Here is a 56,072-nt window from a genome sequence, read left to right as displayed (position 1 = left end):
ATCACGCTCCGTGTGGGCAAGCTCACCAATGGGGACGGGTCGAAAGGCCGTGTCGGTAGTCCCTAAACTCAGCTTGTTTCAAGGAGGGAGCCATCGTGCGCAAGGTGCTCATCGCCAACCGTGGCGAAATCGCTGTCCGCGTTGCCCGTGCCTGCCGGGATGCCGGAATCGCGAGCGTAGCCGTCTACGCCGATCCGGACCGGGACGCGCTGCACGTCCGCGCGGCGGACGAGGCGTTCGCCCTGGGCGGTGACACACCGGCCGCCAGCTATCTCGACATGGGCAAGGTCCTCCAGGCAGCCAAGGACTCCGGGGCGGACGCGATCCACCCCGGTTACGGCTTCCTCTCCGAGAACGCCGAGTTCGCCCAGGCCGTCATCGACGCCGGGCTGACCTGGATCGGACCGCCGCCGTCCGCGATCCGCGACCTGGGCGACAAGGTCGCCGCCCGCCATATCGCCCAGCGCGCCGGCGCCCCGCTGGTGGCCGGCACCCCCGACCCGGTCTCCGGCGCCGACGAGGTCGTCGCCTTCGCCGAGGAGCACGGTCTGCCGATCGCGATCAAGGCCGCCTTCGGCGGCGGCGGGCGCGGTCTGAAGGTCGCGCGCACCCTGGAGGAGGTCCCGGAGCTGTACGACTCCGCCGTCCGCGAGGCCGTCGCGGCCTTCGGCCGGGGCGAGTGCTTCGTCGAGCGCTATCTCGACCGGCCCCGCCACGTCGAGACCCAGTGCCTGGCCGACCAGCACGGCAATGTCGTCGTCGTCTCCACCCGCGACTGCTCCCTCCAGCGCCGCCACCAGAAGCTGGTCGAGGAGGCGCCCGCGCCCTTCCTCTCCGACGAGCAGAACGCGGAGCTGTACGCCGCCTCCAAGGCCATCCTCAAGGAGGCGGGCTACGCCGGCGCCGGCACTGTCGAGTTCCTCGTCGGCACCGACGGCACCATCTCCTTCCTGGAGGTCAACACCCGCCTCCAGGTGGAGCACCCGGTGACCGAGGAGGTCACCGGCATCGACCTGGTCCGCGAGATGTTCCGGATCGCCGACGGCGAGGAGCTGGGGTACGGCGACCCGGCCGTGCGCGGTCACTCCTTCGAGTTCCGGATCAACGGCGAGGACCCCGGCCGGGGCTTCCTGCCCGCCCCCGGCACCGTCACCCTCTTCGCCCCGCCGACCGGCCCCGGTGTCCGCCTGGACGCGGGGGTGGAGTCCGGCAGCGTCATCGGCCCCGCGTGGGACTCGCTGCTCGCCAAGCTCGTCGTCACCGGCGCCACCCGCGAGCAGGCGCTCCAGCGCGCCTCCCGCGCGCTGGCCGAGTTCCAGGTCGAGGGCATGGCCACCGCCATCCCCTTCCACCGCGCCGTGGTGGTCGACCCGGCCTTCACCGCCGACCCGTTCCGTGTCCACACCCGGTGGATCGAGACCGAGTTCGTCAACGAGATCCCGGCCTTCACCGCCCCGGCGGAGGCCGACGCCGAGGACGAGCCCGGCCGCGAGACCGTGGTGGTGGAGGTGGGCGGCAAGCGCCTGGAGGTCTCCCTGCCGTCCTCCCTCGGCATGACCCTGGCCCGCACCGGTCTGGCCGCGGGCGCCAAGCCCAAGCGCCGCGCCGCGAAGAAGTCCGCGTCCGCCGCGTCCGGCGACACCCTCGCCTCCCCCATGCAGGGGACGATCGTCAAGATCGCCGTCGAGGAGGGCCAGCAGGTCCAGGAGGGCGATCTGATCGTCGTCCTGGAGGCCATGAAGATGGAGCAGCCCCTCAACGCCCACCGCGCGGGCACCGTCAAGGGCCTCAGCGCCCAGGTCGGCGCCTCCGTCTCCTCCGGCGCGGCCATCTGCGAGATCAAGGACTGAGCCCCGGCCCCTTCTCTGTCGGCCCTCGTCGGAAGGGGCCCGCGCGACCGGTGTTCGACTCCGGGCGGCGGGCCCCTTCCGCCGTGGCGGCGGGGCGGCGGCCGGGGCGGTGGCATCCTGTCACTCCGGCCGGGTGACGGCCGGCGCGCGCCCGGGAGAACCGGACGGACCGGACGGACCCAGGGAGGACCGCACGATGGCGACCAGTACGGTGGGCTCGGCCCGCCCCATGCGGGCCGATGCCCGCCGCAACTACGAACGGCTGCTCACCGAGGCCCGTGCGGTCTTCGCCGAGCACGGCACGGACGCCTCCCTGGAGGAGATCGCCCGCCGCTCGGGCGTCGGCATCGGCACGCTGTACCGGCACTTCCCGAACCGCCAGGCCATGATGAACGCCGTGTTCGGGGAGGCCGTGGACGCGCTCCTCGAACGGTCGCACCAGCTGGAGCACGCGGCGCGGCCCTGTACGGCGCTGATCGAGTGGCTGCGCGCGCTCATCGCCCACACCAGTGAGTACCGGGGGCTCTCCGGGGCGCTGATGTCGGCGGCGCAGGACGAGAGTTCGGCGCTGGCACAGTGCTGTGTGCCGCTGCGCGAGGCCGGGGACCGGCTGCTGCGGCGGGCCCGGGAGGCGGGGTCGGTGCGGGGCGATGTCTCGGTGGACGATCTGATGCAGCTCACCAAGGCCATCGCCCTGGCCGGCGAGCAGTCCCCGGACGACCCCGCGCTGCCGGACCGACTGCTGAATCTGACACTGCGGGGGCTGCGCCCGGACGGTACGGGGATCTGACGGGGCGCGCGGGCTGCTCATCTGGGCAGCCTGAACCGGGTTCTCGGGACAGCGAGTCCCAGGGCGCCTTCCGGCAGCGGATACGGATCGACCGACGCGGGCGGGTCGACGCGGCGACGCGGGGTGCAAGGCCGGGCGCGCGGGCCGCTCGTCCAGGCACCCTGAACCGGACTCTCGGCAGTACGGATCGACCGACGCGGCGGGTCGACGCGGGCGCGGGCGCGCGGGCCGCTCGTCCGGACAACCTGAACCCGGCTCTCGGGACAGCGAGTCCCACAGCGCCTTCCGGCAGCGGATACGGATCAGCCGGCGCGGCGGCACGGGCGCGGCGCGGCAGGACACGAGCACCGGTCGGTAACGGCTCATCCGCGCTGAACGGTCGGTGGGAAGCACCAGCGGGCGATCGGCTCTGCGTGGTGCCGCGAGGAGCCGCGAGCCGCGAGCGGGACGATCACCACAGAGGCCGGCTGCTCCGCGCGCGGCCCTCCACCGGCCTCGGACGCGGCGCGACCGTCCGGAGGAGTTCAGCGGCGGCGGAGGTCCGCCATCCTGGCGCCGCGCTCCACCGCTCCCGTGCCGCCGCCCCCCACCCCCGGCTCAAGTCCGCCCGCGGGGTTGAGCCGCTGCGGACCCGGACCGGCGCCTCCCCGGGTGCGGCGCTGCCCCGGGAGCGGCACATCGCGGCGCGGTGGCCGCCCCGGAGCCGTATCGCCCTCGCCGGACGGCGGGGACTGCGGCGGCGACGCGGCACCCGTGCCCGCCACCGCGATCTGTACGCCCTGGTCGGCCAGGGCCTGGAGTTCGGTGGCCGCCCGGTCGTCGTGGGCCGGGGGCTCGTCGGTGACCAGCCGGGTGATCACATCGGTGGGCACGGTCTGGAACATCGTGTCGGCGCCGAGCTTGGTGTGATCGGCGAGGACCACCACCTCGGCCGCCGCCTGCACCAGCGCCCGGTCGACGCTCGCCGAGAGCATGTTGGAGGTGGAGAGGCCCCGCTCGGCGGTCAGCCCGCTGCCGGAGAGAAAGGCGCGGGAGACCCGCAGCCCCTGGAGCGACTGCTCCGCCCCGCTGCCGACCAGGGCGTAGTTGGAGCCGCGCAGCGTGCCGCCGGTCATGACGACCTCGACCCGGTTGGCGTGGGCGAGCGCCTGGGCGACGAGCAGGGAGTTGGTGACGACGGTCAGTCCGGGGACCCGGGCGAGCCTGCGGGCCAGCTCCTGGGTGGTGGTGCCCGCGCCGACGACGATGGCCTCGCCCTCGTCGACGAGGCCGGCGGCGAGATCGGCGATCGCCGTCTTCTCCGCGGTGGCGGACAGGGACTTCTGCGGAAAGCCGGACTCCCGGGTGAAGCCGCCCGGCAGTACCGCACCGCCGTGCCGGCGGTCGAGGAGTCCTTCGGCCTCCAGCGCCCGCACATCCCGCCGTACGGTCACTTCGGAGGTCTGGACGACGCGGGCGAGCTCACGGAGCGACACGGCCCCGTTGGCACGCACCATTTCAAGGATCAATTGGCGACGTTCTGCAGCGAACACGAAACTGACAGTAACCTGAGCGGCCGATAGTTTTCAGCACTATGCGCCGAATAACAAGTAATGCGCTCACCATGGCCCGTCAAGTGGTATGAGCGCGCACCGGAGATGGCCACCAAACGATCACACCCGGACGGCGGGCCCGGGGCGCGCGGAGCCGGTCCGCGGCCCCGCGCCGGACCCCGGCGGTCAGCCCTCGCCGGTGGCCTTGCGGGTGTGCAACTGCCGTGCCACCTCGGCAATCGAGCCGGACAGGGAGGGGTAGACGGTGAAGGCGTTGGCGATCTGCTCCACCGTCAGATTGTTGTCGACCGCGATCGAGATCGGGTGGATCAGCTCGCTCGCGCGCGGCGCCACGACGCATCCGCCGACCACGATCCCCGTACCCGGCCGACAGAAGATCTTCACAAAACCGTCCCGAATACCCTGCATCTTCGCGCGGGGGTTGCGCAGCAGCGGCAGCTTGACGGCCCGTGCATCGATCTTGCCCGCGTCGACATCCGCCTGGCTGTAACCGACGGTGGCGATCTCCGGGTCGGTGAAGACATTGGAGGAGACGGTCTTCAGGTTCAGCGGGGTGACCGCGTCGCCGAGGAAGTGGTACATCGCGATGCGGCCCTGCATGGCCGCGACCGAGGCGAGCGCGAAGACCCCGGTGACGTCACCGGCCGCGTACACGCCCGGAGCGCTGGTGCGGGAGACCCGGTCGGTCCGGATGTGCCCGGAGTCCTTGAGCCGTACGCCCGCCTCCTCCAGACCCATGCCCGCGGTGTTGGGGATCGCGCCGACCGCCATCAGGCAGTGGCTGCCGGAGATGACCCGGCCGTCGGAGAGGGTGACCTCGACCCGGTCGCCGACCCGCTTGGCGGACTCGGCGCGGGAGCGGGCCATGACGTTCATCCCGCGGCGGCGGAAGACGTCCTCCAGGACGGCGGCGGCGTCCGGGTCCTCACCGGGGAGCACCCGGTCCCGGGAGGAGACCAGGGTGACCCGGGAGCCGAGCGCCTGGTAGGCGCCGGCGAACTCGGCGCCGGTGACGCCGGAGCCGACCACGATCAGCTCTTCGGGCAGCTCGTCCAGGTCGTAGACCTGGGTCCAGTTGAGGATGCGCTCGCCGTCGGGCAGCGCGTCGGGGATCTCGCGGGGATGGCCGCCGGTGGCGATCAGCACGGCGTCGGCGACCAGGGTCTCCTCGGTGCCGTCGGCGGCCCGGACGACGACCTTGCGGGAGCCGTCGGTGGCCTGCCGGCCGTCCAGCCGGCCCCGGCCGCGCACCACGCGCGCGCCGGCCCGGGTCACGGAGGCGGTGATGTCGTGCGACTGCGCCAGCGCGAGCCGCTTCACCCGCCGGTTCACCTTGCCGAGGTCCACGCCCACGACCCGGGCCGACTGCTCCATCGGCGGGGTGTCGTCGGCGACGATGATGCCCAGTTCCTCGTAGGACGAGTCGAAGGTGGTCATCACCTCCGCCGTGGCGATGAGGGTCTTGGAGGGCACACAGTCAGTCAGTACGGACGCGCCGCCGAGGCCGTCGCAGTCGACGACGGTCACCTCCGCGCCGAGTTGGGCGCCCACCAGGGCCGCCTCGTATCCGCCGGGTCCGCCGCCGATGATCACGATCCGGGTCACTGGGGTCACGCCTCGCGCTCTCGTTGCTGCCGGGTGGGCCGGGGCGGTGTCGTCCCGCTGGGCGGTCCCACTGAGGGGCTGGAGTACGTACCCCATTGTCCCGCACGCTTCAAGCTGCTCGCCCCCGGGGCCTCCTTCGGTGTCCGGGGCTCCCCACAGGGGACCACGCGGGTGCCCGGAGCCGCCGCTCAGGGGGTCCGCCGGGGTGCCGGCCCCCCGCCCGGGGGACCACGCCGCGCAGGGCGACCACCCGGGCCCCTCCCGTACCCTCAATCCCATGTCGCTCTACGCCGCGTACGCCGGCAACCTCGACGCGCGGCTGATGACCCGCCGCGCACCGCACTCCCCGCTGCGCGGCACGGGCTGGCTCAACGGCTGGCGGCTGACCTTCGGCGGCGAGCAGATGGGCTGGGAGGGGGCGCTGGCCACCATCGTGGAGGCGCCGCGCTCGCAGGTCTTCGTCGCGCTCTACGACATCGCGCCGATGGACGAGGACTCGATGGACCGCTGGGAGGGTGTCGGCCTGGACATCTACCGGCGGATGCGGGTCCGGGTGCACACCCTGGACGGCGAGGAACCCGCCTGGGTGTATGTGCTGAACGGATACGAGGGCGGGCTGCCGTCGGCCCGCTATCTGGGCGAGATCGCGGACGCGGCGGACTCGGCGGGCGCGCCGCACGACTATGTGATGGAGCTGCGCAAACGGCCCTGCTAGGGCCCTCTCCGCTTCCCCGGCCGCGGCTTCCCGGCCGGCTTTCGTGGGAAACGACAAGACAACGATCCGAGGACCGTACGCTGCTGCATCTACGCGCGTAGGGATTCAGCGGTTACCCTCATTCGCGTGAACGCACATGTGAATCCGGACCTCGACGGCGCTACCGCCGACCCCCACCAGACGGCCGGTGCCGCCGCCGCGCGCCTGCGCGAGCTGACCGGCGCCGAGACGCACGACGTGGCTTTGGTGATGGGCTCCGGCTGGGCACCGGCCGTGGACGCGCTCGGCGCGCCCGAGGCGGAGTTCCCGGTCACCGAACTGCCCGGCTTCCCGCCGCCCGCGGTCGAGGGCCACGGCGGCAAGATCCGCTCGTACCGCATCGGCGACAAGCGCGCGCTGGTCTTCCTCGGCCGTACCCACTACTACGAGGGCCGCGGCGTGGCCCCCGTCGCCCACGGTGTGCGCACCGCGGTCGCGGCCGGCTGCAAGACCATCGTCCTGACCAACGGCTGCGGCGGTCTGCGCGAGGGCATGCGCCCGGGTCAGCCGGTGCTGATCAGCGACCACATCAACCTCACCGCGACCTCGCCGATCATCGGCGCGAACTTCGTGGACCTCACCGACCTCTACTCGCCGCGGCTGCGCGCGCTGTGCAAGGAGGTGGACTCCTCCCTCGAAGAGGGGGTGTACGTCCAGTTCCCCGGCCCGCACTACGAGACGCCCGCCGAGATCAACATGGTCCGTGTGCTCGGCGGCGACCTGGTCGGCATGTCCACCGTCCTGGAGGCCATCGCGGCCCGTGAGGCGGGCGCCGAGGTGCTGGGCATCTCCCTGGTCACCAATCTGGCCGCGGGCATGTCGGGCGAGCCGCTCAACCACGAGGAGGTCCTCCAGGCCGGCCGTGACTCGGCGGCCCGGATGGGCGAGCTGCTGACAAGGGTCCTCGCGCGGCTCTGAGCCGGAGCGGGCCGGGCGCGGCGGGGGCGGGAGCCCGGGGCGGCAGGGGTCGCCCCGGTCCTCCCCGCATCCGCCGCGCCCGGCCGGGAACCGGCTTTCCCGGCCCCGGGACGGCTCCCGGCCACCCGGGGTCACCGGAACGACCTTCCCCTGCCCGGTTCCGTCATCACGGCCACCACCCACCCCGGCCGATGATGGACCCCCGGCACCAGAAGACACACGGAACACGAGAGGCGGAGCGACCGTGCAGCAGGACCTCATCGCGCGGGCCCGGGCATGGCTGGCGGAGGACCCGGATCGGGAGACCCGGGACGAGCTGGCCGAGCTGATCCGGACGGAGGCCGCGGACGAGCTGGCCGCACGGTTCAGCGGCACCCTCCAGTTCGGTACGGCGGGACTCCGCGGCGAGCTGGGCGCGGGCCCCATGCGGATGAACCGCGCCGTGGTGATCCGCGCCGCCGCCGGCCTCGCCGCGTACCTCAGGGCCCGGGGCCAGGGCGACGGCCTGGTCGTCGTCGGCTACGACGCCCGCTACAAGTCGGCCGACTTCGCCCGGGACACCGCCGCGGTGATGACCGGGGCCGGGCTGCGCGCCGCCGTGCTGCCGAGGCCGCTCCCCACCCCCGTACTGGCGTTCGCCATAAGGCAGCTGGGCGCGGTGGCCGGGGTCGAGGTCACCGCGAGCCACAATCCGCCCCGGGACAACGGCTACAAGGTCTACCTCGGCGACGGCTCCCAGATCGTGCCGCCCGCCGACGCGGAGATCGCCGCCGAGATCGACGCGATCCGCAGCCTGGCCGACGTCCCCCGCGCCGACTCCGGCTGGGAGACCCTGGGCGAAGAGGTCCTGGACGCCTATCTGGCCCGTACCGACGCCGTGCTGACCCCCGGCTCCCCCCGCACCGCCCGCGTCGTCTACACGGCCCTGCACGGCGTCGGCAAGGACGTCCTGACGGCGGCCTTCGCGCGGGCCGGGTTCCCGGCGCCCGTCCTCGTACCGGAACAGGCGGAGCCCGATCCGGCGTTCCCGACGGTGGCCTTCCCCAACCCGGAGGAGCCGGGCGCGATGGATCTCGCGTTCGCGACCGCCCGCCGGGCCGCCCCCGACATCGTGATCGCCAACGACCCGGACGCGGACCGCTGCGCCGTCGCCGTCCCGGCCGGCGGTGACTGGCGGATGCTCCGCGGCGACGAGGTCGGCGCCCTCCTCGCGGCCCACCTGGTCCGCGCCGGCGCGCGCGGCACCTTCGCCGAGTCGATCGTCTCCTCCTCCCTGCTGGGCCGGATCGCCGAGGCCGCGGGCGTCGGGTACGAGGAGACGCTGACGGGCTTCAAGTGGATCGCCCGCGTCGAGGGACTGCGGTACGGATACGAGGAGGCGCTCGGCTACTGCGTCGACCCCGAGGGCGTGCGCGACAAGGACGGCATCACGGCGGCGCTGCTCATCGCCGAACTGGCCTCCGTCCTGAAGGAGGAGGGCCGCACCCTCACCGACCTGCTCGACGACCTGGCGGTGGAGCACGGTCTGCACGCCACGGACCAGCTCTCGGTCCGCGTCCAGGACCTGGGGGTCATCGCCGACGCGATGTCCGCCCTCCGCGCCGCCCCGCCCGCCGCGCTGGCGGGCCTGACGGTGACCGCCGCCGAGGATCTGACCCGGGGCACCGGCTCCCTCCCGCCGACGGACGGTCTGCGCTACCACCTCGACGGCGAGTACCGCGCCCGGGTGATCGTCCGTCCGAGCGGGACCGAGCCCAAGCTGAAGTGCTATCTGGAGGTCGTGGTCCCGGTGACCGCCCACGCGGGCCTGCCGGCGGCGCGCGAACGGGCCGCGGAGGTGCTGGCGCTGCTGAAGCGGGATGTGGCGTCGGCGGCGGGGATCTAGTCCCGGGCTCGGCCAGGGACCCGGGCCTCGGGGAGCCCGGGGCCTGCGGGAGCCGGGGGCCTGCGGGGTCCGCGCGCCCGCCCGGGCCGCCGGGCTTCCGGTTCGGGGCCCAGGGCTGCCGGCTTCCGCTCCCGGGGGCTCATGGTCTGCCGGGCTCCCGGCCCCAGGACCCAAGGTCTGCCGGGCCTCCATTCCCGGACCCGAGGTCTGCCGGCCTCCCGGCCTGGACTCCCCCGGTAATCGGGGTCTTCACCGCGCCAGGCGGGCCCCGGAGCCCCGGGCCCTCCGGGCTTCGCCCCGGGAGCCGGCCGCCCGGCCGCCGAGAAACCGGGAGCCGGGAGCCGGGAGCCGAACGCCCGGCCGCCGAGTTCCCGGGAGCCGGCCGCCCGGGGACCCCGCCCGTCCTCCGGGACTCGTACCGGAGGAGACGCGCACCGTACGGGTGAATCTCCCCCGGCTCCCGTGCAGCGCACCCCTCTCCTCCGCGCGGTCGGGCAAGGGTGGGCCCGGTAGTGATGGCCGACCCCAGGAGCGCAGCCGTTGTCCCCCGCGTCCCCCGCCGCGACCGCTCACGCCTTCGTCCCCGCCTCCCGCAGCCCCCAGGCCCCGGGGGGCGGCGGCGCACCGGAGCCCGGCGGCCGGCTGCTGCGCTCGCTCCGGTACGCCGGGCCCGCGCTGGCGGCGTATCTGGCGGTACGGCTCTGCGGGCTGCTGGTCCTGGCCCGGCTGGCGCACACCAAGGGCCACGGGGTGTGGCCGACCCTCGCCACCTCATGGGACTCGCACTGGTACCTGGGCATCGCGGCCGACGGGTACGCGGAGGCGCTCGGCACCCGCGTCAACGACAACAACCTCGCCTTCTTCCCGCTCTACCCCCTGCTGGTGAAGGCCCTCGCCACGGTGATTCCCGGTTCGCGGGCGTCGGTGGGCCTGCTGGTCGCGGTCGTCGCGTCGTTCGTGGCGGCGTGGGGGGTCTTCGCGGTCGGTGACCTGCTGTACGGGCGCCGCACGGGCACGCTGCTCACGGTGGTGTGGGGCGCGCTGCCGGTGGCGGCCGTGCAGTGGATGGGCTATACGGAGTCGCTGTTCACGGCCCTGTCCGCGTGGGCGCTGTACGCCGCGCTGGGGGGCCGCTGGCTCTGGGCGGGCGCGCTGGCGTCGCTGGCGGGGCTGACCCGTCCGACGGGGGTCGCGGTGGCGGCGGCGGTCTCCCTCGCGGCGCTGCTGTCGTGCCGCCGCTCACCCCCGGGCCGGCGGGCGGCGGCGGTGACGGGCGCGGCGGTGGCCCCGCTGGGCTGGCTGGCGTATGTGGCGTGGGTGGGGGCGCGGGTGGGCCGCTGGGACGGGTACTTCGCGGTCCAGCGGCTGTGGAAGAACGAGTGGGACGGGGGCCGGGCGACCCTGCTGGAGCTGCGCCAGCAGCTGGTGTACGCGAGCCGCCCCCCGCTGTTCCTGCTGATCGTCTCGGCCGTGCTGATCGTCTCGGCCGTGCTCTATCTGCTCTGTCTGACCGACCGCCAGCCCCTGCCGCTGCTGGTCTTCACCGGGGTGCTGCTGCTGGTGGTGCTGGGCAGCGCGGGTGTGTACTTCCCCCGGGCCCGCTTCCTGCTCCCGGGCTTCCCCCTGCTGCTCCCCCTGGCCCGGGCGCTTGCCGGGGCGAGGAGCACGGCGACGGTGGGGGTGGTGCTGGTGGCGGCGGCCCTGCTGTCGGCGTGGGCGGGGGCCCATATGCTCCTGGTCTGGCCGGGCCCGCCGTAACCCTCAGCCGATGGCGAAGAGGACGGCCAGGAGCACGAGCCCCGCGACGGCCGGCGCGATCAGCTCGTACGCCCAGCGGGTCCGCACCTCGCCCTGCGCACCCGGCCGGGTGGCATGGTGCTCGGCGAGGAGCCGCAGCTCACGAATGGTCTGGTCCGCCTGCGCCATCCTCGGCTCGGGCTCGGCGGTGCCGACCCCGGAGGCGTGCGAACGGTCCCGCTTCGTCTGCTGCCGGTTGGCGCGCTTGCGCTGCCGCAGCGACACGGGAACGGCCCACATCTGGTACTTGTCGCCGTCCTTGGTGAAGACCTCGCTCGAATACCCGGCCCGGAAGTCCTCGACGGCCCCCCAGGGCAGCACGACGGAGCGGAACGGGTTCCGCACCCGCACCCGGTCGTCATTGACGAAGACGGCCGGCCGGAGCGTGAAGGCGACGACCAGCGGCACGGCGACCAGCGCAACGGCCACGGCGAACCAGGGCGTCCGCCCGGCCCCCCGGACGACGGCGTCCCCGGCGAGCCAGAGGATGAGCCCGAGCAGCAGCACACCACCGGCCATCCCGGCGGGCGACCGGAAGACCCGATCGGCGTAGGAGGGCTCTGCGGGCGACTGCGAGCTGGTCATACCCCCGATTCTGCCCCACGGCCCACAGGGGGCGCGCCCCGGGCGCCCACGCTCCCTCCGGGGGTGGTGTGTCCGGGCACCCGGTGATGGGCAGAAGGTCTGCGTGATCTGTCAGCTCTCGCTCCTAGACTGGCCGGGCCGCCACGAGAGGAAATGATCACCCATGCGCCCGCAGAGATTCCAGGGATTCGTCATCGACCTGGCCAGGAACAACCCCACCGCGATCCAGGTGCAGACACTCGCCGACGCGGGTGACGACAAGACTCCCTGCGGGGTCGCCGTCACCACCGCTGCGGGTGTCTCCCGGTGGGGCATCGTGGGCCAGCTCCCGGACGGTGCCAAGCACGAGGGATTCGACGACTCCCCGGTCAACGGGGACCCGATCGCCCCCGGGGACGCGCCCCAGGCGACCGACGCCCCCGAGGCCTGGTTGGCGGCGCTGCTCGCTCACTCCGAATCGCCCGAGATCGCCGGGATCGAACGCTGGTCGACTCGCGAGGAGGTCCGCCCCAACTACTACGGACTGACCGTCCGATTCCACAACTCCGCCAGAGTCTTCGTCCGCCTCCTCTGAATCCCCGCCGCGGCCCGGCCGGGGAGTGCACCACCAGTCGGCATTCACCTCACTGAAGGAGTGTCCTGGCATGGAACGCACCTGCGCCCGCCCCGGCAACCGTTTCGACCCGGCCCGCTGTGACGGCTCCTGCCCGGTCTGCGGTGCCATCGTCGGCTCACCCACCGGCTCGCCCACCACCATCCACCAGGGTTCCGACGGGTCCACCTGCTCGGGCACCAACCAGCCGGCGACCTGATACGGCCGAGAGCGGGCATCGCCGCAGTCCCCACCCGCGCGGGGATGGAATCGGGCGAGCTGCCGGACACACTCACACCATCCGCGAAGCCGGGCTCCCGAACTGATGGCGAAGCGCGCCGACAGAATCGAGGCTGCCGCGGCAGGGCGGAACGACATCCCCGGCGCGCTCACCCGGTGGACGCCGCGCGCCGGACCCGACGAAGGCGATCCGTTGCCGCGAACTCGCGATAGCATCCGCGGCCTGTCAACGGCCCCAGGAGCGGCTACCGCATGACCACTCGTGCCGTGACCGGACACATGGACCTGACGGTCGCCGGCGTTCCCCTCATCCGGACAAGCCCTGCACGGCCTGCTCCGCCCCCACGGCCCCGACTTCTCCGGTTTCTCCCTGCGTCGCCGCCGGCTCGGACAGCCTCTTCGCGCAGAAACCCGCCATCTCGGCGAGAGCGAACCCCTCGGCCCCCGCCGGCCACTCCCGGAACATTCCGAAACCGCTGTACGACCACGAGACGTCCGGGAGGTTCAGGCCCCCGGCATCGGGATGGAGCGAGAGCCCCACCGTGTCCTCCCCTCCCGCACCCGGAGCCCCGTCACTGACCGACCCTTCCGTCCACGCACTCGCGCAGCAGATCGGCGTGCCCGCAGTGACGGGCGTACTCGTCGATCCGGTGCACCATCAGCTCCCGGATCACGATCCCCTCCCTCCCCACGCGCTCGCCCAGATCCGTGTGCTTGGCCAGCTCGGCGTCGGTCGCCGCCTGCTCGCGCTCCAGATCGGCGTACGCGGCGTCGACCTCCGCGCGGTCGGCGACGGCTCCGTCGAAGTCCGCGTCCCGCTCGCCGTACAGCTTCGGCACCGGGTCGCCGTCGGTGATCCAGTTGCGCCAGTCCCGCTCCACCTCGGCGAGGTGCCGCACCAGCCCGAGCAGCGACATCGTCGACGGCGGAACCGACCGCCGGGCCATCTGCTCCGCGTCCAGCCCCTCGCACTTCATCCGCAGGGTCAGGCGGAAGCTCGCCAGGAAGTCCCGCAGCGTCGCCGGCTCACCCTCCGCGCCGGACCCTTCACTGTCGCGGGGGTCGTTGTCCGGGTCGACCCACATGTCCGGGTAGACGGTGGCCTGGGTCCAGCGTGCGGGTTGGTCGGTCATGCGCGCCATGTTCGCCGGGCGGGGCTCGGGCCCGCCACTCCTTTACGGCCGGGCGCTCACGGAAGCGGCCCGGCGTGCCGCGCCCTCCGGCCACACCCCGTCCACCGGCAGCCCGGCGGAATGCTCCCGTCGGTCAGATCCCTGTGTCCGGTCACAGCCGGGATGGGGGGCGGTCCTGGTCGCCGCACACCCGCCGAGTGGGCCTCGGACGCGTGGGCCCGTGCCGTGGTGTCCCTCTGCCTCGCCGCCTGACGCGGTGAGCCCCCGTGCTCGCTGCCCAACAGGGGCGGCGGGTGTGGGGACGTTTCCAATTCACCGCAGCGCCGGCATATTCCCGTCACGCCAATCGTCAATCCGCTTACGAATACTAGGAACCATAGGCAGGTTTTCTGTTTCCGCAATTGTGAACCAGTCCACTTCAGTCGACTCACCCGAGGCCGACAAAGCCCCCCCGGCCGGATGAGCAAGAAAACAGATGGAGAATTCCTGTCGCACCTCTCCATCACTGTAGGAAAACACGTGCCCGGGATTTGTGTACGTACCAACAATGCCAACGAGTCTGACATTGAGCCCAGTTTCCTCCAGCGTCTCACGTACCGCGCAGTCGGGAAGCGACTCTCCAATATTCATGGCGCCGCCAGGAAGCGCCCACATCCCATTATCGATTCTCCGCTGGAGCAGTATGCGTCCAATTTCATCGACCACGATTGTCGATGCAGCAGGAATCAGACTATTCGCCGTCGGAGCGCACGGATCATTCTCGTAGTCACGCCTCGCCATGGCCGCCCTCTCCCCAAACATCTGTGCCACGACTCCAAATTTCCTCTACATGCGAAGCGAAGCGATCGAATATTCCATCATTCTGATGTCGGCGCAGATGCAATGTCGGAGCATCATGTCCGACTCGATGCGTGAGAAGCGGGGTCACGATCATATCGTGATCAAAACGGAATACCGACAGATGAGAATGACCTTCGCTATACCGTGCACCAATACCCAATTCGCCTCTTACTTTCTCCAGCTCGGATAGCGTCACGCGAATGCGCGTTGCGAGAGTGAGCGGTACATTCTCCTGCGCCTCACGTTCGCGAGTCAGGGCACTGTCGGGATCGCCAATAATAAAGCGCACCCTGCATCCATTCCTTGCCTTTTTTCGCAACAGTTCTCCGAATTGCGACTGTTCGAGCCACAGAAAATAATTAGTGTAGCCGGCGAACGTCAACTCCTTCTCCGCCTTGGATATCAAAGAACTCCAGAGAGACGTGGGGCAATTGGAGCGGTACGGGTAGACGGAAACCACTTCCCTGTCAGGTCCAACCTTGATTGCCCTGCTCGCTGCCGCAGGCCACAACGTCGTTTCTTCCTCTCTGAGTTCTTCACAAATCAACCAGCGGTGCCGGGCTCGCGGTACCCGTCCCGGCTCGGTGATCCACCTGCCGACTGTCTTGATGTCGACACCGCAGCGCTCAGCCAACTGCCTGTCACTCACACGTGTTTTGGCCATGGCGTGACGCAGAGCTTCGTTCAAGATCAACCTCTGGGACGTTAGGGACGAATTTTTACCGTAGGCCATTTCCGTGCCGAACGTCCGGCGATCAGAGTAGAAACGTCCCCCGGGACGCGAAACGGTTGCGGTATGACGGATCTGACCAGCGCTGATGCTGATCTCACCGATAGCGACCGCCGCCCTCGTTCCCTTGAGCCGTCCCTCTCCGGGCTGTCGCCCCGTGTTCGACAGACAGGCCGACTGGCGTGAAGCTCTTACGTATTCGACGACCCTGGTGTCTGTGGTGGCTGACCCCACGGGGTCGTGAGCACCGTCGGCTCCGCGCCGAGCTGCGCCGGCTGGAGACTGATCCCGACTACGCGGACCAGTGGCGTGCCGAACTGGCCGAGGGTTGGCGACAGGTCCGGTTCGAACGGGCGCTTGAGGCTCTGCTCCTCGACCTGGCGGACGGCGGTGACCGGCCGTGAACCGCATCCCGGAGCGGGAGTTCCACTACTTCGCCGCGGTGTCCGCGGAAGGGCCCGTGGTCGGCACCGGTGAGATCGCCGGGACGATACTCGCCACGTTCTCCACCCCGTACCTCGGGCGGGCACTGCGCTGGGCGCGCAAGCAGGCCGTACGGATCGCCGACCGGCTCGACCCACCGCCCGAGGCCCCCTGGCACCACGCCACCGGCCGGGTGCCGCCCGCTGTCACCGCCGGACACGGCGACGCGCCGACGGCCCTGCGGGCCTGGGCCGGCGACGACACGGCCTGTCAGGACGCACACCAGCGGCTCCGCGCCGGGCACCCGGTGATCGCCGTGTTCGTGGAGCACGCCGAGCGGTACACGATCATCGTGTGGCCCGTGCCCGTACGACCGGGGACACCCATGCCCGCACCACTCAGTGCGGTGAGGCCCTGGTGAACCTCGCCGGAACGGGACCGGTCGCCCGCCTCACGTGCACCGTCTGGTCGGTCCTCCCCACTGCCCTCGCACGGCTCATCAGCCGTAGTTCCCCGAACCTGCTCCCCGGGCACCCCGATGGGCCGTACCTCATCCGCTGCCACCTGGAACGCCACGGCGAGGGTGAGCACTGGGCGATGGTGTGGCCCGTCGCCGGCCAGGGCGAGGGCATGCTCTGGGCGCACTGGAGCACCGCCGGACCGCCCGCCCGTGTCCTCACGCGGCCCATATGCCCCGAAACGGACGGCCCCCACAAGGAGTGCGCCCTCTACCAGGGCCACCCGGACGCACACAGTTACGAACTGACCACGGTTGAGCCGGACGAGCTGCCCGGGCCGATCGCCGTGAACCGGCTGCGGGCCTGCTTCCAAGCCGTCAACGAGCACACCGGCAGGAACAACTGACCATGCGGCGTCTGGGACTGCGAAGGGGGCGCCCCTGCCTGCGCCCGCGCCGTCGCCGCCCACCGGGGCCGCATCAGAGCCCGCGCCCAATACGGAACAGACCGTCACTGCCCAGCCTCCGGGATACCCGTGGACGACCGGGCGCGCCACGTCCTCGTAGTCAGCCGGCCATGGAAAACCACACAAGCCATCAGGCCCCAGTAGATCCGCAGACAGGAGACACCCCTCGTGCCCTACAACCTGACACCGCAGCGCCACGCCGCACGGGAACGCGTCATCGCACAGCGGGACGACGTGACCCGCCGCTACACGAACGGCGAATCCCTTCTGTCCCTCGCACACGTCTACAACGTCAGCGACTCGTGGCTACGGGACCGGTTCGCCGAGTGGGACATCCCGCTGCGCACCCGGTCGGAGTCGGTGAAAGCCGCGTGGCGGCACGTCCGGAAGACCGAACAAGTCTCGACCTTCCGGCGCCCCGCCGACTAGCCCCCCAACTCCCGTCCGGCTGTACGTGCTGAGGGTCACCACAGCCGGACGGGACCCGCTTCCGTCCTCGACGAGAACCGGTGAACCGGACTTCCCGGAACGCTCGCCCGAGGACGGACCGCACGCCCCGCCGTGACGCCAGGGAGCGGACGCGTGCACCGTCGGACCCAACCGGGCCGGGAAGGAAGGTTCAGGCAATGAAGCCGTGGATTCTGAGCGAGTGTGACCACGAATACCGGAAGTGGAGCGGTGCGGACCGCTGCGTGAAGTGCGGCCACACCCGACGCTGACAACGGACAGAGGGAGGGGTGCCGGTCATCTGGTGCCCCTCTCGTCACCGAGCGAGGAACACATGACTGAACGAGTCGAGTGGGAAAAACTTCCGGCGGCGTTCCGCGACGCCGTGGAACGGCACACCGGGCCGGTGATCCGGTCGGAGAGCGTCGGGAGCGGCTTCAACTGCACTGTGGCACTGGCTGTACACACCCGGAGCGGCGGGCGCCTGTTCCTCAAAGGAGTACGGACATCCGACACGGCCGGGGCGGCGGGGCTGCTCTGTGAAGAGCGGCTGAACGACGCGGTGGGGGGTGTCAGTCCCACCATCCGTCACCGCATCGAGGAGGCCGGCTGGCTCGCGCTGGCGTTCGTCCACGTCGACGGTCGGCACGTCGACTACGGCCCCGGAACGAGTGACCGGGCGGCGCTCATGCGCGTCACGCGCCGTATGCACCGCCTGCGGGCCCCGGCGCACCCCGTTCCGCAGCTCTCGGACCGGTTCGCGGGACATCTGCGCCCCGGGGAAGCAGAAGCGCTCAAGGGCTCACATCTGCTCCACACGGATCTGAACCCGCACAACATCGTGATCAGCCACGCGGGCGGTGACGCGTACATCGTGGACTGGGCCATGCCCGCGCTCGGCCCCGCATGGGTCGATCCGGCGTCCATGGCCACATGGCTCATGACCTACGGGCATGCGCCGGCGGACGCCCTCGCGTGGCTCCGGGGGACACCGAGCTGGCTACAGGCGGACCGGAAGGCCGTTGAGGCGTTCGTGAACGTCACATGCAGGGAGTTCACCGCAAGCGTGGGAGACAAGGACGCCGAGCCGCACAACACGCGCTTCCGGCACCTGCTCGACGCGCCGCACTGACGGATGGGGTGGCGCCGGCCAGCCCGTACCCGCGCGACGGGTGCGACCGGCAGCCCTGGGAGCTTGAGGCCGGACCCTGGTCCACAGGACCCCGCACCCTGCGGGCCCGGGTCGGGGGCCAGCCCCCGAACCCCCGCTCCTCAATCGCCGGAGGGGCTGGAGTGGTACGGCTCAGCTCACCGAAGAGGCAGGGATCGCCCCCCCCAGCCCGCCGGAGGGGCTGGAGTGGTGCGGCTCAGCTCACCGAAGGAGCAGGGATTCGCCCCCAGCCCGCCGGAAAGGCCGGAGTGGTGCAGCTCAGCTCACCGAAGGAGCAGGGATTCGCCCCCAGCCCGCCGGAGGGGCTGGATTTCGTTCCTCAGCTCGCCGAAAGGGACAGGATGCGTACCCCAGCTCGCCGAAGGAGCCAGGATTCGCGCCCCAGCCGCCCGACGAAGCCGGGCGCGCCCCACCCGGCCCGGCCGAGCCGGCTGCGGCAGCCCGTCCGGGGGCACCCCCCAGAGGCAGCTCCGGGGGAGCTTGAGGACCGGCCCCGCACCACAGGACCCCGCACCACACAGCCCCCCGCACCACAGGACCCCGCACCACACAGCCCCCCGCACCCCAGCACCCCGCACCACACAGCCCCCCGGCCACCGCCCCCCGCACCAGTCGCCCCCACCCCCTGTACAGGCCGCTACGCGCGTAGATATGCTCGGGTGGTGAGCATGCCCATCGCACCCGCATCCGCCCTCCCGGAGGTCACCTCCTCCGACCAGGCCCTCCGTCGCTTTCTGCACGGGCTCCCCGGGGTCGATCCCGTCGGGCTCGAAGCCCGGGCCTCGTCGCTCGGGACCCGGTCGATCAAGGCCGCCGCCAAGGCGTACGCCATCGACCTCGCGATCTCGATGATCGACCTCACCACGCTCGAAGGCGCCGACACCCCGGGCAAGGTCCGGGCGCTCGCCGCCAAGGCCGTGCACCCCGACCCGACCGACCGGACCTCCCCGGCCACCGCCGCCGTCTGCGTCTATCCGGACATGGTCGCCACCGCGAAGTCCGCGCTGAACGGCGCGGACGTCAAGGTCGCCTCCGTCGCCACCGCCTTCCCGGCGGGCCGCGCCTCCCTCGACGTCAAGCTCGCCGACACCCGCGACGCGGTCGCCGCCGGTGCCGATGAGATCGACATGGTCATCGACCGGGGCGCGTTCCTCTCGGGACGGTATCTGAAGGTGTACGAGGAGATCCTCGCCGTCAAGGAGGCCTCGGGCGACGCGCGCCTGAAGGTCATCTTCGAGACCGGCGAGCTGTCCACCTACGACAACATCCGCCGCGCCTCCTGGCTCGGCATGCTCGCGGGCGCGGACTTCATCAAGACCTCCACCGGCAAGGTCGCCGTCAACGCCACCCCGGCGAACACCCTCCTCATGCTGGAGGCCGTCCGCGACTTCCGCCGCCAGACGGGGGTACAGGTCGGGGTGAAGCCCGCCGGTGGCATCCGTACCAGCAAGGACGCCATCAAGTTCCTCGTCCTCGTCAATGAGACCGCAGGCCCGGACTGGCTGGACAGCCACTGGTTCCGCTTCGGCGCCTCCAGCCTGCTCAACGATCTGCTGATGCAGCGCCAGAAGCTGGCCACCGGCCGCTACTCCGGCCCCGACTACGTAACCGTGGACTGAGCGGACATGACTACAGAGACCACCCCGGCCAACCCCTTCGCGTACGCGCCGGCCCCCGAATCCCGCGCGGTCGTCGACATCGCGCCCTCGTACGGACTCTTCATCGATGGCGAGTTCACCGAGTCGAGCGGCCAGGACCGCGCCAAGACCCTCTCCCCCGCGACCGAGGAAGTCCTCGCCGAGTACACCCAGGCGAACGCCGAGGACGTGGACCGCGCCGTGAAGGCCGCCCGCAAGGCGTTCGAGAAGTGGTCGGCGCTGCCCGGCCGGGAGCGGGCCAAGTACCTCTTCCGGATCGCCCGGATCATCCAGGAGCGCAGCCGTGAGCTGGCCGTTCTGGAGACCCTGGACAACGGGAAGCCGATCCGGGAGACCCGTGACGCGGACCTCCCGCTGGTCGCCGCGCACTTCTTCTACTACGCGGGCTGGGCCGACAAGCTCGACCACGCCGGCTTCGGCGCCAACCCGCGCCCGCTGGGTGTCGCGGGCCAGGTCATCCCCTGGAACTTCCCGCTGCTGATGCTGGCGTGGAAGATCGCCCCGGCGCTGGCGACCGGCAACACGGTCGTGCTGAAGCCCGCCGAGACCACCCCGCTCTCCGCGCTCTTCTTCGCCGACATCTGCCGCCAGGCCGGGCTCCCCCGGGGTGTCGTCAACATCGTCACCGGCGACGGCCGCACCGGCGAGGCGCTGGTGACGCACCCGGGCGTCGACAAGGTCGCCTTCACCGGCTCGACCGCCGTCGGCAAGGCCATCGCGCGCCAGATCGCGGGCACGGACAAGCGGGTCACCCTGGAGCTGGGCGGCAAGGGCGCCAATATCGTCTTCGACGACGCCCCTCTCGACCAGGCGGTCGAGGGCATCGTCAGCGGGATCTTCTTCAACCAGGGCCAGGTCTGCTGCGCGGGCTCGCGGCTGCTGGTCCAGGAGTCGGTCCAGGAGGAGCTGCTGGACTCCCTCAAGCGCCGGCTCTCCACCCTGCGCCTGGGCGATCCGCTGGACAAGAACACCGACATCGGCGCGATCAACTCCGCCGAGCAGCTCGCCCGGATCACCGCGCTCGCCGACACCGGCGAGGCGGAGGGCGCCGAGCGCTGGTCGGCGCCGTGCGAGCTGCCGTCCGCCGGCTACTGGTTCGCCCCGACGCTCTTCACCAACGTCACCCAGGCGCACACCGTCGCCCGGGACGAGATCTTCGGCCCGGTGCTGTCCGTGCTGTCGTTCCGCACCCCGGACGAGGCCGTCGCCAAGGCCAACAACAGCCAGTACGGTCTTTCGGCCGGCATCTGGACGGAGAAGGGCTCCCGGATGCTCGCCGTGGCGAGCCGGCTCCGGGCGGGTGTCGTCTGGGCCAACACCTTCAACAAATTCGACCCGACCTCGCCGTTCGGCGGTTACAAGGAGTCCGGCTTCGGCCGTGAGGGCGGCCGGCACGGCCTGGAGGCCTACCTCGCCCCCGCCGGCCAGAACCCGGGCCCGAACCCGACCCCGAAGGGTGAGCGCTGACCATGAGCACCGCGGAACAGAACCGACTGAGTGTCTTCAAGACCTACAAGCTGTACATGGGCGGGAAGTTCCCGCGTTCCGAGAGCGGCCGGGTGTACGAGGTGACCGACTCCAAGGGCACATGGCTGGCGAACGCGCCGCTCTCGTCCCGCAAGGACGCCCGTGACGCGGTCGTCGCGGCCCGCAAGGCGTTCGGCGGCTGGTCGGGCGCGACCGCGTACAACCGGGGGCAGATCCTCTACCGCGTGGCCGAGATGCTGGAGGGCCGCCGGGAGCAGTTCGTCCGGGAGGTGGCCGACGCGGAGGGGCTCTCCAAGTCGAAGGCCGCGGCGCGGGTGGACGCGGCGATCGACCGCTGGGTCTGGTACGCGGGGTGGACCGACAAGATCGCCCAGGTGATGGGCGGGGCGAACCCGGTCGCGGGTCCGTTCTTCAATCTGTCGACGCCCGAGCCGATGGGTGTCGTCGCCGTGCTGGCGCCGCGCGATGCGTCGTTCCTGGGGCTGGTCTCGGTGATCGCCCCGGTGATCGCCACCGGCAACACGGCCGTGGTGGTGGCGAGCGAGCGCTCCCCGCTGCCCGCGCTCTCGCTGGGCGAGGTGCTGGCCACCTCCGACCTGCCGGGCGGTGTGGTCAATGTGCTCTCCGGCCGCACGGCGGAGATCGCGCCCTCGCTCGCCGCGCACCAGGACGTCAACGGCATCGATCTCACCGGGGCCGGGGACGGCGCCGAGGCGAGGGAGCTGGAGATCGCGGCGGCCGACAACCTCAAGCGGGTGCTGCGCCCGGGCCCCGAGGACTTCACCGCCGACCCCGGTACGCACCGGATGACGGCGTTCCTGGAGACGAAGACGGTCTGGCACCCCACCGGCGCGCTCGGCGCGTCGGGCTCCGCCTACTAGGGAGTTCCTTCCGGATCTCGCCGGGCTCGCGGGCCCGGCGAGATCCGGAGGAGACGGCCCGGGCGGGTGTGGAGAGCCCCTGCCGTCCCCGTCCGGCGGCAGGGGCTCTCCCGTACGCGCCCCCGCGCTACAGCGGCAGCATCTTCACCACATCCCCCACCAGCGGCAGGTCCTTGAGGGCCCCGCCCTGGGAGAGCGGGCCGGTGAGCACCTCGGTGGTGATGGGCTTGAAGTCGGCGATCTGTGTGCCGAGGCTGTTGGCCAGCGGGTCGACGCCGGTGTTGGCGAGCGGGTTGAGCTGGAGGCTGGTGAGGTGGCCGAGGCCGGAGACCGAGTTGCCGATCGCACCGGCCGCGCCGCTTCCGGGGCCGCCGACGGCGGCCCCGACGGCGTCGAGGCCGCCGTCCACGGCGGGTGACCCGGCCGCGTGCGCGGTCTCGCCGGTGGCGAGGGCCGCCGCGAGGGCCGCGGCGGTCAGACCCGCGCGCAGAGCGGTGCGCCGGGGTGGGTGCGGTCGGTGGGCTGCGTGACGTGCCATGAGGGTTCCCGCCTGGGTGGGTAATCGGACGAGCACTCAGCGTAGTTGAGTGGTGATTCCCAATCCACCGTCATCCCCGATGGCTCCCCTTACGGGTCAATGCCTCACACTGGTGTCCCGTGACCTCTTCCGCCATGACGACGCGTGTTGTGCTGCTCGCGGGCCCCTCGGGCTCCGGCAAGTCCTCCCTGGCCGCCCGCACGGGACTGCCCGTGCTGCGGCTGGACGACTTCTACAAGGAGGCCGGCGACCCGACGCTTCCGCTGGTCGCGGGAAGCACGGACATCGACTGGGACTCACCGCTCTCCTGGGACGCCGATGCGGCCGTCGCGGCGGTCGCGGAGCTGTGCGGGACCGGGCGCACGACCGTCCCGGTGTACGACATCGCGGCGAGCGCGCGGGTCGGGCGGGACGCCTTCGCCATCGGCCGCACGCCGCTGTTCGTGGCGGAGGGGATCTTCGCGGCGGACATCGCGGCGCGCTGTGCGGAGCTGGGGGTGCTGGCGGACGCGCTCTGTCTGCGGGGCCGCCCGTCGACGACCTTCCGCCGGCGGCTCGCCCGGGATCTGCGGGAGGGACGGAAGTCGGTGCCGTTCCTGCTGCGGCGCGGCTGGCGGCTGATGCGGGCCGAGCGCGGGATCGTGGCGCGCCAGACCGGTCTGGGTGCCCATCCGTGTGCCCGGGACGAGGCGCTGGGCCGGGTCGCGGCGGCCGCGGCCGGCCGGCACCGTACCGCCGCTCAGCCGGCCCCGCACGCGGCGGCCACTCCCCCGGGCGCCCAGGACCTGTCGCCGCTGTAGTGGGCGCGCACGGAAACGGGGCCGGACAAGACCCCCCGGCCTGTCCGGCCCCGTACTCCCCCGTGCTCCGTGGCCCCCGTGGCCGCTCGGGTCCCCCGACCCTCCCGGCCCGACCACGTTCCCGCTGTCTCCCCCGAGACGGCGGCCCCCCACTCGTTTCCCCCGTGATCTCCCCCCGTCGCCCCCGTGTTCCCCCGTCGCCTTCAGGCCACCAGCTCGCCGAAGGACTCCTCCTCGTCACGGCCGAAGCTGAGGACCTGGTCCTCGCGCAGCCGGCGGAGCGACCGCCAGATGCTCGACTTCACCGTGCCGACACTGATGTCCAGGATCTCCGCGATCTCCGGGTCGGTGCGGCCCTCGTAGTAACGGAGGACCAGCATCGTCCGCTGGAGTTCCGGCAGCCTGGCCAGCGCCTGCCAGAGCACGGCGCGCAGCTCGGTGCCCCGCATCGCGTCGGTGTCGCCCGCCGTCTCCGGCAGCTCCTCCGTGGGGTACTCGTTGAGCTTGCGCCGGCGCCAGGCGCTGATGTGCAGATTGGTCATGGTGCGGCGGAGGTATCCCCCGACCGCCGCCTTGTCGCTGATCCGGTCCCACGCCCGGTAGGTCGAGAACAGCGCGCTCTGGAGCAGGTCCTCGGCCTCGAAGCGGTCGCCGGTGAGGTGGTAGGCGGTCGCGTACAGGGAGGAACGGCGCTCCTGGACGTAGGCGGTGAACTCCGCCTCCGACAGGCTCTGCCGCCCCCCGCTCCCCCTGTACGGAGCCGCCGTACCGGCCGCCCCCGCCGTCGCGTCAACCACCGTCATGTACGACGGCTTGTGCTGACGCCCGGCGCCGCGAACGCACCCCCGCCCGTTCACGGCGCCGGACTTCTCCACCGTCCGCCCGACGTCGTGGAGACGCGTGACAACTGCGTTTGAGGTGGTGCTGTGCAGTGCGTTCATCCCACGCCCCCCGTCGAGTGGTGTCTGTTCGGTCTTGGTGTGATGAAGCTTGCCGAGGCAGTTTCATGGCGGTGTCCGCCGACTGTCACAGGCCTGTCACAGGGGAGGGGACACCGCGCGGCGCGACCCGGGGGGTCCGGGAGCCGCGACGGCCCCGGCGGGGCCGGGGACCCGGGAGCGGGCGGACGAGGGGGCGGGAGGGCGCGGGAAGGGGCGCCGGGGGGCGGTACGGGGCGGCCGGGCGGCTCCGCACAGGTCGGGGCGGTCGAACTCCGGTACACCCATGGGCCAGAATGACGCTCGTGCCTTTCCTGTTGCTGATCGAGGACGACGACGCCATCCGCACGGCCCTCGAACTCTCCCTGTCCCGCCAGGGCCACCGTGTGGCCACCGCGGCGACGGGAGAGGACGGCCTCAAACTGCTGCGCGAGCAGCGGCCGGACCTGATCGTGCTGGATGTGATGCTGCCCGGGATCGACGGTTTCGAGGTGTGCCGCCGCATCCGGCGCACCGACCAGCTGCCGATCATTCTGCTGACCGCCCGCAGCGACGACATCGACGTGGTCGTGGGGCTGGAGTCGGGGGCCGACGACTATGTGGTCAAACCCGTCCAGGGGCGGGTGCTCGACGCCCGTATCCGGGCCGTGCTGCGGCGCGGCGAGCGGGAGTCCACCGACTCCGCCACCTTCGGTTCGCTGATGATCGACCGCTCCGCGATGACCGTCACCAAGAACGGCGAGGATCTGCAGCTCACGCCGACCGAGCTGCGTCTCCTGCTGGAGCTGAGCCGGCGCCCGGGGCAGGCGCTCTCCCGGCAGCAGCTGCTGCGGCTGGTGTGGGAGCACGACTATCTCGGGGACTCCCGGCTGGTGGACGCCTGTGTCCAGCGGCTGCGGGCGAAGGTGGAGGACGTACCGTCGTCGCCGACCCTGATCCGTACCGTGCGCGGTGTGGGCTACCGGCTGGACGCTCCCCAGTGACAGCCGGCCCCGCCCCCGTCGCCCCGGGGCTCACGAGGGGTGGCGCGCGGTGAGCGGTGCCGGCCGGCGCGCGGTGCTCAGCGGGCTGCGCTGGACGAGTCTGCGGCTGCGGCTCGTCGTCGTCTTCGCGGCGGTCGCGCTGACCGCCGCCGTCTCCGCTTCGGGCATCGCGTACTGGCTCAACCGCGAGGCGGTGCTCTCCCGGACCCAGGACTCCGCGCTGGAGAACTTCCACAAGGAGATGCAGAGCCACGCCGCGTCGCTGCCGCTCCACCCCACCCAGGGCGAACTCCAGGACACGGCCGATCTGATGGCCGACGGCAAGTCGGGATACAGCGTGCTGCTGCTGGCCGAGCGCGCCGAGCGCAAGCCGGTGGCGGCCACCTCCGACGCGGACGGCTTCACCCTCGACGACGTGCCGCCGGCGCTCCAGGACGCGGTGAACGACCGTCAGGAGATCAGCGCCGCCGATCCCGCTCCGTACCATCTGTACTGGCAGCGCATCGAGCGCGGCGGCACCCCGTATCTGGTCGGCGGCTCGCGGATCATGAACGGCGGGCCGACGGGATATGTGCTCAAGTCGCTGGAGAACGAGCGCGAGGACCTCAACACGCTCGCCTGGTCGCTGGGGATAGCGACCGCGCTGGCGCTCGTCGGCTCGGCGCTGCTCGCCCAGGCGGCGGCGACCACGGTGCTCAAGCCGGTGCGCCGGCTCGGGGACGCGGCGCGCAGGCTCGGCGAGGGGAAGCTCGACACCCGGCTGCGGATCTCGGGCACCGACGAGCTGGCGGAGCTGGCGAGGACCTTCAACAGGACGGCGGAGTCGCTGGAGAAGAAGGTCGCCGACATGAGCGCCCGGGAGGAGTCCAGCCGCCGTTTCGTCGCCGATATGTCGCATGAGCTGCGGACGCCGCTGACCGCGCTCACCGCCGTCGCCGAGGTGCTGGAGGACGAGGTGGACAACCTCGATCCGATGATCGCGCCCGCGGTGAATCTGGTGGTCAGCGAGACCCGTCGGCTGGGCGATCTGGTGGAGAACCTGATGGAGGTCACCCGCTTCGACGCGGGGACCGCCAAGGTCGTCCTGGACACGGTCGACGTGGCCGACCAGGTCACCGCCTGTATCGACGCCCGCGCCTGGCTGGACGCGGTGGAGCTGGACGCCGAGCGCGGGATCATGGCGCGCCTCGACCCCCGGCGGCTCGATGTGATCCTGGCGAATCTGATCGGCAACGCGCTCAAGCACGGCGGTTCGCCGGTGCGGGTGGCGGTGCGGCTGGTCGACGACGGCGCCACCCTGGTGATCGAGGTGCGCGACCACGGCCCCGGCATCCCCGCCGATGTGCTGCCGCATGTCTTCGACCGGTTCTACAAGGCCAGCGCGTCCCGGCCGAAGTCCGACGGCAGCGGTCTCGGGCTGTCGATCGCGGTGGAGAACGCCATCGCCCACGGCGGCACCATCACCGCCGCGAACTCGCCGGACGGCGACGGCGCGGTGTTCGTGCTGCGGCTGCCGCTGGACGCGTCGGCGCCCGCGGACGGCGCCGGAGAGAGCCCTTCGAGTGGCGGGCGGGGAGAGGGGAACGGGCAGTGAGGCGGAGGGCGCTGGGATTCATAGCGCTGGCGGGCGGCGCGCTGGTGCTCGCCGGATGCGGGATCAGGACCACCCAGGTGCCGGTCTACTACGGGCCCGCGCCGTCGCGGCCGGCGTGCGAGGTGAGCGGGGGGAGCCGCGCGGACACCGCTTCGCCGTCGCCCGGTCTTCCCGTGCAGATCTATCTGATCTGCGCGTCCCAGCTGAAGTCCGTGGACCGCACGGCCGGCCCCGCGCCGGAGGCGTCCTCGCCCGCCGGCCGGGTGCGGGTCGCGCAGGCGCTCCTGGCGGAGCTGGAGCGGGAGCCGTCGGCCGGGGAGCGCGAGGTGGGCTTCGGTACGGATGTGCCGGGGCCGATCGCGGTCAGCGGGCCCCGGCCGGGCGATCCGGCGGGGACGCTGCGGCTGAGCCGGCAGCCGGAGGATCTGCCGGAGGCGGCGCTGGCGCAGATCGTCTGCACCTTCGCGGAGAGCCGGGCGGCGACTGCGGGCGGCACGGTGGTGCTCGGCGGGCCCGGAGGGTATCCGGCACGGGCGTACGCCTGCTCGGCGCAGGCCAGGGAGCGGCCGTCGGAGCCGCTGCCCGCCCTCTCGGCGCCCGCCTCCGCCGCGCCTTCCCCTTCGGCTTCCTGAGCGTGCGAAGAGACGGAACCGATTCCCGCGTGGTGTGCGTCTTCTGTGGCGTGCAGCGTCAAGGTACGGGCCGCAGTGCCGCCATCCGCTTGCGCGTGGCGGGGGCTCTCCTCCTCCTCGCGCACCTGGTGCTCGTCGGGTGGCTGACCCTGCGCCCGCTGGATGTGCCCTGGGTGACGGCGGCGAATCTGGAGCCGCTCGCCAGCGTGAAGGCGCATCTGTCGCTCGGTCCGGCGGAGGCGGTGCGCGGGATAGGCGGCGGGCTGCTGCTGCTGGCGCCCCTGGGGGTGCTGCTGCCGCTGGCGGGCGGGCGGCTGGCGGTCTCGCCGCTGGCGTCGCTGGCCCGGACGGTGGCGGCCGGGGCGCTCCTCTCGCTCGGGATCGAACTGTTCCAGACGGGTGTGCCGGGGCGGGTGCTGAATGTGGACTCGCTGATGCTGAACACGGCCGGGGTCGCGGTCACCCATCTGCTGGTGGTGCCCGCGGCGCGGGCCCGGCTGCGGCGGCGCCGCGCGGTCGCGCCGGTGCTGCCCGGGGTGGGCGAGCAGCCGAGCCGGGCGGCCGGGGGCGCGCGGGCCGCGGGGACCGGCCCCGGCCCCGGGGCCCTGCTGAGGGAGGACGCCCCTCAGGGCCCGACCCCGACGATTTCCAGGGTCGGTATCACCCCGTAGAGCGAGGTTTCGTCCGGCTTGGCGGAGCAGTATGGAGATATCGGGAGGCCGCACACGGAGCGGCTCCCACCGCCCAGCGAAGGAGCCCGCCATGGCCGCACTTGTCCGCCCCCGCGATGGACGCATGATCGGTGGAGTGTGCGCGGGCCTGGCCCGGCGCTTCGGCACATCGGCGACCACCATGCGAGTGATCTTCGTGGCCTCGTGTCTGCTGCCGGGTCCGCAGTTCCTGCTGTACGCGGCGCTGTGGGCGCTGCTGCCGGGCGAGCGGTCGTCCGCCGCATCGGCGAAGACCGCCTGGTAGCGGCTCACGGTCCGCGCACACGGGGAGACGGGGCGCGCACCGCTCAGGCGGTGGGCGCCCCGTCGTGCTGCCGGGCGGCCGTGTCCGGGGAAGGGACGGCCTCCAGGGTGCCGGGGTCAGACGGCCCCGGCGAGACCGGGTGCGGCACCGAGGGCACCCGCGCCGCCGGCGAGGCTGGTGAGCCCGCCGACCAGCGGCAGTCCGCCGATCGGCGCGGCCTGGGTCAGCTGGGCGACCGGGAGGCCGCCGAGCAGGCCGGTGACGGCGTCGGTGGGGGCGCCGGGGGTCATGGCGCGCTGGGCGGCCCCCTGGAGGGTGCCGGGGACGGTGGCGGCGGCCGTGGTCACGGCGGACTTGGCCCCGGCCAGCGACTCGGCGCCGCCCGGGAGGTTGTCGTCGAGACCGTCGGCCGACACCACGCCGGAGATGGTGTCGAGCGAGGTCGCGGAGTCGGGAAAGGCTGCGGGCTCGGCGGAGGCCGCGCCCGCGGCGGCGGCGACGAAGGCGGCACCGAGGGCGGCGACACCGAGAGTCCTGGCAGCAGACTGCTTCATCAGAGGTGTGTCCTTGGGACGGGGGAATATGAGCGGCTCCGCAAGCTAGCCACAGCCCCATCACCGAGGCAAACACCCCGGGGCGGCCGAGTGTTTGACATTCCCGGCGGCCCCGGTGTCCGTGATATCAGCGTTCCGTCGCGGAGGATTCGCTGGTCGCGGCGGTCTGGCGGAACAGCCATTCGGATTTCAGCTCGGCGTATCCGGGCTTGATGACATCATTGATCATCGCCAGTCGTTCATCGAAAGGGATGAAAGCGCTTTTCATTCCGTTGACGGTGAACCACTGCATGTCGTCGAGTGTGTATCCGAAAGCCTCGGTCAGATGCTCGAACTCCCGGCTCATGCTGGTTCCCGACATCAGCCGGTTGTCGGTGTTGACCGTGGCGCGGAAATGCAGTCCGCGGAGCAGCCCGATGGGGTGGGCGGCGTAGGACTCGGCGGCCCCGGTCTGGAGGTTGGAGGTCGGGCAGAGCTCCAGCGGGACGCGCTTGTCCCGGACGTAGGAGGCGAGCCGGCCGAGCTGCACCTGCCCGTCGGGGCCCACCGTGATGTCGTCGATGATCCGCACACCGTGCCCGAGCCGGTCGGCCCCGCACCACTGGAGGGCCTGCCAGATCGACGGCAGGCCGAACGCCTCGCCCGCGTGGATGGTGAAGTGGTTGTTCTCGCGCTTGAGGTACTCGAAGGCGTCGAGATGGCGGGTGGGCGGGAAGCCCGCCTCGGCGCCCGCGATGTCGAAGCCGACGACGCCGGAGTCGCGGTAGCGGTTGGCCAGCTCGGCGATCTCCAGGGCGCGGGCCGCGTGGCGCATGGCGGTGAGGAGCGCGCCGACGCGGATGCGGTGGCCGTTGGCGCGGGCGATCCGCTCGCCCTCGCGGAAGCCGTCGTTGACGGCCTCCACGACCTCTTCGAGGGTGAGCCCGGCCTCCAGGTGCTGTTCGGGGGCGTAGCGGATCTCCGCGTACACCACACCGTCCTCGGCGAGGTCCTCGGCGCACTCGGCGGCGACCCGGAAGAGCGCGTCGCGGGTCTGCATCACGGCGCAGGTGTGGGCGAAGGTCTCCAGATAGCGCTCCAGGGAGCCGGAGTCGGCGGCCTCGCGGAACCAGACGCCGAGCTTGTCCGGCTCGGTCTCGGGGAGCGACTCGTAGCCCGTCGCGCGGGCGATGTCGATGATCGTGCCCGGACGCAGCCCGCCGTCGAGGTGGTCGTGGAGGAGGACCTTCGGGGCGCGGCGGATCTGCTCCGCTGTGGGCGTGTTGAGGGTCTGGCTCGTCATCTGCGAACTCTAGCCCCTACGCGCGTAGAGCGCGCTGGGGAGATTCGTAACAGTGATCGCGCGTACGGGTGGCGTATCGGCCCGCTTCTGAGACTGTTCTGCCATGGCAGAGCGTGTACTGCCCCGATGGTGGGGGCGGACTGAAGAGCGTGGGACGGCGCCGGCGGACCGGGAGGTCCGGCTGGGCCGGGCCTACGGGACCCGTACGGCGGGGGTCGATCCGGTGGTCGGCGGGGTGGTGCTGCTGCTGCCGGACGGCGTGCCCGAGTCGGCGCGCCCGCCGTCGGCACGGTCGTTCGCCCGGATTCTGCCACTGGGGCGGGCGCTGGCACGGGCGGGGCGCGTGGACGGTCTGGTGGTGCACTCGGTGCACTACCGGGCGCGCGGCTGGAACGGCCCCGACGCCGGGCTCGCGGTGGACGCGGCGCGGGCGGCGGACGAGGTGGTGCGGCGGTACGGGGATGTGCCGATCTGTCTCGCGGGGCACGGCTTCGGCGGGCGGGCGGCGCTGCACGCGGCGGACCACCCGGGGGTCGGCGCGGTGCTGGCGCTGGCGCCGTGGCTGCCGGAGGAGGGGCAGGAGCCGGTGCGGCAGCTGGTGGGGCGGCAGGTGATGATCGTGCACGGGACGAATGACGCGCGGACGGAGCCGGATCTGTCGTACCGGCTGGCGGAGCGGGCGAAGAAGGTGAATCGGAGCATATGCCGCTTCGAGGTGCACTCGGACGGGAATGCGCTGCGGCAGCACCACGCGGAGGTGCTGGCGCTGGCGACGGACTTCGTGCTCGGGTCGCTCTTCCCCCACCCGTACTCCCGCCCGGTGGCGGACGCCCTGGCGGCCCCGCCGCCCCTGGGCCTCCGCATGCCCCTGGCGGCGGGCTTCGGCAAGTCCCTGCGCCCGTAGCCGGGGGGGTGCGGGGTGCGGGTTCCCTGTGGCACGGGGTCCGTCCTCAATCGCCGGACAGGCTGGGTTTTGCCCGGGCCACCCGTCAGACGCGAGGTCCGTCCTCAAAACTCCCCCAGAGCCGCCTCCGGGAGGTGCACCCGGACGGGCAGGGTTTGCCCGGGGCACCCGGGTTCGGGGGCTGGGGGGGTTCTTTCGGGTCGGGCCGGGTCGGTGAGCGGGGTCCGGGGCCGTGGATCGCGAGGCGGAGGAGGGAGCCCACACGGAGCGCCGGCGACCGACGACAACGCGGCGAGGCGCGGTGCCGGGGCTCGCGAGCCCGGCACGATCCGAAAGAGACGACCTAGTCCGGGAGGAGTCTGCCTCGGCGGGAGAGGAGGAACTTCTTGAACGCGGCCACCGGCGCGGTGTCGGGGTGGCCGTCGAGCCAGGCGACACCGATCTCGCGGACCGCCCGCGGAGCCGTCACCGTCAGCTCCACCACCCCCGGCCTCGCCACCGCCGGCGGCGGCAGCAGCGCCACCCCCAGCCCCGCCGCCACCAGCCCCCGCAGGGTCTCCGCCTCCTCCCCCTCGAAGGCCACCCTCGGCGTGAACCCCGCCCGCGCGCAGAGGTCGTCGGTGATCCGGCGCAGCCCGTACCCCGGCTCCAGGGTGACGAAGACGTCCTCCGCCGCCTCCGCGAGCCGGATGCGCCTGCGGCGGGCCAGCCGGTGGTCCTCGGGCACCACGAGCCGCAGCCGCTGCTCGTCCAGCCGCCGGGCGACGAGGTCCGGGGCGTCCGGGACCGGCGAGGTGAGGCAGAGATCGAGATCGCCCGAGCGCAGCCCCCCGAGCATCGCCTCCCCATGGTTCTGCACCAGGGTGAACCGGATCTTCGGGTGGTCCGCCCGGAAGGCCCGCAGCAGCCCCGGCACGGTCTCCGACCCCATGGTGTGCAGAAAGCCAAAGGCGACCTTCCCGCCGCCGGGATCGGCGTCCGCGCGGACGGACTCGGCCGCGCGCTCCACCTCGCCGAGGGCGCGCTCCACGGAGGTGAGGAACGTCCGGCCGGCGGGCGTGAGCGAGACCGTGCGCCCCCGGCGCGCGAAGAGGGTGACCCCGAGGTCCCGCTCCAGCCGGACGACGGCCCGGGAGAGGGTCGACTGCGGAACCCCCATCTCCTGCGCGGCGCGGGTCACATGTTCGTGCCGGGCGACCCCGGCGAACCAGGCGAGGCGCGGCGCGAGCAACAGCGCCGTGTCCTCCTCGTGTCCCCCGACGTGTTCCGCGTAACTGCTCTGTGACAGCCGAGGCTGTGAGCTGGACTCATGCACCATGGGAACGATTATGGCCATTCCATGCATTGGACGCATGAAAAGCCGGGACGTACGTTCGAACCATGCCTGCTGCCAGTACCAAGGCGTCCACTCCCGTGGGCGCCGTCGCCGTCACCCCCGTACCCCGGTCCACCGACACCCCCGGCCCCGCCGAGACCCCCGAGTCCGCGGAGTCCGCCGGGGACCCCCTCAGGCCCGAGGCCGCCGCCCCCGGGCAGCTCGCCCCCGGCCGCCCCGGCTACCGCCGGATGAGCCTCGCGCTCTTCGCGGCGGGCATGGCCGCCTTCGCCCTCCTCTACTCCACCCAGGCCCTGCTGCCCGCGATCTCCTCCGGTTTCGGGGTGAGCGCGTCGGCGGCGAGCTGGACGGTCTCGGCCGCCACCGGCGCGCTGGCCCTCTTCGTGCTCCCGCTGAGCGCGCTCTCCGAGCGGTTCGGCCGGCGCACCCTGATGACCGCCTCGCTGTCGGCCGCGGTCGGCCTCGGCCTCCTGGTGCCGTTCGCGCCGAGCCTGGAGTGGCTGGTGGCGCTCCGCACCCTCCAGGGCGCGGCGCTGGCGGGGCTGCCCGCCTCCGCGATGGCGTATCTCGCGGAGGAGGTCCGGCCCAAGGCGCTGATCGCCGCGATCGGCCTCTTCGTCGCGGGCAACAGCGTCGGCGGCATGAGCGGCCGGATCGTCACGGGCTGGGCGGCCCAGCTGTGGGGCTGGCGCGCGGGTCTGCTGGCGGTGGGTCTGCTGGCCCTCGCGGGCGCGGTGGCCTTCCGGCTGCTGCTGCCGAGGGCCCGGCACTTCACCCCCGGGACGCTGAGCCCTCGGGTGCTGGGCCGGACGGTGCGCGGCCATCTCGCCAACCCGCTGCTGCTGCGGCTGTACGCGATCGGCGCGCTCTTCATGACGGTGTTCGGCGCCGTGTACACGGTGATCGGCTACCGGCTGGTCGCGGAGCCCTTCTCGCTCCCCCAGGGCGTCATCGGCTCGATCTTCCTGGTCTATCTCGTGGGTACGGTCTCCTCCGCCGCCGCGGGCTCCCTGGTGGGCCGTCTCGGCCGGCGCGGGGCGCTGTATCTGGCGGTCACCACGACCGCCGCGGGCCTGCTGCTCTCGCTGGCCGACTCGCTGGCCGCGGTGCTGGCCGGCCTGGTGCTGATCACCGCCGGTTTCTTCGCCGGTCACGCGGTCGCCTCGTCGTCGGTGAGCCGCACGGCCACCACCGGCCGCGCCCAGGCGTCGGCGCTGTACCAGTCGGTCTACTACCTGGGCTCCAGCGTCGGCGGCACGCTCGGCGCGGTCGCCTTCCACGCGGGGGGCTGGGCCGGCACGGTCGGCCTGGGCCTGCTGGCGGTGCTCGGCGTCGTCTCGATCACGCTGTACGGGACCCGGGTGGCGCGGGCCGAGGCGCGCGGCCCGCTGAGGGTCTCGGCCGTCGCGGCGCGCGGCTGACCCCGGGTCCGGCCAAAGATCGCTCCCTGTAGCGGGATTGAGACATATTCAGCACAACTCCCACCCCCCGACAGCCGTCAAATGGTACAAGCCAGAGCGAACGCGACGGCGCACGAGGGGATGTGGGGAACGTGGGGAAGTCAAGAGAGGTACGCGGGGTACGCGGGGCGGCGCGCGGCACGGCGGCCCGGCGGGCGGGGATCGCGCTGGGGCTCACGGGCCTGGTGGTTCCGCTGACGGTGGCGCTGGGCAGCACGCCCGCCACGGCCGCCGCGGCCTGCACGGCGACGGCGGGGCCGCATCAGAAGCAGGTGGAGAAGTTCCTCGGGCGGACGGTGGACGGCAGGCAGTCGGTCGCCGACTGCAAGGCGATCCGGTCGTTCCAGACCACGCACGGGATCACTCCGGCGGCCGGCTACGCGGGCCCGCTGACCTGGCAGACGATGAACACGATCCTCCAGCAGCGGGCGGCGGGGAAGACCCCCAACAAGGCGGGCAAGTGCCCGGTGAACAAGGGCCGGATCGCCTGTGTGGACCTGACCCGCCAGCTGAGCTGGATTCAGGACGGCAAGAAGCTGAAGGCCGGGCCGTTCCCGGTGCGCACGGGCAAGAACGGCACCGAGACCAGGACCGGCGCCAAGAAGATCTACTGGCGGAACATCGACCACTTCTCGTCGATCTACAAGGTCAAGATGCCGTACGCGCAGTTCTTCGACGGCGGCCAGGCATTCCATTCGGTGACGAAGTCGATGTGGAACCCACCGGGCTCGGGCGGCTGCGTCAATATGCGTCCCGCCGACGCCAAGACGTACTGGAATCTGCTGAGGAACGGCGATGACGTGTACGTCTACGGACGGAAGCCCGGAACCTGAGCCCCCACTGTCAGTCCGCTCCTGTAGGTTCCCCAGAGCTGGTGACAATGGGCGACAGGGGTGGACCCGATGGGTGATCTGGCAACAACCGAAAACCTGGATGCCGAGCTGGAGAAGTACCGCCGGGAACTGACGGGCTACTGCTACCGCATGCTCGGCTCGTCCTTCGAGGCGGAGGACGCCGTACAGGACACCATGGTCCGGGCCTGGCGGAATCTGGAGAAGTTCGAGGGGCGTTCGTCGCTGCGGTCCTGGCTCTACCGCATCGCGACGAACGTCTGTCTCGACATGCTGAGCGCCGGCAACCGCCGGGCCCGCCCGATGGATCTGTCGGGGCCGACGCCCGTGGCGCAGGCCCAGCTGAACACCCGCCCCGAGGCGACCTGGCTGGAGCCGGTGCCGGACGGGCGGGTGCTGCCGTCGGTGGCGGACCCGGCGGAGCGGGCGGTGGAGCGGGAGACGATCCGGCTGGCGTTCATCGCCGCGCTCCAGCATCTGCCGCCGAAGCAGCGCGCGGTGCTGATCCTCCGCGAGGTGCTGGCGTGGAAGGCGGTGGAGGTGGCGGAGCTGCTGGAGACCTCCGTCGCGTCGGTGAACAGCGCCCTCCAGCGGGCGCGGGCGACGCTGGCCGAGTCGCCGCCGGCCGAGGCCGAGACGGCGAACCCGCTGGACGAGGAGCAGCGCAAGCTGCTGGAGCGCTATGTGGCGGCCTTCGAGGGATACGACATGGAGGCCCTGAAGCAGGTCCTCCACGACGACGCCACGCTCTCCATGCCCCCGTACGACCTGTGGCTCCAGGGCCACGAGAACATCATCGGCTGGTTCCTGGGCGTGGGTTCGGTGTGCCGCGGCTCGCGGCTCGTCCCGACGGTGGCCAACGGCATGCCCGCCTTCGCGCACTACCACGCGGCGGAGGACGGCGACGGGCATGTCCCCTGGGCGCTGATGATCATGGATATCCGGGACGGAAGGATCGCCGGAATCCATTCGTTCCTGGACACGGCGCGGTGGTTCCCGCTCTTCGAGCTGCCGGAGCGGCTGCCGAAGGAGACGGGCTGACCCAGGGCTGGCGGGGCCGGTCTCAGCCGGCCTCGGCCAGCACCCCGAGCCCCAGCAGACCGAGGAGGGCCAGCAGCTCCGGCCCGGCGCCCCGCAGCCGTGTCCGGCAGCCGAGCCGCCGGGCCGTGAGCCGCAGCCGGGCGAGCGCCTCCACGGCGGCGAGGTCGGCCGGGGCCAGCGCCCCCACCTCGCAGATCACCTCGGTGGCGGCGGTCTCGGCGGCCCGTGCGCTCAACTCCTCGCACAGCCGGGACACATCTCCCGGGAGCACCCGGCCGGAGATGCGCACAACGACAGTTCCTGTGGTGTCCACACCAAGGAGACTGCCCGGGTGCGCGGAACTCATCGCCGGGCGATCCCGGGCCGGCCGGGGTCGCCCGGGCCGGGCCGGCCCGGGCGAGCCGGGAGCGCGTCAGGCGATGCGGTCCAGCACGATCGGGTCCGGGGTGAAGGCCGTACCCGCCGGGGCGATGTCGAAGGAGGAGTCCAGGGACTTCAGGGCGTACGCGAACTTCTCCGGGGTGTCGGTGTGCAGGGTCAGCAGGGGCTGGCCCGCGGCCACCGTGTCACCGGGCTTGGCGTGGATCTCGACGCCGGCACCCGCCTGGACGGGGTCCTCCTTGCGGGCGCGGCCGGCGCCCAGACGCCAGGCGGCGACGCCGATGTCGTACGCGTCGAGCCGGGTCAGCACACCCGATGCGGGGGCGGTGACGATCTGCCGTTCGCGGGCGACCGGCAGGGCCGCGTCCGGGTCGCCGCCCTGGGCGGAGATCATCCGGCGCCAGACGTCCATCGCGGAGCCGTCGGCGAGCGCCCGCTCCGGGTCGGCGTCCCGCAGTCCGGCCGCGTCCAGCATCTCGCGGGCGAGCGCCAGCGTCAGCTCGACCACATCGGCCGGGCCGCCGCCCGCCAGGACCTCGACGGACTCACGGACCTCCAGGGCGTTGCCGGCGGTGCGGCCGAGCGGCGTGGACATGTCGGTGAGCAGGGCGACGGTCCGCACCCCGCTGTCGGTGCCCAGCGCCACCATGGTGGAGGCCAGCTCCCGGGCGTCCTCGATGTTCTTCATGAACGCGCCGGTGCCGGCCTTGACGTCGAGGACCAGCGAACCGGTGCCCTCGGCGATCTTCTTCGACATGATCGAGGAGGCGATCAGCGGGATGGCCTCGACCGTGCCGGTGACATCGCGCAGCGCGTACAGCTTCTTGTCGGCGGGGGCCAGACCGTCGCCCGCCGCGCAGATCACCGCGCCGGTGGTGTCCAGGACGTGCAGCATCTCCTCGTTGGAGAGCAGCGCCCGCCAGCCGGGGATGGACTCCAGCTTGTCCAGGGTGCCGCCGGTGTGGCCGAGGCCGCGCCCGGAGAGCTGCGGCACGGCGGCCCCGCAGGCGGCGACCAGCGGCGCCAGCGGGAGGGTGATCTTGTCGCCGACGCCGCCGGTGGAGTGCTTGTCCGCGGTGGGCCGGGAGAGCGCGTCGAAGTTCATCCGCTCGCCGGAGGCGATCATCGCGGCGGTCCAGCGGGCGATCTCCGTACGGTTCATCCCGTTCAGCAGGATCGCCATCGCCAGCGCGGACATCTGCTCGTCGGCGACCTCACCGCGGGTGTAGGCGTCGATGACCCAGTCGATCTGCCCGGGGCTCAGCTCCCCCCGGTCCCGCTTGGTGCGGATGACGGAGATGACGTCCATGGAATTCCTCCAGAGTGCAGGCTCACCGCGCTCTACGCGCATAGAGATCGAGGGTAAAGGCCGCGGCCCCTCCATCGGGACGGAGGGGCCGCGGTCAGGGGGTCACGCGAGGTGCTGGGGACCGAAGGCCTGGGGGAGCATCTCCGCCAGGGTCACGATCCCGCCGGGGGTGTCGAGCAGCAGCCCGCCCCCGCCGAACTCGTACAGCAGCTGACGGCACCGGCCGCACGGCACCAGGCTCTCGCCCCGGCCGTCCACACAGGTGAAGTGGGTCAGCCGGCCGCCGCCGGTGGCCTGGAGCCGGGAGACGAGCCCGCACTCGGCGCAGAGCGAGAGGCCGTAGGAGGCGTTCTCGACATTGCAGCCGGTGACCGTGCGGCCGTCGTCCACCCGGGCGGCGACCCCGACCGGGAAGCCCGAGTAGGGCGCGTACGCGTGGGTCATGGCCTCGCGCGCATGGGCCCGCAGGGCCTCCCAGTCGAACGGGGCCCGGGTCACTTGCCCTGCCCCTTGCGGTAGCGCATGCCGTCCGCCTTGGGCATCCGCAGCCGTTGCGCGGAGAGCGAGAGGACCAGCAGCGTCACCACGTACGGGGTGGCGGTCACGAACTCGTTCGGAACCGTGTCCGTGGCCAGGTACCAGACCAGCACCAGGGCGGCGACGGCGGCGCTGACCGAGGCCTGGACCATGTTCTTGCGGGTGAACTTCCAGATCGCGAGAGCGATGAGCACGATCACGAGGAGCAGCAGGAGCGCGTGGACGGTCTGGCCGCCGTTGCGCAGCTGGAGCGCGTCGGTGAAGCCGAAGAGACCGGCGCCCATGGCGAGCCCGCCGGGCCGCCAGTTGCCGAAGATCATCGCGGCGAGACCGATGTAGCCGCGCCCGCCGGTCTGGCCCTCGTTGTAGATGTGCGCGGTGACCAGCGACAGGAACGCGCCGCCGAGTCCGGCCATACCGCCGGAGACGATCACGGCGATGTACTTGTACTTGTAGACATTGACGCCCAGCGACTCGGCGGCGATCGGGTTCTCACCGCAGGAGCGCAGCCGCAGACCGAACGAGGTCCGCCAGAGGACGAAGAACGTCATCACGAAGAGCGCCACGGCCACCAGGGTCAGCAGCGACAGATTGGTGACCAGACCGCCGAGGATGCCCGCCAGGTCCGAGACGAGGAACCAGTGGTGGCCCTCGATCGTGCCGAGCCAGTCGGAGAGACCCGGCACGGTGATGGAGGTGATGTCGTCGGAGGGCGGGGACTGCTTGGGGCTGCCGCCCGCCGCCGCGGCCTCGCCGCTGTTGAACCAGAGCTTGGCGAAGTAGGTGGTGAAACCGACGGCCAGGATGTTGATCGCGATACCGGAGATGATGTGGTCGACACCGAAGGTGACGGTGGCGACCGCGTGCAGCAGACCGCCGAGCATGCCGCCCAGCACACCGCAGAGCACACCGATCCACGGGTCGGTCTGCCAGCCGGCCCAGGCGCCGAAGAAGGTGCCCAGGATCATCATGCCCTCAAGGCCGATGTTGACCACGCCCGCGCGCTCGGCCCACAGACCGCCGAGACCGGCGAGACCGATCGGCACCGCCAGCGCCAGCGCGGCGCTGATCAGTCCGGCGGAGGTGAGGTCCTGGGCGCCGGTGACGGCGCGGACCGCGGAGAGGACCAGCAGCCCGCCCGCGATGATCAGCAGGATGACCGGGAAGGACAGGCGGGTACGGCCGCCCTTGCCACCGCTCACCTTGGGGGCGGCGGCGGGGGGCGGGGTGGAAGTCGCCGTGACGCTCACGCCGACACCTCCTGCTTCTCGGAGTTACGGGCCTGTGCGGCGAGCTTCGCGCCGACCTGCCGCTGCTGGCGCTTGAGGCCGTAGCGGCGCACCACTTCGTACGCGATGACCACACAGAGGACGATCACGCCCTGGATGACGCCGACGATCTCCTTGTCGTAGCCCTGGAATTCGAGCTGGCCGCTGCCGCGCTCCAGGAAGGCCCAGAGGAGCGCGCCAAGGGCGATGCCGACGGGGTGGTTGCGGCCGAGGAGGGCGATGGCGATACCGGTGAAGCCGATACCGACGGGGAAGTCGCCGCTGTACTCGTAACTGTCGTTGAGCAGCGTCGGCATACCGACCAGACCGGCGACGGCGCCGGAGATCAGCATGGAGGTGACGACCATCTTCTTGACGTTCACACCGCTGGCCTCGGCGGCGGAGCCGGACTGGCCGACCGTGCGCAGATCGAAGCCGAAGCGGGTGCGGGAGAGGGTGAACCAGTAGGCGACGCCGGCGAGGGCCGCGACCACGATGAAGCCCCAGATGGGCCCGGTGGCGGTCGGGAACTCGAAGAAGTGCGAGGACTCCGGGATCGGCTTGGTGGAGATCTTCGTACCGGCGCTGTCCAGATGGCCGAGGCGGCCGGACTGGAGGAGATAGCCGATGATCGCGGTGGCGATGGCGTTCAGCATGATCGTGGAGACGACCTCGCTGACTCCCCGGGTGACCTTGAGGACACCGGCGATACCGGCCCACATCGCGCCGACGGTCATCGCGCAGAGGATGATCAGCGGGATCTGGATCGGGCCGGGCAGGGTCAGCGCGCCGCCGAGGGCGGCGGCGAAGAACGCGGCGAGGCGGTACTGGCCGTCGACGCCGATGTTGAACAGGTTCATCCGGAAGCCGAGGGCGACCGCGAGACCTGCCAGGTAGTAGGTGGTGGCCTTGTTCAGGATGTAGACCTGGCTGTCCGCCTTCGACCCGTAGTCGAACATGATGCTGAAGGCGTTGAACGGCTCCTTGCCGGTGGCCAGCAGCACCACGCCGGTGACCACGAACGCGACCACGATCGCGAGCAGCGGGGCGGCGAGCCCCAGGAGCACCCGCTCCTTGTCGAACTTCTTCATCGGTCCTCTCCCCCGTCCCGGGGGTTGTCCGCGCCGTCGGCGGAACCGGGCTCCGCGGGGGCTTCGAGATGGCCGGTGACCGCGCCGGTCATGGCCGACCCCAGCTCCTCCGGGGTGATGGTGGCGGGGTCGGCGTCCGCGACCAGCCGGCCCCGGTACATCACCCGCAGGGTGTCGGAGAGCCCGATCAGCTCGTCCAGGTCGGCGGAGATCAGCAGGACCGCCAGGCCCTCCCGGCGCGCCTCGCGGATCTGGTCCCAGATCTGCGCCTGCGCGCCGACGTCCACACCGCGGGTGGGGTGGGCGGCGATCAGCAGCTTGGGGTGGTGGCTCATCTCGCGGCCGACGATCAGCTTCTGCTGGTTGCCGCCGGAGAGGGAGGCCGCGGTGACGTCGATGCCCGGGGTGCGCACGTCGTACTCGCGCACGATCCGCGCGGTGTCGGCGCGGGCCGCCTTGATGTCGAGGAAGGCGCCCCTGGTGTTGGGCTTCTCGGTGACATGGCCGAGGATGCGGTTCTCCCACAGCGGGGCTTCCAGCAGCAGGCCGTGGCGGTGGCGGTCCTCGGGGATGACCGCCATCCCGTTCTCACGGCGCTTGCGGGTCGGCGTCTGCGAGATGTCCGCGCCGTCGAGGGTGAGCACACCGGAGTCCAGCGTCCGCATGCCCATGATGGCCTCGACCAGCTCGGACTGGCCGTTGCCCTCCACACCCGCGATGCCGAGGACCTCGCCCTTGTGGATGGTGAAGTCGATGCCGTCGAGCACCGCGCGGACGACGCCGTCGGGGTCGGTGGCGGTCAGCCGCAGCTCCTCGATCCGGAGCATCGGCACATCGGTGACGGTGGACTCACGGGTCTCGGGCGAGGGCAGCTCGCTGCCGACCATCAGCTCGGCGAGCTGCTTGGGGGTGGTGGAGGCGGGGTCGGCGGTGCCGACCGTGGTGCCGCGGCGGATGACGGTGATGTCGTCCGCGACCGAGAGCACCTCCCCGAGCTTGTGCGAGATGAAGATGACCGTGAGGCCCTCGGCCTTCAGCTCCCGCAGATTGTCGAAGAGGGCGTCGACCTCCTGCGGGACGAGGACGGCGGTCGGCTCGTCGAGGATCAGGGTGCGCGCGCCGCGGTAGAGGACCTTGAGGATCTCCACCCGCTGGCGGTCGGCGACACCGAGGTCCTCGACATGGACGTCGGGCCGGACGTTCAGGCCGTACGCGTCCGAGATCTCCTTGATCTTCGCGCGGGCCCGGTCGCCGATCCCGTACAGCTTCTCGGAGCCGAGGACGACGTTTTCGAGGACGGTGAGGTAGTCCGCGAGCATGAAGTGCTGGTGCACCATGCCGATGCCCTGGGCGATGGCCTCTCCGGGGTTGGAGAAGGAGACCTGCTCACCGTCGACCGCGATGGTGCCCTCGTCCGGCTTCTGCATGCCGTAGAGGATCTTCATCAGAGTGGACTTGCCCGCGCCGTTCTCGCCGACGAGGGCGTGCACGGTGCCACGGGTCACGGTGATGTCGATGTCGTGGTTGGCCACGACCCCGGGGAATCGTTTGGTGATGCCGCGGAGCTCTACGGCATGGGGACTGCTGGACGCTTTGATGGCGCACTCTCCAGGACAGGAGTGGAGGAGCAGAGGCGGTGGTGGCGAAAACTACCGCGTAGCTGCCCGCAGCTGGGAAACTACGCGCGTAGCGTCGCCAATTGGTCGAAGAGCCGGACGCGCTCGCCGGACGCGGTACGTGCGACGGGGCCCGGAAGGGCGGCACAAGGCCGCTCCCCCCGGGCCCCGGTCAGCGGGCTGATCAGGTCGTGGTCTTGACCTTGATCTCGCCGTCCACGATCTTCTTCTTCGCCGCGTCGAGCTTCGCCTGGATGTCCTTGAGGTGGTCACCCGTGGTGGTGAGGCTGACGCCGTCCTCCGCGAGGGAGTACGTGTGGGTGCCGGTCAGCGGCTTGCCGTCCTTGACGGACTTGGCCAGCTCGAAGACGCCGGTGTCGACGTTCTTGACGACCGAGGTGAGGATCGAGGCGGAGTACTTCGACAGGGCCGGGTCCTTGGCCTGGTCGGAGTCGACGCCGATCGCCCAGGTGCCCTTCTTGGCGGCGACGGCCTCGATGGCACCGGCGCCGGAGCCGCCGGCCGCCGCGTAGATCACGTCGATGCCGCTGTCGAGCATGCCCTGGGCGGCGTGCTTGCCCTTGTCGGGGCTGCCGAAGCCGGAGAGGTCCGTACCGGTGGTGAGGTACTGGATCTGGACGGAGGCCTTGGGGTTGGTCTCCTTGACGCCCTGCTCGAAGCCGGCGGCGAACTTCTTGATCAGCGGAAGGTCCACACCGCCGATGAAGCCGATCTTGCCGTCCTTCGACTTGAGCGCGGCGGCGACGCCCGCGAGGTAGGAGCCCTGCTCCTCGGTGAAGACGATGCTGTCGACGTTCTTGGCGTCGGAGATCGAGTCCACCAGGCCGAAGCTGACCTTCGGGAACTTGGGGGCGACCTTGTCGATCGTGTCCTTGTAGGCGAAGCCGACGGCGACGACGGGGTTGAAGCCGCCCTCCGCGAGGGAGCTGAGGCGGGCCTCGCGGTCGGCCGGGGTCTCGCCGTGCTTGGCGGTGAGCTCCTTGGTGACGGCGCCGAGGTCGGCCTTGGCCTTGTCGAGGCCGCGGGCGGCGGAGTCGTTGAAGGAGTTGTCGCCACGGCCGCCGACGTCGTAGGCCATGCCGATCTTCAGCTCGCCCTTCGAATCGCCCGACGACTCGGTGGAGGCTTCACCACACGCGGTGGCGGTGAAAGTGAGGGCCGCGGTGGCAATACAGGCGGCAGTGATCTTCGATACCCGGCGCAAGAGGAGGCCCCTTCGAGACTGACCGAAAGCGCCTCTTCCGGCGCTGGTTTTGCGGCGATCGTAACGCGCGTAGATGTCAGTTAAAGCCCTGTTCATGAGTCGTTATCGGATCGTCGCAACCGGGGGGTGAGCGTGACGATGGGTAGCCTCGCGCGCACACCTGGGGGCTGACCTGCGCGATCTTCCCCGCCACCCGGGGAGCGCCCCGCGCGCCGGATGCGCGCCCGGCGCGGGGGGCTGTGGCGCGGGGGGTGTTCCCCGGCGCCGGACGGGTCGGCGTGGACGGGGATTTCGTGGGGTGGGGGGGTGGCGTTTTCGGCCATATGTCGGTGACATGTGCGGAAGCGGCTCCGCCGGAGGGCCAGGGAGGGGGAGCGCGCCCCGGCCCCGGCCCCGGCGGCGGGCCAGGGGGGCGCCCGGCCCGGGCGGCGGTTGGGGGGCGCCCTCGGCGTCGCGAATGGGGCCGCGCGACTCCAGCCCTGCCGGCGGTTGGGGCGCGCCGCCTCAGCCCTTCCGGCGATGGGGGCAGCACCACCTCAGCCCTCCGGCGATGGGAGCAGCACCACTTTCAGCCCCGCCGGCGTTTGAGGCGCGGGGGTTCGGGGGCTGGCCCCCGACCGTGGCCCGCAGGGTGCGGGGTCCTGTGGCACAGGGTCCGTCCTCAATCGCCGGACGGGCTGGGTTTGTGCGGGCTGCCTGTGGTGCGGGGTCCGTCCTCAAGCTGCCCCAGAGCTGCCTCTGGGAGGTGCCCCCAGACGGGCTGGGATTGTGCGGGCTGCCTGTGGTGCGGGGTCCGTCCTCAAGCTGCCCCAGAGCTGCCTCTGGGAGGTGCCCCCGGACGGGCTGAGAATGCTCGGGGCGGCCCAGGGGGTGGGGGGTCAGGGGGTGGAGAGGAGGGCCGTGGCCGTGAAGAGGTTGACCGCGGTTTCGATCGCGCGCTCGTCCGCATCGAAATCCCCCCGGTGCAGATCATGCCTCGTCGGCCCCCCGGGCACCCTCACCCCCAGTCGCGCCATCGCCCCCGGCACCCTCTCCAGGTACCAGGAGAAATCCTCCCCGCCCAGGCTCTGTTCGGTGTCCTCCACCGCCCCCGCCCCCCTCCGCGCGATCTGCGCCTCGCGCAGCAGCTCCGTGACCCCCGGGTCATTCACCACCGGCGGCACCCCCCGGATGTAATTGATCTCCGACTTCGCCCGGTGCAGCGTCGCGATCTCGTCGATCGCCGCGTGCACCAGATCGGGGGCGGCCCGCCACGACGGGAGGTCCAGGCAGCGGACCGTCCCGGACAGCTCGGCGTGCTGCGGGATGACATTGCAGGCGTGGCCCGCCTCGATACGGCCCCAGGTGACCGAGAGCCCCGAGCGGGCGTCCACCCGGCGGGAGAGCAGGGCCGGGACCTCGGTCGCGACCTTCGCCGCCGCCGTGACCATGTCGGTGGTCAGATGCGGACGGGCGGTGTGCCCGCCGGGCCCGTCGAGGGAGACCTCCAGGCGGTCGCAGGCGGAGGTGATGGGTCCGGGCCGCAGCCCGATCGTCCCGGCGTCGACCCGGGGGTCGCAGTGCACTCCGACGATCATCCCGACGCCCTCCAGGACCCCGGACTCGATCGCGTCGGACGCGCCCCCCGGCAGCACCTCCTCGGCGGGCTGGAAGATCAGCCGTACCGGCCTCGGCAGCAGCCCTTCCCGGTCCAGGTCGGCCAGGACGAGCCCCGCGCCGAGTACGGCGGTGGTGTGCACGTCATGGCCGCAGGCGTGCGCCCGGTTGGGGATGGTGGAGCGGTAGGGGACGGTCTTGGTGTCGGGGATGGGGAGCGCGTCGATGTCCGCGCGCAGGGCGAGCAGTGGCGTTTCTCCACCGTCGCCACCGCCTTCCTCGCCGGTTCCCCGGCCGATGTCGCACATGAGCCCGGTGCCGGTGGCGAGCACGCGTGGCTCAAGGCCGGCCTGCTCCAGACGGGCCTTGATGGCGGCGGTCGTACGGAACTCCTGGTTGCCCAGTTCCGGGTGCATGTGCAGATCGCGGCGGAAGGCGATCAGCTCGACACGCAGCGATTCGGACAGAGTGCCGGGAAGTGCGACGCTCCCGGGCAGGTCGGCTTCGGACTCGCGGGACATCAGTTGGTTCACCTGTTGAAGGGTAGAGCCAGACGGGGGTCAACTGACCGCTGATCAACAAAAGTTCAATCCGACAGGCGAAAGAATCGCGGTCCCAAGGTGCATGATTGTGGATCTCTCCGGGTAAACTTTCGCGCCTTTCGACCGTACCCCACCTCGGAATACACCGCCTGGGGGCGGGATCTCCCCGGGGCCGGAGCGCCGGGCGCGGGCGGCGGGCCGGGTGATCGCCTTCAGCTCTTCCCCGGACCGTCCGAAGGCGGCCTTCAGACCGGCGCGGGCAGCCGCTGGACCCCCCGCGCGGTGCCCGTGACACCCGCCAGGAAGCCCTGGGCGCGCGGAGAAGCGGTCTCCCTCAGCCATTCCGGCGCGATCTCGCAGACCGCCACCTTGATTCCGGTACCCGCGAGTGCCAGGGGGAGGGTGTGGAGCACGGTGGAGGGGAAGCTGAGGACCGTGGAGCCGATCGGGCCCCGGCGGGCCACCAGCTCCAGCGGGAGTTCCGGGCGGACGATCTCCAGGCCGGTCTCCCCGGCCAGCCGGTGGAGCTTGTCGGGGCTCTCGCGGCGGTGGGCGAAGTAGCGGCGGGCGCCGTGGGCACGGGCCAGGCCGGCCACCGCCCGTACGTACTGGCCGGGATCGACCACGCCCGTCTCCACCAGTGAGGTGCCGACCAGATCGGCTCCCCGGACGATGGTCGGCGGGCCGAAGCGCAGACGGGTCCACTCGAAGGTGTTGGCGGTGACGGCGAGGGACTCGGGCGGCTCCACCGGCATCGCGGTGAAGACCTCGACGGCCCGGGTGGGGGAGGGCAGCAGCCGCCGCCGGGCCAGCGAGGTGACCGGGGCGAGCACCAGTTCGCGGGGGCCGCCCGCGCCGCGCCGGTGCCAGCGCACCAGCTTCTCGCCCCGGGTGAGCTGGGCGGCGAACTCCATGGTGGCGGTGCCGTCGTCCACCACCGTCAGATCCTTCTCCCCGACGAGGGTCAGCAGGAGCTGCACATAGCGCGAGAAGGGGTCGCCTATGACGATCCGGCGGGCGCGGCGCAGCAGCGGGAGGAGCTGGCGCACGGCCCTCACCGGCGCCGCCGCCCCGCCGCGCGCCTCCTGCCAGCGCACCGTGTGCCCCTCGTCCCGGGCCAGTTCCGCCATCCGGCGCAACTGGCCCCGGGACATGGGGTCGGTGGGTGACAGCACGACGACCGTGAGCCCGGTCGACAGCGGGTCGTAGGGCTGGGCGTGGGCCCACTCCAGGACGTTCAGGAGCTGGACCGGGGACTCGACGAAAGCGAGATTCACTTCAGTTCACCTCAAGAGAGCTGCGCGAACGGGCGGGCGGGCGGGGCTGGGCGGGGCGGCCGGGGGCGGTGGTGGTGGTGGTTCAGACGCCGGCGGGCACGCGGTCGGCGGTGTCGTCCGACTCGGCGACCACGCCCGCGACCCGGCGGAGCTTGCGCATGGGGGCGAGTTCGGAGTCGTACACCCGCTTCACCCCGTCGCCGAGCGCCGCCTCGATGGTGCGGATGTCCCGGACCAGCCGCTGGAGGCCGCCCGGCTCGACCGACGCGGCCTGGTCGGAGCCCCACATCGCCCGGTCGAGGGTGATGTGGCGCTCGACGAAGGCGGCGCCGAGCGCGACGGCGGCCAGCGTGGTCTGGAGGCCGGTCTCGTGGCCGGAGTAGCCGATCGGGACGTTCGGGTACTCGCTCTTGAGGGTCTGGATGACGTTGAGGTTCAGCTCCTCGGCCTGCGCCGGGTAGGTCGAGGTGGCGTGGCAGAGAATGATGTTGTCGCTGCCGAGCACCTCGACCGCGTGCCGGATCTGGCGCGGGGTGGACATCCCGGTCGAGAGGATGACGGTCCGGCCGGTGGCGCGCAGGGCGCGCAGCAGCTCGTCGTCGGTGAGCGAGGCGGAGGCCACCTTGTGGGCGGGGACGTCGAACCTCTCCAGGAAGGCCACGGCCTCGGTGTCCCAGGGGGAGGCGAACCAGTCGATGCCGCGCTTGCGGCAGTGCTCGTCGATGGAGCGGTACTCCTCCTCGCCGAACTCCACCCGGTGGCGGTAGTCGATGTAGGTCATCCGGCCCCAGGGGGTGTCGCGCTCGATGTCCCACTGGTCGCGCGGGGTGCAGATCTCCGGAGTGCGCTTCTGGAACTTGACCGCGTCGCAGCCCGCGTCGGCCGCGGCGTCGATCAGGGCGAGGGCGTTGTCGAGGTCTCCGTTGTGGTTGATGCCGATCTCGCCGGTGACGTAGACGGGGCGGCCGGGGCCGGCGGTGCGGGTGCCGAGGGTGCGCAGTCGGGAGGTGTTCATGGGGGTTTTCCTCATTCTTCGGTGGGGTGATCGGGTGGTCAGGGGGTCAGTTCGGGGCCGAGGAGCCAGGTGGCGATCTCCCGGACCGCGCCCCGGCCGCCGGGGGTGGTGGTGGTCGCCCGGGCCTGTTCCCGTACGGCGCCATGGGCGTCGGCGACGGCGACCGGCCAGCCCGCCAGGGCGAAGCAGGGCAGGTCGTTGACGTCGTTGCCCGCGTAGAGGACCCGGGCGGGGTCGATGGAGTGCTCGTCGCACCACTGCTTGAGCGCGAGGTCCTTGCGGTCGACGCCGTGCAGTACGGGGATACGGAGCTTGCGGGCGCGGGCCGCGACCACGGGGTTCCGCTCGCTGGAGAGGATGAGCAGGGCGAGGCCGGCCCGGCGCAGCCGGTCGATGCCGAGGCCGTCGCCTCGGTGGACGGAGACGGTTTCGCGGCCGTCGGCGTCGATGTGGACGCGGTCGTCGGTCTGGGTGCCGTCGAAGTCGAGGACGACGGCGTCGATGTCGCCCCGGGTGGGGAGCGCCTCCGGCGGGGTGTCGAGGAGGGGGGCGAGGGCGCGGGCCCTGGCCAGGTCGTGGGGGTCGTCCACTTCGAGGACGCGGGCGGGGTCGGTGGGGACGAGGGCGGTGCGGCCGAAGAAGCGGTGGTGGGATGTGCGGAAGCCGGGGGTGGTCATGGCGTAGGCGGCGCCGGTCTCCAGGAAGTCCTGGGGGCGGTCCTGGCGGCGGGGGCGGGAGGCGGGGGTGTGATTGACCCCGATCCCGCCGATCCCGCGCCCCGAGGGCCCCGCGCCCCCCGGCCCGTCCACGGGCACGCCCTCCGGCCTCGCCGGAGCCGTATCCCCCGCCCCGTCCAGGGGCATACCTCCCGGCCCGTCCAAGGGCATACCTCCCGGCCCGTCCGAGGGCACACCCTCCGGCCCTGCCGACGCACGAGGTGCAACCTCCGGCTCGTCCAGGGGCACACCCTCCAGCCTTGCCGACGCACGAGCCGCACCTTCCGGCGCCGCCGGAGCCGTATCCCCCAGGCCGTCCAGGGGCGCCGACGGACCACCCCCCAGCCCCTCCGACGCTCGAACCGCGCCCTCCTGCCCCTCCGGCGATTGAGCCGCACCCTCCAGCCCCTCCGGCCATTGAGCCGCACCACCCAGCCCCTCCGGCCATTGAGCCGCACCACCCAGCCCCTCCGGCCATTGAGCCGCACCACCCAGCCCCTCCGGCGATTGAGGAGCGGGGGTTCGGGGGCTGGCCCCCGACCCGGGCCCGCACTGTGCGGGGTCCTGTGGCACAGGGTCCGTCCTCAAACGCCGGACCGGCTGAGGGGGCCCGGCAGGCTGGGAATCCGCTGATACGGGGTCCCCCGGCACAGGGTCCGTCCTCAAACGCCGGACGGGCTGAGGGGGCTCGGCGGGCTGAGAGGGGGCGGCAGGGCGGGGGTGGGCCACCAGCTGGGGCTGCCCGGCAGGCCCGGGGTGGGCCGCGGGCTGAGAGGGCTCGGCAGGCCCGGGGTGGGCCGGGGGCTGAGAGGGCTCGGCAGGTCCGGGGTGGGGCTGCCCGGCAGGTCCGGGGTGGGCCGGGGGCTGAGAGGGGCCGGCGGGGTGGGGGCGCCAGAGGAAGCCGTGGAAGGGGGACACCGTCACCGCCGTGTCCGCGCCATCGTCCAGCACCGCCGCGGCCACCCCGTCCACATCCCCCCGGGTGAGAAAGGGACTGGTGCACTGCACCAGCACCACCACCCCCACCCTGCGCCCACTCGATTCCTCGAAGGCGTCCAGCGCGTGCAGCACCGCCGCCTCGCTCGTCGCCGTGTCCCCCGCTATCTCCGCCGGCCGCACCACCACCCCCGCGCCCGCGTCCCGCGCCGCCGCCGCTATGTCCGGGTCGTCGGTGGAGACCACCACATCGGTGACCCGCCGGGCGGCGAGGCTCTCCCGCACCGCCCGGACCACCAGCGGCACACCCCCCACCCGCGCGAGGTTCTTCCCCGGCACTCCCTTGGACCCGCCCCGGGCGGGGATCACGGCGAGAACGGTCATCGGCTGCTGCTCCCTTGTCACAGTTGTCCCACCCGTCGGATCACGGGTGCCACCCGCTGCACCCCGTGCCGGTACGCCCCGCGCGCCGCCCCCTGGACGGCGTCGCGCACCACCCTCCGTACACCGCTCGGCTCCGGCCGCTCCGCCGCCGTGCCCGCCGACGGCGTTCCGTCGGGGGCGAGGTGGTGGCGGGCGAGGATGCCGGGCAGATAGCCGGGCGCGGTGGTGGGGGTGTAGTACGGGGCGATGGGCGGCAGCCGGTCCAGGGCGAGCAGCCCGGCGACCCGGTCACGGGCCGTGTCGAAGGCCCTCGCGTAGGTGCCGTCCGCCGCGACCCCCTGCGCGGCGAGCCAGCGCGGGTCGGGTACCGGCCGGTGCCCGGCGTCGATGCGGTCGAAAGAGGTCAGCAGCCCCGAGCCGAGGAAGTGGTGGTTGCCGAGGGTCTCGCGCACCCCGAGGTCCGTGAGGATCGCCGTGGGGATGCCCCGGTGCAGCGACTCCAGCGCCGCCGTGGACGAGACGGTGACCAGCAGATCGGTCCGGTCGAGGACCTCGCCCATGTGCCCGTACACCAGCCGGAGGTTGGGCGGGAGTCCGCCCGGCAGCTTCGCCGCGAGCCGCTGATAGGGGAGTTCTTCGAGGTGGGTGGTGTGCTCGCCGGGCCGGGAGCGCAGCTTCAGCAGCACCTCGCGGCCCGGGTGGAGCCGGGCGTGGCCGACGAGCCGGTCCAGCAGATGGGCGCGGTCGGCGCGGGTGACCGGGACGGACGGCTGGGCCGCGAAGACGAGGGTGTCGCGCCCGGCCTCGGGCCGGTGGGGCGTACCGCCGAGGAAGGGCAGCGCGGCCTCGGTGACGGCGGAGGGGTCCGCTCCGATGCCCTCGTACACCGCGCGGAACCGCTCGGCGTCCTGGCGGGAGTTGGCGAGGACGAGATCCGCGCCGTGCCGCAGCAGCAGTCCGTCGGCGAGCTTCTCGTAGACGACTCCGACATAGCCGGTGACGACGACCGGCCGGCGCTCCCGCTTCAGCGCGGCGAGCCCGTGCAGCAGCGCCTGGACCCCGCCGCCGACGAGGGCGAGCACGATCACGTCGTACGGCTCGTCGCCGTCGGCGCAGGCCCGCAGGAAGCCGGCCGCGGTCACCTCGTGGATCGCGTCCGCGTCCGCGCCGACCTCGGCGAGCTGACGGGGTGTGGGGGTGGCCCGTCCGCGCAGCAGAAAGCCGGTGAGCCGGACGGGTCCGGGGGCGATACGGCGGGCGGTGAGCGCGCCCCATTTCCACCGGGTGTCGGAATCGGCGATTACCGCTGTGCGCAGGGCGCCGCTGGTAGGTGATGGCACATCGAGGACGCTAGAAAGCCATTCGGTTTGACGGCCCAACGCGATCGCAACAGCGGGTTAACAGCGCGCCTACGAATGGGGAGTGCCGCCGGGGCACCCGGAAGTGAACATCTTCGTCGCCCGCCGTTCACCCGCTGTCCGCACAGTGGTCAGCGCGAATGCCGGACGGCGATCTAATCTCACCCGGGTGGTCAAGCTCTCCGTCATCGTGCCGTTCTTCAATGTGCGGACATATGCGCCCGACACCCTCAGAAGTCTTCGGTCGAATACCCGGGACGATTATGAATTCCTGCTGGTCGACGACTGTTCGACCGATGGGACAGCGGAGATCCTGGAGCGCGCGGAGCGCGAGATCCCCGGGGCCCGGCTGATCCGGCAGGAGCGCAACGGCGGGCTCGCGACCGCGCGCAACGCCGGGCTCGACGCGGCGGCCGGGGAGTATCTCGCCTTCCTGGACGGCGACGACTGGCTCGCGCCCGGTCACTTCGACCGGCTGCTCGCCGCCCAGGAGGAACTGGGCTGCGACTTCGTCCGCACCGACCATGTGCAGTGCACGGCCAGGTCCCGCACGGTCCGCCGGGCCCCGGTCGGCCGGCGCGGCGTGGTGCTGAGCCCGCGCGAGGTGATCCTGCCCGCCGACCGGTCGACGGCGGTGGACTACCCGTTCGCGTGGGCGGGGATGTACCACCGGCGGCTCCTCGACCGGGGGATGCTGCGTTTCACGGACGGGCTGCGGACCGCCGAGGACCGGCCCTGGATCTGGCGGCTGCACCGGGACGCGGAATCCTTCGCCGTCATCAGCCTGCTCGGGATCTTCTACCGGCGCGGGGTGGCCACGTCCCTGACCCAGATCGGTGACATCCGGCAGCTCGATTTCATTCGCGCGTTCGACCAGGTGCTGGAGGAGACGGCCCTGGACCGGAATTCCGCGCAGCTGCTGCCGAAAGCGGTGCGCACCTACTGCGCGGTCATCGCGCACCATCTGAACTCGGTGGAACGATTCGAACCGGCGGTGGCACGGGCCTTGCGGACGATGAGCGCGGCGGCGCTGCGGCGCATGCCGCAGGACGTTCTGCGGGACGTACTGGATTCCATGGACACCGAACGGGCGTCGCGGCTGCGCAGGCTCCGCCGCCGGCACACGGCGGAGGCGGGGCTCTAATGCGTACGGCGCGGGTCACCCAGATCTTCTACGCGTCCTCGCTGTACGGGGCCGCGACGCTGGCGGCGGCGCTCGACAGCGGCGCCTTCGCGGCGGCCGGCCGGCGGCTGCTGCTGGTCGCCAACAACGCGCAGACCCCGGAGACCTCTCCGGCCCTGGACGAGATGCCCGGTTTCGAGCGGCTGCGGGACCGGTTCGACGGGGTGGTGTCGTGGAACGAGGCCATCGCCCCCTTCCATCCCGGCGGCTGGTCGCCGCGCCGGGACGATCTGCCCCTGTGGGAGCGGTATCTGCGGCTGCTCTGGGGGCTCGGTGCGGACCGGGTCGAGCTGGCCGTGGAGTCGATCCAGGTCGCCCCGGCGCTGACGGTCGCGCAGGTGTTCCCGGACGCGCCGGTGGATGTGTACGCGGACGGGCTGATGAGTTACGGCCCCACCCGCAACAGGATCGATCCGCTGGTGGGCGAGCGGGTGCGGCGGCTGCTCCACCTCGATCTGGTGCCGGGGCTCGAACCGCTGCTGCTCCAGGAGTTCGGGGCGCGGCCGGAGGTGGTGCCGGCGGAGGCCTTCGTCAAGGTGATCGCGGAACTGTCGGACGCGGTCGGGCCGCGGGAGTCGGGAGAGACGGCACACAAGGCACAGAAGGCACAGCCGGCGGAGACATCGGAGACATCGGAGACAGCACGGACGGCGGACCCGGAGGGGCCCGCGCTGCTGCTGGGGCAGTATCTGGCCGCGCTGGGCATCCTCACCCCCGAGGAGGAGGAGGAGCTGCATCTGCGGATGGTGCGCGGGGCCACCGCCCGGGGCCACCGCCGGATCGTCTTCAAGCCCCACCCGACGGCTCCCGCGTCCTGGACCCGGGCGCTGGTGGAGGAGGCCGGGGCGCTGGGCGCGGAACTGACGGTGCTGGAGAGCCCCTTGCTGGCGGAGGTGGTCTACCGGCGGACGCGGCCGTCGCTGGTGGTGGGCTGCTTCTCGACGGCGCTGCTGACGGCGGGGACCTTCTACGGCATCCCGGTGGCCCGGGTGGGCACCGAACCGCTGCTGGACCGGCTGACCCCGTACCAGAACAGCAACCGGATACCGCTGACGATCGTGGACGCCGTGGTCCCGGAGATCCTGGACGAGCACGGGGCGGGTGTCGCCGCCGGACCGGGCGAACTGGCCGGGCTGGTGAGGGCGGTCGGCTTCGCGATGCAGTCGGGGATCAGACCGGATCTGCGCGCGGACGCGGAGGCGTTTCTCGCGGCCCGTCCCGACGACCGTGTGCTGCGGTACTTCAAACGGCGGCGGCTCACCGCGCTGGGTCTGCCCGGAGGGCTGCCGGTCCCCCGGGGCGCCGCGCTGAGAAAAGTCGTGCGCAGGGCTCGCCGCCTGCGGCGAGCGGCACTACGCTGATCCGGCGGCGCCCGTCTCCCGTAAAGAGGCCGGGCGCCGTCCAATGTCCCGTGGAAGCCCCCGCCGCAGACCGGCCGGGAGGGCTCCGGGACGGCCGCCGGAGGTTGCGGCCGGAACAGCCCCGGCCCCGGCACCGCCCGCTCCACCCGAAGTGGGGTCCAAGGCCTCTGGGCGGAGGGATGCCGCACTCGACACTCTTGTGGGCATACCATTCCGAGCAGGACTTTTGGAAGGGGCTGGCGAGCCATGAGGCACCGCAGGGTCGCCGACCTGATGACGCCCACCGCCGTGAGTGTGCAGCGCGGGACGGCGTTCAAGGAGATCGCGCGGCTGCTGGACGAGTACGGCATCACGGCCGTCCCGGTGGTCGACGAGGACGAGCGGCCGGTCGGGGTGGTCTCCGAGGCGGATCTGCTCCGCAGACAGACCTCCCGGACGACCGCGAGCACCGCGGAGGGGCTGATGTCGAGCCCGGCGATCGTCGCCGAGCCGCAGTGGAGCGTGGTGCGCGCGGCGCGGGTGATGGAGGAGTACCGGATCAAGCGGCTGCCGGTGGTGGACGGCTCGGGCCGGCTGACCGGGGTGGTGAGCCGGAGCGATCTGCTCCAGCTCTTCCTCCGCCGGGACCGGGCGATCCAGGAGGAGATCCTGGAGGATGTCCTCACCCGGACTCTGGGGCTCTCCCCGTCCGCCCTGACGGTGGATGTCGCGGACGGCCGGGTCACGCTCAGCGGGACGGTGGATCACCGCAGCGTGCTGCCGGTGTTCGTGCGGCTCTGCGAGAGCGTCGACGGCGTGGTGGAGGTGGTCGACCGGCTGGACTACCGGCACGACGACACCGCCCCGGAGGGTGCGGCACCCGGCGCCGAGCGGTCCTAGGGGGTTTCTTCCGGACCGGGCCGGATCTCGGGCCGGATCTCGGGCCGGATCGGTGAGCGGGGCCGGATCTCGGGCCGGATCAGTGAGCGGGGCGGGGTCTCAGACCGCGCTGCCGAAGGAGAGCTTCGCCGCGAACCCCAGGAAGAGCGCGCCCGCCGCCGAGTTCGCCCCGGCGGTCAGCCGCCTGCGGCGGCGGAAGGCGGCGGCCAGATGGGTGCCGGTGAAGATCAGCAGGCTCAGATAGAGAACGCTCGCTATCTGGAGCAGGCCCCCGAGCAGGGCGAAGGAGAGCGCCGGATAGGCGTACTCCGGGTCCACGAACTGCACGAAGAACGCGACGAAGAAGAGGATCGCCTTCGGGTTGAGCAGACTGATCACCGTCGCCCGGCGGAACGGGCGCTCGGTGGTCGCCGCGTCGGCGGCCGGGGCCTCGGCGGGGGGCTCGTTCCTGGCCCGCCACATCGCCCAGGCAGCGCGCAGCATCCCTATCGCCAGCCAGACCAGATACCCGGCGCCCAGGAACTTCACGATCCCGAAGAACAGCTCATTGGCCTGGAGCAGGGAGGCGACACCGGCGGCCGACAGCACCATCAGCACCATGTCCCCGAACCAGACGCCGGCGGCGGCGGTGTATCCCTTGCGGGTGCCGCGCCGGGCCGCGACCGAGAGCACATAGAGCGAATTCGGTCCGGGCAGCAGAACGATCAGTACGAGCCCCGCCAGATACGTCGGCAAATCGGTGACACCCAGCATGAAAGGGAGTGTCGCACACGGGTACGACACTCCCTCTTGTGTTCTGTGCCACAGGAGTCGCGCGCGTCCGCGGGGACCTGGACGCCCCACACCCCGCGCGGCGCGCCGTCGGCGGCTCAGGGAGGGAGCGGAGCGGAGAGAGGGGTGGCGCGAGCGGGACCGGGGGAACGTGTCCCGCCCGCGCCGATGCGCCCAGCCGCAGGTACGGGGGGAACCCCGGCTTCTGGCGCCGCCGATGACCAGTCGGCTCACTTCTTACTGCGCCGTACCCCTCAGAAATGTCACACCCGGCCGTGAGGAACGGGGAAATCGCTGCTCAGGAGGGTGTGCGCACGGGCTATCGAAGGCCGGACGGTGTGGTGCCGCGCCCCGAATCCCCGCCGGGCCCCCCGGCCCCGAAGCCGCCGCTGCCCTCCCGGTCCTCCCGGTCCTTCCCGCCCTCGCTCCCGCCGCCCCCGCCGCCCTGGTCGCTCGGGTCGTCCCGGTGGCCGCT

53 protein-coding genes and 2 pseudogenes (1 of these 55 running past the window's edge) are annotated in these 56,072 nt (G+C 72.0%); 29 read left to right on the top strand and 26 right to left on the bottom strand.

All coding sequences use genetic code 11. The annotated features are described in order from the left end of the window. Positions 1 to 95 precede the first annotated feature (95 nt). Both ACWCRA_RS04510 and ACWCRA_RS04505 read left to right on the top strand, forming a co-directional pair. Complete coding sequence (locus ACWCRA_RS04510; protein ID WP_351558738.1) at positions 96 to 1,850, top strand: acetyl/propionyl/methylcrotonyl-CoA carboxylase subunit alpha; 1,755 nt, start codon at positions 96 to 98, stop codon at positions 1,848 to 1,850. Positions 1,851 to 2,046: 196 nt separating this feature from the next. Beyond that, positions 2,047 to 2,640, top strand: a complete 594-nt coding sequence (locus ACWCRA_RS04505) for a TetR/AcrR family transcriptional regulator (RefSeq protein ID WP_351558736.1) — start codon at positions 2,047 to 2,049, stop codon at positions 2,638 to 2,640. Positions 2,641 to 3,164: 524 nt separating this feature from the next. On the opposite strand, the gene ACWCRA_RS04500 is transcribed toward ACWCRA_RS04505, so the two are convergent. Both ACWCRA_RS04500 and ACWCRA_RS04495 read right to left on the bottom strand, forming a co-directional pair. After that, entirely contained in the window at positions 3,165 to 4,136 is a 972-nt protein-coding gene (locus ACWCRA_RS04500; RefSeq protein ID WP_451066836.1) for a DeoR/GlpR family DNA-binding transcription regulator, read from the bottom strand. A gap of 222 nt (positions 4,137 to 4,358) precedes the next feature. Next, positions 4,359 to 5,798 carry an NAD(P)H-quinone dehydrogenase gene (locus ACWCRA_RS04495; RefSeq protein WP_351558754.1) on the bottom strand — a complete coding sequence of 480 codons (1,440 nt, stop codon included), beginning with the start codon at positions 5,796 to 5,798 and terminating at the stop codon, positions 4,359 to 4,361. Positions 5,799 to 6,075: 277 nt separating this feature from the next. Here ACWCRA_RS04495 and ACWCRA_RS04490 point away from each other — a divergent pair, with 277 nt between their 5' ends. The 4 genes from ACWCRA_RS04490 to ACWCRA_RS04475 all read left to right on the top strand — a co-directional run bounded on the left by ACWCRA_RS04490 (position 6,076) and on the right by ACWCRA_RS04475 (position 11,113). Beyond that, positions 6,076 to 6,513: a gamma-glutamylcyclotransferase gene (locus ACWCRA_RS04490; RefSeq protein ID WP_258785081.1), complete on the top strand. Its 438-nt coding sequence runs from the start codon at positions 6,076 to 6,078 to the stop codon at positions 6,511 to 6,513. 138 nt (positions 6,514 to 6,651) lie between these two features. Continuing rightward, on the top strand, positions 6,652 to 7,470 hold the full coding sequence (locus ACWCRA_RS04485; RefSeq protein WP_351558752.1) for a purine-nucleoside phosphorylase: 819 nt from the start codon (positions 6,652 to 6,654) through the stop codon (positions 7,468 to 7,470). Between the two features lie 244 nt (positions 7,471 to 7,714). Next, positions 7,715 to 9,355: a phospho-sugar mutase gene (locus tag ACWCRA_RS04480; RefSeq protein WP_451066835.1), complete on the top strand. Its 1,641-nt coding sequence runs from the start codon at positions 7,715 to 7,717 to the stop codon at positions 9,353 to 9,355. A gap of 540 nt (positions 9,356 to 9,895) precedes the next feature. After that, a complete protein-coding gene (locus ACWCRA_RS04475) occupies positions 9,896 to 11,113 on the top strand; it encodes a hypothetical protein (protein ID WP_451066834.1) in 1,218 nt (405 codons plus the stop codon). Between the two features lie 3 nt (positions 11,114 to 11,116). Here the strand turns inward: ACWCRA_RS04475 and ACWCRA_RS04470 are convergent, their stop codons facing one another. Continuing rightward, positions 11,117 to 11,737 (bottom strand): PH domain-containing protein, encoded by a 621-nt coding sequence (locus ACWCRA_RS04470; RefSeq protein WP_351558729.1) that lies wholly within the window; start codon positions 11,735 to 11,737, stop codon positions 11,117 to 11,119. A gap of 163 nt (positions 11,738 to 11,900) precedes the next feature. On the opposite strand from ACWCRA_RS04470, the gene ACWCRA_RS04465 reads away from it, so the two are divergent. Both ACWCRA_RS04465 and ACWCRA_RS04460 read left to right on the top strand, forming a co-directional pair. Beyond that, positions 11,901 to 12,311 carry a hypothetical protein gene (locus ACWCRA_RS04465; protein WP_451066833.1) on the top strand — a complete coding sequence of 137 codons (411 nt, stop codon included), beginning with the start codon at positions 11,901 to 11,903 and terminating at the stop codon, positions 12,309 to 12,311. A 70-nt stretch (positions 12,312 to 12,381) separates the two neighbouring features. Further along, positions 12,382 to 12,549 carry a hypothetical protein gene (locus tag ACWCRA_RS04460; RefSeq protein WP_351558725.1) on the top strand — a complete coding sequence of 56 codons (168 nt, stop codon included), beginning with the start codon at positions 12,382 to 12,384 and terminating at the stop codon, positions 12,547 to 12,549. Positions 12,550 to 13,141: 592 nt separating this feature from the next. Here ACWCRA_RS04460 and ACWCRA_RS04455 read toward each other — a convergent pair. From ACWCRA_RS04455 to ACWCRA_RS04445, 3 genes are all read right to left on the bottom strand, one after another. Next, positions 13,142 to 13,702 carry a DinB family protein gene (locus ACWCRA_RS04455; RefSeq protein WP_351558723.1) on the bottom strand — a complete coding sequence of 187 codons (561 nt, stop codon included), beginning with the start codon at positions 13,700 to 13,702 and terminating at the stop codon, positions 13,142 to 13,144. A 312-nt stretch (positions 13,703 to 14,014) separates the two neighbouring features. Further along, positions 14,015 to 14,482: an NUDIX hydrolase gene (locus tag ACWCRA_RS04450; RefSeq protein ID WP_351558721.1), complete on the bottom strand. Its 468-nt coding sequence runs from the start codon at positions 14,480 to 14,482 to the stop codon at positions 14,015 to 14,017. Next, a complete protein-coding gene (locus ACWCRA_RS04445) occupies positions 14,469 to 15,230 on the bottom strand; it encodes an XRE family transcriptional regulator (RefSeq protein WP_451066832.1) in 762 nt (253 codons plus the stop codon). Before ACWCRA_RS04445 ends, ACWCRA_RS04450 begins: the two co-directional genes overlap by 14 nt. 224 nt (positions 15,231 to 15,454) lie before the next feature. Here ACWCRA_RS04445 and ACWCRA_RS04440 point away from each other — a divergent pair, with 224 nt between their 5' ends. The 8 genes from ACWCRA_RS04440 (at position 15,455) to ACWCRA_RS04405 (ending at position 22,264) form a co-directional block, all read left to right on the top strand. Continuing rightward, complete coding sequence (locus ACWCRA_RS04440; RefSeq protein ID WP_451066831.1) at positions 15,455 to 15,676, top strand: hypothetical protein; 222 nt, start codon at positions 15,455 to 15,457, stop codon at positions 15,674 to 15,676. Further along, positions 15,673 to 16,116, top strand: a complete 444-nt coding sequence (locus ACWCRA_RS04435) for a hypothetical protein (RefSeq protein WP_451066830.1) — start codon at positions 15,673 to 15,675, stop codon at positions 16,114 to 16,116. The genes ACWCRA_RS04440 and ACWCRA_RS04435 overlap by 4 nt, the downstream gene beginning before the upstream one ends. Continuing rightward, a complete protein-coding gene (locus tag ACWCRA_RS04430; protein WP_451066829.1) occupies positions 16,050 to 16,559 on the top strand; it encodes a hypothetical protein in 510 nt (169 codons plus the stop codon). Before ACWCRA_RS04435 ends, ACWCRA_RS04430 begins: the two co-directional genes overlap by 67 nt. Before the next feature lie 228 nt (positions 16,560 to 16,787). After that, the gene (locus ACWCRA_RS04425; protein ID WP_451066828.1) at positions 16,788 to 17,048 is read left to right on the top strand and encodes a hypothetical protein; all 261 of its coding nucleotides are present in this window, start codon (positions 16,788 to 16,790) and stop codon (positions 17,046 to 17,048) included. A 352-nt stretch (positions 17,049 to 17,400) separates the two neighbouring features. Beyond that, the gene (locus ACWCRA_RS04420; RefSeq protein ID WP_451066827.1) at positions 17,401 to 18,198 is read left to right on the top strand and encodes a phosphotransferase; all 798 of its coding nucleotides are present in this window, start codon (positions 17,401 to 17,403) and stop codon (positions 18,196 to 18,198) included. Between the two features lie 707 nt (positions 18,199 to 18,905). Further along, on the top strand, positions 18,906 to 19,856 hold the full coding sequence (gene deoC, locus ACWCRA_RS04415; protein WP_351559321.1) for a deoxyribose-phosphate aldolase: 951 nt from the start codon (positions 18,906 to 18,908) through the stop codon (positions 19,854 to 19,856). Between the two features lie 6 nt (positions 19,857 to 19,862). Beyond that, positions 19,863 to 21,362 carry an aldehyde dehydrogenase family protein gene (locus ACWCRA_RS04410; RefSeq protein WP_351559304.1) on the top strand — a complete coding sequence of 500 codons (1,500 nt, stop codon included), beginning with the start codon at positions 19,863 to 19,865 and terminating at the stop codon, positions 21,360 to 21,362. A gap of 2 nt (positions 21,363 to 21,364) precedes the next feature. Continuing rightward, entirely contained in the window at positions 21,365 to 22,264 is a 900-nt protein-coding gene (locus ACWCRA_RS04405) for an aldehyde dehydrogenase family protein (RefSeq protein ID WP_351559306.1), read from the top strand. A gap of 127 nt (positions 22,265 to 22,391) precedes the next feature. Here the strand turns inward: ACWCRA_RS04405 and ACWCRA_RS04400 are convergent, their stop codons facing one another. Further along, the gene (locus tag ACWCRA_RS04400) at positions 22,392 to 22,802 is read right to left on the bottom strand and encodes a hypothetical protein (protein ID WP_351559307.1); all 411 of its coding nucleotides are present in this window, start codon (positions 22,800 to 22,802) and stop codon (positions 22,392 to 22,394) included. A 134-nt stretch (positions 22,803 to 22,936) separates the two neighbouring features. Here ACWCRA_RS04400 and ACWCRA_RS04395 point away from each other — a divergent pair, with 134 nt between their 5' ends. Continuing rightward, the gene (locus tag ACWCRA_RS04395; protein ID WP_351559309.1) at positions 22,937 to 23,602 is read left to right on the top strand and encodes an ATP-binding protein; all 666 of its coding nucleotides are present in this window, start codon (positions 22,937 to 22,939) and stop codon (positions 23,600 to 23,602) included. 203 nt (positions 23,603 to 23,805) lie between these two features. Here ACWCRA_RS04395 and ACWCRA_RS04390 read toward each other — a convergent pair whose 3' ends face one another. Next, complete coding sequence (locus ACWCRA_RS04390) at positions 23,806 to 24,543, bottom strand: SigE family RNA polymerase sigma factor (RefSeq protein ID WP_451066826.1); 738 nt, start codon at positions 24,541 to 24,543, stop codon at positions 23,806 to 23,808. Positions 24,544 to 24,845: 302 nt separating this feature from the next. On the opposite strand from ACWCRA_RS04390, the gene afsQ1 reads away from it, so the two are divergent. The 5 genes from afsQ1 (at position 24,846) to ACWCRA_RS04365 (ending at position 28,724) form a co-directional block, all read left to right on the top strand. Next, positions 24,846 to 25,523, top strand: coding sequence for a two-component system response regulator AfsQ1 (gene afsQ1, locus ACWCRA_RS04385; protein WP_323371832.1), 678 nt, complete (start codon positions 24,846 to 24,848; stop codon positions 25,521 to 25,523). Between the two features lie 49 nt (positions 25,524 to 25,572). Further along, entirely contained in the window at positions 25,573 to 27,117 is a 1,545-nt protein-coding gene (locus tag ACWCRA_RS04380; RefSeq protein WP_351559313.1) for a HAMP domain-containing sensor histidine kinase, read from the top strand. Beyond that, a complete protein-coding gene (locus tag ACWCRA_RS04375; RefSeq protein WP_351559315.1) occupies positions 27,114 to 27,749 on the top strand; it encodes a hypothetical protein in 636 nt (211 codons plus the stop codon). The genes ACWCRA_RS04380 and ACWCRA_RS04375 overlap by 4 nt, the downstream gene beginning before the upstream one ends. A 95-nt stretch (positions 27,750 to 27,844) precedes the next feature. Further along, positions 27,845 to 28,420 carry a VanZ family protein gene (locus ACWCRA_RS04370; RefSeq protein WP_451066825.1) on the top strand — a complete coding sequence of 192 codons (576 nt, stop codon included), beginning with the start codon at positions 27,845 to 27,847 and terminating at the stop codon, positions 28,418 to 28,420. Between the two features lie 91 nt (positions 28,421 to 28,511). Beyond that, a complete protein-coding gene (locus ACWCRA_RS04365) occupies positions 28,512 to 28,724 on the top strand; it encodes a PspC domain-containing protein (protein ID WP_351559319.1) in 213 nt (70 codons plus the stop codon). Between the two features lie 116 nt (positions 28,725 to 28,840). Here the strand turns inward: ACWCRA_RS04365 and ACWCRA_RS04360 are convergent, their stop codons facing one another. Continuing rightward, the gene (locus ACWCRA_RS04360) at positions 28,841 to 29,278 is read right to left on the bottom strand and encodes an ATP-binding protein (protein WP_351559131.1); all 438 of its coding nucleotides are present in this window, start codon (positions 29,276 to 29,278) and stop codon (positions 28,841 to 28,843) included. A gap of 127 nt (positions 29,279 to 29,405) precedes the next feature. Beyond that, positions 29,406 to 30,560, bottom strand: coding sequence for an adenosine deaminase (locus ACWCRA_RS04355; RefSeq protein WP_351559133.1), 1,155 nt, complete (start codon positions 30,558 to 30,560; stop codon positions 29,406 to 29,408). Between the two features lie 103 nt (positions 30,561 to 30,663). Between ACWCRA_RS04355 and ACWCRA_RS04350 the strand changes: the two genes are divergently transcribed. After that, positions 30,664 to 31,464: an alpha/beta hydrolase gene (locus ACWCRA_RS04350; protein ID WP_451066824.1), complete on the top strand. Its 801-nt coding sequence runs from the start codon at positions 30,664 to 30,666 to the stop codon at positions 31,462 to 31,464. 343 nt (positions 31,465 to 31,807) lie between these two features. Here the strand turns inward: ACWCRA_RS04350 and ACWCRA_RS04345 are convergent, their stop codons facing one another. Beyond that, the gene (locus ACWCRA_RS04345; RefSeq protein ID WP_351559137.1) at positions 31,808 to 32,782 is read right to left on the bottom strand and encodes a LysR family transcriptional regulator; all 975 of its coding nucleotides are present in this window, start codon (positions 32,780 to 32,782) and stop codon (positions 31,808 to 31,810) included. Between the two features lie 62 nt (positions 32,783 to 32,844). Between ACWCRA_RS04345 and ACWCRA_RS04340 the strand changes: the two genes are divergently transcribed. The 3 genes from ACWCRA_RS04340 (at position 32,845) to ACWCRA_RS04330 (ending at position 36,152) form a co-directional block, all read left to right on the top strand. Then, positions 32,845 to 34,221 (top strand): MFS transporter, encoded by a 1,377-nt coding sequence (locus tag ACWCRA_RS04340; protein WP_451066823.1) that lies wholly within the window; start codon positions 32,845 to 32,847, stop codon positions 34,219 to 34,221. 221 nt (positions 34,222 to 34,442) lie between these two features. Next, positions 34,443 to 35,093 carry a L,D-transpeptidase family protein gene (locus tag ACWCRA_RS04335; RefSeq protein WP_451066877.1) on the top strand — a complete coding sequence of 217 codons (651 nt, stop codon included), beginning with the start codon at positions 34,443 to 34,445 and terminating at the stop codon, positions 35,091 to 35,093. Between the two features lie 69 nt (positions 35,094 to 35,162). Beyond that, positions 35,163 to 36,152, top strand: coding sequence for a sigma-70 family RNA polymerase sigma factor (locus ACWCRA_RS04330; protein ID WP_351559141.1), 990 nt, complete (start codon positions 35,163 to 35,165; stop codon positions 36,150 to 36,152). A gap of 22 nt (positions 36,153 to 36,174) precedes the next feature. Here ACWCRA_RS04330 and ACWCRA_RS04325 read toward each other — a convergent pair whose 3' ends face one another. The 13 genes and pseudogenes from ACWCRA_RS04325 to ACWCRA_RS04265 all read right to left on the bottom strand — a co-directional run bounded on the left by ACWCRA_RS04325 (position 36,175) and on the right by ACWCRA_RS04265 (position 51,385). Beyond that, positions 36,175 to 36,465 (bottom strand): STAS domain-containing protein, encoded by a 291-nt coding sequence (locus ACWCRA_RS04325; protein WP_351559143.1) that lies wholly within the window; start codon positions 36,463 to 36,465, stop codon positions 36,175 to 36,177. Between the two features lie 99 nt (positions 36,466 to 36,564). Then, the gene (locus ACWCRA_RS04320; RefSeq protein ID WP_351559145.1) at positions 36,565 to 37,842 is read right to left on the bottom strand and encodes a thymidine phosphorylase; all 1,278 of its coding nucleotides are present in this window, start codon (positions 37,840 to 37,842) and stop codon (positions 36,565 to 36,567) included. Between the two features lie 102 nt (positions 37,843 to 37,944). After that, positions 37,945 to 38,340 carry a cytidine deaminase gene (locus ACWCRA_RS04315; protein ID WP_351559147.1) on the bottom strand — a complete coding sequence of 132 codons (396 nt, stop codon included), beginning with the start codon at positions 38,338 to 38,340 and terminating at the stop codon, positions 37,945 to 37,947. Beyond that, positions 38,337 to 39,629, bottom strand: a complete 1,293-nt coding sequence (locus ACWCRA_RS04310; protein WP_351559149.1) for an ABC transporter permease — start codon at positions 39,627 to 39,629, stop codon at positions 38,337 to 38,339. Before ACWCRA_RS04310 ends, ACWCRA_RS04315 begins: the two co-directional genes overlap by 4 nt. Continuing rightward, positions 39,626 to 40,738 carry an ABC transporter permease gene (locus ACWCRA_RS04305; protein WP_351559151.1) on the bottom strand — a complete coding sequence of 371 codons (1,113 nt, stop codon included), beginning with the start codon at positions 40,736 to 40,738 and terminating at the stop codon, positions 39,626 to 39,628. The genes ACWCRA_RS04310 and ACWCRA_RS04305 overlap by 4 nt, the downstream gene beginning before the upstream one ends. Next, positions 40,735 to 42,369 carry an ABC transporter ATP-binding protein gene (locus ACWCRA_RS04300; RefSeq protein WP_351559157.1) on the bottom strand — a complete coding sequence of 545 codons (1,635 nt, stop codon included), beginning with the start codon at positions 42,367 to 42,369 and terminating at the stop codon, positions 40,735 to 40,737. The genes ACWCRA_RS04305 and ACWCRA_RS04300 overlap by 4 nt, the downstream gene beginning before the upstream one ends. A 169-nt stretch (positions 42,370 to 42,538) precedes the next feature. Further along, entirely contained in the window at positions 42,539 to 43,579 is a 1,041-nt protein-coding gene (locus ACWCRA_RS04295) for a BMP family lipoprotein (protein ID WP_351559153.1), read from the bottom strand. 878 nt (positions 43,580 to 44,457) lie between these two features. After that, complete coding sequence (locus tag ACWCRA_RS04290) at positions 44,458 to 45,696, bottom strand: amidohydrolase (RefSeq protein ID WP_351559833.1); 1,239 nt, start codon at positions 45,694 to 45,696, stop codon at positions 44,458 to 44,460. Positions 45,697 to 45,962: 266 nt separating this feature from the next. Next, a complete protein-coding gene (locus ACWCRA_RS04285; RefSeq protein ID WP_351559831.1) occupies positions 45,963 to 46,994 on the bottom strand; it encodes a hypothetical protein in 1,032 nt (343 codons plus the stop codon). 82 nt (positions 46,995 to 47,076) lie between these two features. Further along, entirely contained in the window at positions 47,077 to 48,009 is a 933-nt protein-coding gene (locus ACWCRA_RS04280; protein WP_351559830.1) for an N-acetylneuraminate synthase family protein, read from the bottom strand. A gap of 38 nt (positions 48,010 to 48,047) precedes the next feature. Then, a pseudogene (locus ACWCRA_RS04275) lies at positions 48,048 to 48,776 on the bottom strand (HAD hydrolase family protein); the annotation flags it as partial. A gap of 836 nt (positions 48,777 to 49,612) precedes the next feature. Next, a pseudogene (locus ACWCRA_RS04270) lies at positions 49,613 to 50,045 on the bottom strand (acylneuraminate cytidylyltransferase family protein); the annotation flags it as partial. A 17-nt stretch (positions 50,046 to 50,062) separates the two neighbouring features. Continuing rightward, on the bottom strand, positions 50,063 to 51,385 hold the full coding sequence (locus ACWCRA_RS04265; RefSeq protein WP_351555156.1) for a DUF6716 putative glycosyltransferase: 1,323 nt from the start codon (positions 51,383 to 51,385) through the stop codon (positions 50,063 to 50,065). A 187-nt stretch (positions 51,386 to 51,572) separates the two neighbouring features. On the opposite strand from ACWCRA_RS04265, the gene ACWCRA_RS04260 reads away from it, so the two are divergent. The 3 genes from ACWCRA_RS04260 to ACWCRA_RS04250 all read left to right on the top strand — a co-directional run bounded on the left by ACWCRA_RS04260 (position 51,573) and on the right by ACWCRA_RS04250 (position 54,826). Then, positions 51,573 to 52,547, top strand: coding sequence for a glycosyltransferase family 2 protein (locus ACWCRA_RS04260; protein ID WP_351555159.1), 975 nt, complete (start codon positions 51,573 to 51,575; stop codon positions 52,545 to 52,547). Further along, a complete protein-coding gene (locus ACWCRA_RS04255; protein WP_451066822.1) occupies positions 52,547 to 53,947 on the top strand; it encodes an alpha-2,8-polysialyltransferase family protein in 1,401 nt (466 codons plus the stop codon). The genes ACWCRA_RS04260 and ACWCRA_RS04255 overlap by 1 nt, the downstream gene beginning before the upstream one ends. A 246-nt stretch (positions 53,948 to 54,193) precedes the next feature. After that, the gene (locus tag ACWCRA_RS04250; protein WP_351555165.1) at positions 54,194 to 54,826 is read left to right on the top strand and encodes a CBS domain-containing protein; all 633 of its coding nucleotides are present in this window, start codon (positions 54,194 to 54,196) and stop codon (positions 54,824 to 54,826) included. A gap of 99 nt (positions 54,827 to 54,925) precedes the next feature. Here the strand turns inward: ACWCRA_RS04250 and leuE are convergent, their stop codons facing one another. Together leuE and ACWCRA_RS04240 are read right to left on the bottom strand one after the other, a co-directional pair. Beyond that, entirely contained in the window at positions 54,926 to 55,579 is a 654-nt protein-coding gene (leuE, locus tag ACWCRA_RS04245; protein WP_351555168.1) for a leucine efflux protein LeuE, read from the bottom strand. Between the two features lie 337 nt (positions 55,580 to 55,916). Further along, a protein-coding gene (locus tag ACWCRA_RS04240; RefSeq protein ID WP_451066821.1) for a hypothetical protein crosses the window boundary here: on the bottom strand, positions 55,917 to 56,072 show its 3' end. The gene runs 939 nt beyond the window's last position; only the last 156 of its 1,095 coding nucleotides appear in the window; the start codon falls outside the window, past its right edge; it ends in the stop codon at positions 55,917 to 55,919.

The organism is Streptomyces sp. NPDC001889, from assembly GCF_053594535.1.
The sequence above is the reverse complement of the archived record's forward strand: the minus strand, read 5'-3'. Positions and strand labels throughout refer to the sequence as shown.

Bases quoted from the DNA above. Each gene is read 5' to 3' on its own strand.
- ACWCRA_RS04505 (WP_351558736.1), top strand. From the start codon at position 2,047: ATGGCGACCAGTACGGTGGGCTCGGCCCGCCCCATGCGGGCCGATGCC.
- ACWCRA_RS04500 (WP_451066836.1), bottom strand. From the start codon at position 4,136: ATGGTGCGTGCCAACGGGGCCGTGTCGCTCCGTGAGCTCGCCCGCGTC.
- ACWCRA_RS04490 (WP_258785081.1), top strand. From the start codon at position 6,076: ATGTCGCTCTACGCCGCGTACGCCGGCAACCTCGACGCGCGGCTGATG.
- ACWCRA_RS04470 (WP_351558729.1), bottom strand. From the start codon at position 11,737: ATGACCAGCTCGCAGTCGCCCGCAGAGCCCTCCTACGCCGATCGGGTC.
- ACWCRA_RS04465 (WP_451066833.1), top strand. From the start codon at position 11,901: ATGCGCCCGCAGAGATTCCAGGGATTCGTCATCGACCTGGCCAGGAAC.
- ACWCRA_RS04460 (WP_351558725.1), top strand. From the start codon at position 12,382: ATGGAACGCACCTGCGCCCGCCCCGGCAACCGTTTCGACCCGGCCCGC.
- ACWCRA_RS04455 (WP_351558723.1), bottom strand. From the start codon at position 13,702: ATGACCGACCAACCCGCACGCTGGACCCAGGCCACCGTCTACCCGGAC.
- ACWCRA_RS04450 (WP_351558721.1), bottom strand. From the start codon at position 14,482: ATGGCGAGGCGTGACTACGAGAATGATCCGTGCGCTCCGACGGCGAAT.
- ACWCRA_RS04420 (WP_451066827.1), top strand. From the start codon at position 17,401: ATGACTGAACGAGTCGAGTGGGAAAAACTTCCGGCGGCGTTCCGCGAC.
- deoC (WP_351559321.1), top strand. From the start codon at position 18,906: ATGCCCATCGCACCCGCATCCGCCCTCCCGGAGGTCACCTCCTCCGAC.
- ACWCRA_RS04410 (WP_351559304.1), top strand. From the start codon at position 19,863: ATGACTACAGAGACCACCCCGGCCAACCCCTTCGCGTACGCGCCGGCC.
- ACWCRA_RS04405 (WP_351559306.1), top strand. From the start codon at position 21,365: ATGAGCACCGCGGAACAGAACCGACTGAGTGTCTTCAAGACCTACAAG.
- ACWCRA_RS04400 (WP_351559307.1), bottom strand. From the start codon at position 22,802: ATGGCACGTCACGCAGCCCACCGACCGCACCCACCCCGGCGCACCGCT.
- ACWCRA_RS04395 (WP_351559309.1), top strand. From the start codon at position 22,937: ATGACGACGCGTGTTGTGCTGCTCGCGGGCCCCTCGGGCTCCGGCAAG.
- ACWCRA_RS04390 (WP_451066826.1), bottom strand. From the start codon at position 24,543: ATGAACGCACTGCACAGCACCACCTCAAACGCAGTTGTCACGCGTCTC.
- ACWCRA_RS04365 (WP_351559319.1), top strand. From the start codon at position 28,512: ATGGCCGCACTTGTCCGCCCCCGCGATGGACGCATGATCGGTGGAGTG.
- ACWCRA_RS04360 (WP_351559131.1), bottom strand. From the start codon at position 29,278: ATGAAGCAGTCTGCTGCCAGGACTCTCGGTGTCGCCGCCCTCGGTGCC.
- ACWCRA_RS04355 (WP_351559133.1), bottom strand. From the start codon at position 30,560: ATGACGAGCCAGACCCTCAACACGCCCACAGCGGAGCAGATCCGCCGC.
- ACWCRA_RS04350 (WP_451066824.1), top strand. From the start codon at position 30,664: ATGGCAGAGCGTGTACTGCCCCGATGGTGGGGGCGGACTGAAGAGCGT.
- ACWCRA_RS04345 (WP_351559137.1), bottom strand. From the start codon at position 32,782: ATGGTGCATGAGTCCAGCTCACAGCCTCGGCTGTCACAGAGCAGTTAC.
- ACWCRA_RS04340 (WP_451066823.1), top strand. From the start codon at position 32,845: ATGCCTGCTGCCAGTACCAAGGCGTCCACTCCCGTGGGCGCCGTCGCC.
- ACWCRA_RS04330 (WP_351559141.1), top strand. From the start codon at position 35,163: ATGGGTGATCTGGCAACAACCGAAAACCTGGATGCCGAGCTGGAGAAG.
- ACWCRA_RS04320 (WP_351559145.1), bottom strand. From the start codon at position 37,842: ATGGACGTCATCTCCGTCATCCGCACCAAGCGGGACCGGGGGGAGCTG.
- ACWCRA_RS04305 (WP_351559151.1), bottom strand. From the start codon at position 40,738: ATGAAGAAGTTCGACAAGGAGCGGGTGCTCCTGGGGCTCGCCGCCCCG.
- ACWCRA_RS04290 (WP_351559833.1), bottom strand. From the start codon at position 45,696: ATGTCCCGCGAGTCCGAAGCCGACCTGCCCGGGAGCGTCGCACTTCCC.
- ACWCRA_RS04280 (WP_351559830.1), bottom strand. From the start codon at position 48,009: ATGAACACCTCCCGACTGCGCACCCTCGGCACCCGCACCGCCGGCCCC.
- ACWCRA_RS04255 (WP_451066822.1), top strand. From the start codon at position 52,547: ATGCGTACGGCGCGGGTCACCCAGATCTTCTACGCGTCCTCGCTGTAC.
- ACWCRA_RS04250 (WP_351555165.1), top strand. From the start codon at position 54,194: ATGAGGCACCGCAGGGTCGCCGACCTGATGACGCCCACCGCCGTGAGT.
- leuE (WP_351555168.1), bottom strand. From the start codon at position 55,579: ATGCTGGGTGTCACCGATTTGCCGACGTATCTGGCGGGGCTCGTACTG.